The sequence below is a fragment of the Saccharibacillus sp. CPCC 101409 genome (genome assembly GCF_030518235.1).
In the GTDB taxonomy this organism is placed as follows: Bacteria; Bacillota; Bacilli; order Paenibacillales; family Paenibacillaceae; genus Saccharibacillus.
In genome coordinates, this window is the sequence record NZ_JAULSA010000008.1 from 115,344 (window position 1) to 173,014 (window position 57,671).

45 protein-coding genes (2 of these 45 cut by a window edge) are annotated in these 57,671 nt (G+C 57.2%); 21 read left to right on the plus strand and 24 right to left on the minus strand.

Going from position 1 to position 57,671, the window contains the following annotated elements:
- A protein-coding gene (locus QWJ34_RS17480; protein ID WP_302729960.1) for an SDR family oxidoreductase crosses the window boundary here: on the plus strand, nt 1–321 show its end. The gene continues 717 nt to the left of window position 1, outside the view; only the last 321 of its 1,038 coding nucleotides appear in the window; its start codon lies beyond the left edge, outside the window; the stop codon is at nt 319–321.
- Here QWJ34_RS17480 and QWJ34_RS17485 read toward each other — a convergent pair.
- Nucleotides 308–703 carry a winged helix-turn-helix transcriptional regulator gene (locus QWJ34_RS17485; RefSeq protein WP_302729789.1) on the minus strand — a complete coding sequence of 132 codons (396 nt, stop codon included), beginning with the start codon at nt 701–703 and terminating at the stop codon, nt 308–310. The genes QWJ34_RS17480 and QWJ34_RS17485 overlap by 14 nt on opposite strands.
- Nucleotides 704–814: 111 nt before the next feature.
- The gene (locus QWJ34_RS17490) at nt 815–1,150 is read right to left on the minus strand and encodes a winged helix-turn-helix transcriptional regulator (protein ID WP_302729790.1); all 336 of its coding nucleotides are present in this window, start codon (nt 1,148–1,150) and stop codon (nt 815–817) included.
- Nucleotides 1,151–1,436: 286 nt separating this feature from the next.
- Here QWJ34_RS17490 and QWJ34_RS17495 point away from each other — a divergent pair, with 286 nt between their 5' ends.
- From QWJ34_RS17495 to ribD, 3 genes are all read left to right on the plus strand, one after another.
- Nucleotides 1,437–2,561, plus strand: coding sequence for an FAD-dependent monooxygenase (locus tag QWJ34_RS17495; RefSeq protein WP_302729791.1), 1,125 nt, complete (start codon nt 1,437–1,439; stop codon nt 2,559–2,561).
- A gap of 226 nt (nt 2,562–2,787) precedes the next feature.
- Nucleotides 2,788–3,573, plus strand: a complete 786-nt coding sequence (locus QWJ34_RS17500) for a GTP cyclohydrolase II (RefSeq protein WP_483314284.1) — start codon at nt 2,788–2,790, stop codon at nt 3,571–3,573.
- A gap of 6 nt (nt 3,574–3,579) precedes the next feature.
- On the plus strand, nt 3,580–4,713 hold the full coding sequence (ribD, locus tag QWJ34_RS17505) for a bifunctional diaminohydroxyphosphoribosylaminopyrimidine deaminase/5-amino-6-(5-phosphoribosylamino)uracil reductase RibD (protein WP_302729792.1): 1,134 nt from the start codon (nt 3,580–3,582) through the stop codon (nt 4,711–4,713).
- 302 nt (nt 4,714–5,015) lie between these two features.
- On the opposite strand, the gene QWJ34_RS17510 is transcribed toward ribD, so the two are convergent.
- The gene (locus tag QWJ34_RS17510; protein ID WP_302729962.1) at nt 5,016–5,948 is read right to left on the minus strand and encodes a cation diffusion facilitator family transporter; all 933 of its coding nucleotides are present in this window, start codon (nt 5,946–5,948) and stop codon (nt 5,016–5,018) included.
- A 289-nt stretch (nt 5,949–6,237) separates the two neighbouring features.
- Entirely contained in the window at nt 6,238–7,104 is an 867-nt protein-coding gene (gene nudC, locus QWJ34_RS17515) for an NAD(+) diphosphatase (RefSeq protein WP_302729793.1), read from the minus strand.
- Nucleotides 7,105–7,316: 212 nt separating this feature from the next.
- On the opposite strand from nudC, the gene QWJ34_RS17520 reads away from it, so the two are divergent.
- From QWJ34_RS17520 to QWJ34_RS17540, 5 genes are all read left to right on the plus strand, one after another.
- The gene (locus tag QWJ34_RS17520) at nt 7,317–8,462 is read left to right on the plus strand and encodes a DUF262 domain-containing protein (RefSeq protein ID WP_302729795.1); all 1,146 of its coding nucleotides are present in this window, start codon (nt 7,317–7,319) and stop codon (nt 8,460–8,462) included.
- Nucleotides 8,459–9,562 (plus strand): AAA family ATPase, encoded by a 1,104-nt coding sequence (locus tag QWJ34_RS17525; RefSeq protein WP_302729797.1) that lies wholly within the window; start codon nt 8,459–8,461, stop codon nt 9,560–9,562. The genes QWJ34_RS17520 and QWJ34_RS17525 overlap by 4 nt, the downstream gene beginning before the upstream one ends.
- A 25-nt stretch (nt 9,563–9,587) precedes the next feature.
- Nucleotides 9,588–10,541, plus strand: a complete 954-nt coding sequence (locus QWJ34_RS17530) for a hypothetical protein (protein WP_302729799.1) — start codon at nt 9,588–9,590, stop codon at nt 10,539–10,541.
- Nucleotides 10,542–10,596: 55 nt separating this feature from the next.
- Nucleotides 10,597–11,688: a threonine aldolase family protein gene (locus QWJ34_RS17535; protein ID WP_302729801.1), complete on the plus strand. Its 1,092-nt coding sequence runs from the start codon at nt 10,597–10,599 to the stop codon at nt 11,686–11,688.
- Nucleotides 11,689–11,962: 274 nt separating this feature from the next.
- Nucleotides 11,963–12,691, plus strand: a complete 729-nt coding sequence (locus QWJ34_RS17540) for a phosphodiester glycosidase family protein (RefSeq protein ID WP_302729803.1) — start codon at nt 11,963–11,965, stop codon at nt 12,689–12,691.
- A 146-nt stretch (nt 12,692–12,837) separates the two neighbouring features.
- Here QWJ34_RS17540 and QWJ34_RS17545 read toward each other — a convergent pair whose 3' ends face one another.
- A complete protein-coding gene (locus QWJ34_RS17545) occupies nt 12,838–13,338 on the minus strand; it encodes a hypothetical protein (RefSeq protein WP_302729805.1) in 501 nt (166 codons plus the stop codon).
- A gap of 294 nt (nt 13,339–13,632) precedes the next feature.
- The gene (locus QWJ34_RS17550; protein ID WP_302729807.1) at nt 13,633–14,523 is read right to left on the minus strand and encodes an SDR family NAD(P)-dependent oxidoreductase; all 891 of its coding nucleotides are present in this window, start codon (nt 14,521–14,523) and stop codon (nt 13,633–13,635) included.
- 193 nt (nt 14,524–14,716) lie between these two features.
- On the opposite strand from QWJ34_RS17550, the gene QWJ34_RS17555 reads away from it, so the two are divergent.
- Nucleotides 14,717–15,187 (plus strand): MerR family transcriptional regulator, encoded by a 471-nt coding sequence (locus QWJ34_RS17555; RefSeq protein WP_302729808.1) that lies wholly within the window; start codon nt 14,717–14,719, stop codon nt 15,185–15,187.
- 739 nt (nt 15,188–15,926) lie between these two features.
- On the opposite strand, the gene QWJ34_RS17560 is transcribed toward QWJ34_RS17555, so the two are convergent.
- The 8 genes from QWJ34_RS17560 to QWJ34_RS17595 all read right to left on the minus strand — a co-directional run bounded on the left by QWJ34_RS17560 (nt 15,927) and on the right by QWJ34_RS17595 (nt 28,642).
- Complete coding sequence (locus QWJ34_RS17560) at nt 15,927–16,607, minus strand: DUF4956 domain-containing protein (protein ID WP_302729809.1); 681 nt, start codon at nt 16,605–16,607, stop codon at nt 15,927–15,929.
- 16 nt (nt 16,608–16,623) lie between these two features.
- Nucleotides 16,624–17,334 carry a polyphosphate polymerase domain-containing protein gene (locus QWJ34_RS17565; protein ID WP_302729811.1) on the minus strand — a complete coding sequence of 237 codons (711 nt, stop codon included), beginning with the start codon at nt 17,332–17,334 and terminating at the stop codon, nt 16,624–16,626.
- 2 nt (nt 17,335–17,336) lie between these two features.
- Nucleotides 17,337–19,088 carry a CotH kinase family protein gene (locus tag QWJ34_RS17570; protein ID WP_302729813.1) on the minus strand — a complete coding sequence of 584 codons (1,752 nt, stop codon included), beginning with the start codon at nt 19,086–19,088 and terminating at the stop codon, nt 17,337–17,339.
- 106 nt (nt 19,089–19,194) lie between these two features.
- The gene (pelG, locus tag QWJ34_RS17575; protein ID WP_302729814.1) at nt 19,195–22,317 is read right to left on the minus strand and encodes an exopolysaccharide Pel transporter PelG; all 3,123 of its coding nucleotides are present in this window, start codon (nt 22,315–22,317) and stop codon (nt 19,195–19,197) included.
- Nucleotides 22,293–23,732 carry a GT4 family glycosyltransferase PelF gene (gene pelF, locus QWJ34_RS17580; RefSeq protein WP_302729816.1) on the minus strand — a complete coding sequence of 480 codons (1,440 nt, stop codon included), beginning with the start codon at nt 23,730–23,732 and terminating at the stop codon, nt 22,293–22,295. Before pelF ends, pelG begins: the two co-directional genes overlap by 25 nt.
- 4 nt (nt 23,733–23,736) lie before the next feature.
- Nucleotides 23,737–25,569, minus strand: coding sequence for a DUF2194 domain-containing protein (locus QWJ34_RS17585; protein ID WP_302729817.1), 1,833 nt, complete (start codon nt 25,567–25,569; stop codon nt 23,737–23,739).
- A 9-nt stretch (nt 25,570–25,578) separates the two neighbouring features.
- Entirely contained in the window at nt 25,579–26,466 is an 888-nt protein-coding gene (locus tag QWJ34_RS17590; RefSeq protein ID WP_302729819.1) for a hypothetical protein, read from the minus strand.
- Entirely contained in the window at nt 26,459–28,642 is a 2,184-nt protein-coding gene (locus QWJ34_RS17595; RefSeq protein ID WP_302729821.1) for an NAD-dependent epimerase/dehydratase family protein, read from the minus strand. The genes QWJ34_RS17590 and QWJ34_RS17595 overlap by 8 nt, the downstream gene beginning before the upstream one ends.
- A gap of 144 nt (nt 28,643–28,786) precedes the next feature.
- Between QWJ34_RS17595 and QWJ34_RS17600 the strand changes: the two genes are divergently transcribed.
- Nucleotides 28,787–30,187 (plus strand): DUF4832 domain-containing protein, encoded by a 1,401-nt coding sequence (locus QWJ34_RS17600; RefSeq protein ID WP_302729822.1) that lies wholly within the window; start codon nt 28,787–28,789, stop codon nt 30,185–30,187.
- 569 nt (nt 30,188–30,756) lie between these two features.
- Here the strand turns inward: QWJ34_RS17600 and QWJ34_RS17605 are convergent.
- Nucleotides 30,757–31,641: an aldose 1-epimerase family protein gene (locus QWJ34_RS17605; RefSeq protein ID WP_302729824.1), complete on the minus strand. Its 885-nt coding sequence runs from the start codon at nt 31,639–31,641 to the stop codon at nt 30,757–30,759.
- Nucleotides 31,642–31,863: 222 nt separating this feature from the next.
- Between QWJ34_RS17605 and QWJ34_RS17610 the strand changes: the two genes are divergently transcribed.
- The 4 genes from QWJ34_RS17610 (at nt 31,864) to QWJ34_RS17625 (ending at nt 35,213) form a co-directional block, all read left to right on the plus strand.
- Nucleotides 31,864–33,066: a DUF418 domain-containing protein gene (locus QWJ34_RS17610; protein WP_302729825.1), complete on the plus strand. Its 1,203-nt coding sequence runs from the start codon at nt 31,864–31,866 to the stop codon at nt 33,064–33,066.
- Nucleotides 33,067–33,178: 112 nt separating this feature from the next.
- Complete coding sequence (gene msrA, locus QWJ34_RS17615; protein ID WP_302729826.1) at nt 33,179–33,664, plus strand: peptide-methionine (S)-S-oxide reductase MsrA; 486 nt, start codon at nt 33,179–33,181, stop codon at nt 33,662–33,664.
- A gap of 220 nt (nt 33,665–33,884) precedes the next feature.
- Nucleotides 33,885–34,616, plus strand: a complete 732-nt coding sequence (locus QWJ34_RS17620; RefSeq protein ID WP_302729828.1) for a tetratricopeptide repeat protein — start codon at nt 33,885–33,887, stop codon at nt 34,614–34,616.
- Nucleotides 34,617–34,685: 69 nt separating this feature from the next.
- Nucleotides 34,686–35,213 carry a GNAT family N-acetyltransferase gene (locus tag QWJ34_RS17625; protein WP_302729830.1) on the plus strand — a complete coding sequence of 176 codons (528 nt, stop codon included), beginning with the start codon at nt 34,686–34,688 and terminating at the stop codon, nt 35,211–35,213.
- Here QWJ34_RS17625 and QWJ34_RS17630 read toward each other — a convergent pair.
- The 6 genes from QWJ34_RS17630 to kdpF all read right to left on the minus strand — a co-directional run bounded on the left by QWJ34_RS17630 (nt 35,189) and on the right by kdpF (nt 44,339).
- Nucleotides 35,189–36,325, minus strand: coding sequence for a hypothetical protein (locus QWJ34_RS17630; RefSeq protein ID WP_302729832.1), 1,137 nt, complete (start codon nt 36,323–36,325; stop codon nt 35,189–35,191). The genes QWJ34_RS17625 and QWJ34_RS17630 overlap by 25 nt on opposite strands.
- A 501-nt stretch (nt 36,326–36,826) precedes the next feature.
- Complete coding sequence (locus QWJ34_RS17635) at nt 36,827–39,178, minus strand: universal stress protein (protein ID WP_302729834.1); 2,352 nt, start codon at nt 39,176–39,178, stop codon at nt 36,827–36,829.
- A 518-nt stretch (nt 39,179–39,696) separates the two neighbouring features.
- The gene (gene kdpC, locus QWJ34_RS17640; RefSeq protein WP_302729835.1) at nt 39,697–40,272 is read right to left on the minus strand and encodes a potassium-transporting ATPase subunit KdpC; all 576 of its coding nucleotides are present in this window, start codon (nt 40,270–40,272) and stop codon (nt 39,697–39,699) included.
- 134 nt (nt 40,273–40,406) lie between these two features.
- Nucleotides 40,407–42,434, minus strand: a complete 2,028-nt coding sequence (gene kdpB, locus QWJ34_RS17645; protein ID WP_302729837.1) for a potassium-transporting ATPase subunit KdpB — start codon at nt 42,432–42,434, stop codon at nt 40,407–40,409.
- Between the two features lie 59 nt (nt 42,435–42,493).
- A complete protein-coding gene (gene kdpA, locus QWJ34_RS17650) occupies nt 42,494–44,164 on the minus strand; it encodes a potassium-transporting ATPase subunit KdpA (protein ID WP_302729838.1) in 1,671 nt (556 codons plus the stop codon).
- 94 nt (nt 44,165–44,258) lie between these two features.
- The gene (gene kdpF, locus QWJ34_RS27125) at nt 44,259–44,339 is read right to left on the minus strand and encodes a K(+)-transporting ATPase subunit F (RefSeq protein ID WP_368046820.1); all 81 of its coding nucleotides are present in this window, start codon (nt 44,337–44,339) and stop codon (nt 44,259–44,261) included.
- A 520-nt stretch (nt 44,340–44,859) separates the two neighbouring features.
- Between kdpF and QWJ34_RS17655 the strand changes: the two genes are divergently transcribed.
- The 4 genes from QWJ34_RS17655 (at nt 44,860) to QWJ34_RS17670 (ending at nt 49,095) form a co-directional block, all read left to right on the plus strand.
- On the plus strand, nt 44,860–46,611 hold the full coding sequence (locus tag QWJ34_RS17655) for an ATP-binding protein (protein ID WP_302729839.1): 1,752 nt from the start codon (nt 44,860–44,862) through the stop codon (nt 46,609–46,611).
- A 3-nt stretch (nt 46,612–46,614) separates the two neighbouring features.
- Nucleotides 46,615–47,319, plus strand: coding sequence for a response regulator (locus QWJ34_RS17660; RefSeq protein WP_302729840.1), 705 nt, complete (start codon nt 46,615–46,617; stop codon nt 47,317–47,319).
- A gap of 208 nt (nt 47,320–47,527) precedes the next feature.
- Nucleotides 47,528–47,977, plus strand: coding sequence for an Lrp/AsnC family transcriptional regulator (locus QWJ34_RS17665; RefSeq protein ID WP_302729842.1), 450 nt, complete (start codon nt 47,528–47,530; stop codon nt 47,975–47,977).
- A gap of 248 nt (nt 47,978–48,225) precedes the next feature.
- A complete protein-coding gene (locus QWJ34_RS17670) occupies nt 48,226–49,095 on the plus strand; it encodes an endonuclease/exonuclease/phosphatase family protein (RefSeq protein WP_302729843.1) in 870 nt (289 codons plus the stop codon).
- Between the two features lie 422 nt (nt 49,096–49,517).
- On the opposite strand, the gene QWJ34_RS17675 is transcribed toward QWJ34_RS17670, so the two are convergent.
- From QWJ34_RS17675 to QWJ34_RS17685, 3 genes are all read right to left on the minus strand, one after another.
- Nucleotides 49,518–49,955 carry a GNAT family N-acetyltransferase gene (locus tag QWJ34_RS17675; protein WP_302729845.1) on the minus strand — a complete coding sequence of 146 codons (438 nt, stop codon included), beginning with the start codon at nt 49,953–49,955 and terminating at the stop codon, nt 49,518–49,520.
- Between the two features lie 472 nt (nt 49,956–50,427).
- A complete protein-coding gene (locus QWJ34_RS17680; RefSeq protein WP_302729847.1) occupies nt 50,428–53,859 on the minus strand; it encodes a DEAD/DEAH box helicase in 3,432 nt (1,143 codons plus the stop codon).
- Nucleotides 53,856–55,670, minus strand: a complete 1,815-nt coding sequence (locus tag QWJ34_RS17685; RefSeq protein ID WP_302729849.1) for a hypothetical protein — start codon at nt 55,668–55,670, stop codon at nt 53,856–53,858. Before QWJ34_RS17685 ends, QWJ34_RS17680 begins: the two co-directional genes overlap by 4 nt.
- A gap of 187 nt (nt 55,671–55,857) precedes the next feature.
- Here QWJ34_RS17685 and QWJ34_RS17690 point away from each other — a divergent pair, with 187 nt between their 5' ends.
- Nucleotides 55,858–57,249, plus strand: a complete 1,392-nt coding sequence (locus QWJ34_RS17690; protein WP_302729851.1) for an AAA family ATPase — start codon at nt 55,858–55,860, stop codon at nt 57,247–57,249.
- Between the two features lie 100 nt (nt 57,250–57,349).
- A protein-coding gene (locus QWJ34_RS17695; RefSeq protein WP_302729852.1) for a hypothetical protein crosses the window boundary here: on the plus strand, nt 57,350–57,671 show its 5' portion. It continues 98 nt past the right edge of the window; 322 of the gene's 420 nt are visible here — the first part of the coding sequence; it begins with the start codon at nt 57,350–57,352; the stop codon falls past the right edge of the window.

Sequence of the window (57,671 nt, forward strand, 5' to 3'; positions counted from 1 at the left end):
CGCTGGAGCGAACTGTGGCCGAAGATCGCCGCTTATTTCGGGCTCGAAGCTGCCCCGCCGCTGCCGATGCCGCTGAGCGAAGCGATGCGGGATAAAGAACCGCTGTGGGACGGCATGGTGCGCAGGCACGGCCTTGAGCCGAACCGCTACGCCGACGTTTCGTCCTGGACCTTCGGCGATTTCGTGTTCGGCTGGGACTACGACTTTTTTGCCGACGGAAGCAAAGCGCGGCGGCTGGGCTTCCATGAATTTGTCGATACGGAGAGGATGTTCTTCGACATCTTCGACGATTTCCGCCGGCGCGGGATTATTCCGAAATAACGTCCGCCGCGTTGTCGGCGAGCAGCGAGCCGGGCGAAACGATCGCCGCGCGGTCGCCGTAAGCGCGCTCGACGTGAAGTTCTCCCCAGCGGCACATCGCGTGCAGGATTTCTTTGAGGCTTTGGCCGTAATCGGTCAGCTCGTATTCGACCCTGGGCGGCACGGTGGGATGGGAAATGCGGCGGATCACGCCGTCGCGTTCCAGTTCCTTGAGCTGCTGGGTCAGCACTTTTTGCGTAACGGCGGCGGGCAGCAGCTTCATCAGCTCGCCGTTTCTTTTTTTGCCGAACGTCAGCACGAACAGGATTACCGGCTTCCACTTGCCCCCGATGACTTCGATCGTCGCTTCGACGGCGGTGTTGTAGGTTTTGACGGGTTCCAAAGTCGCACGCCTCCTCGGTGGTCCGGGCACAGCCCGATATACGCTAACTATACAAAAAAACGGCCTGCGCTTCCATAAGCGCGGGCCGTTTCGACTGCCGTTTAAAAAAGATCAAACCTGCTCCTGCTCCACCTTGATCCACCGCGTCGCCCAGCCCTGGATATCGTCCATAACCGGCGCGAGGTCGCGGCCCATGTCGGTCAGCGAATACTCGATCCGCACCGGCTTCTCGGGATAAACGCTGCGCAGAACGATGCCTTCTTCTTCGAGTTCCTTGAGACGCTCGGACAGGACTTTGCCGCTCAGATTGGTCAGCGAACTCTCGATGTCCACGAACCGGCGCGGTCCGTCGAGCAGACGATAAATAATCAGGGTCGTCCAGCGCTTGCTCAGCACTTCAATCGCTTTCTCGAATCTCGGGCACAGTTGGCTCGGCTCTGCCGCCAATGAAATCACTCTCCAGTTTGTATTGGTGTGTACCGCGACGTTCCGTTATTGACGGTTCGTCGGGCTGCTTTCTATAAAAAGCCCGCCGCTGCGGGCCTGAAAAAGACGCGTTTGCTTCGGTGGGTCTGTTTCTATTATACTTATAGTGATTAAAATTAACAAGCTTACAAAACGTAATAATTAAAACTTGACGAATAGATATTAATTAAATATACTCGGTTACATAAAGTAATAGTGTGAGTCGAGCGGAAGCAGCAGGCACGGCCCGAACATCGGAGGAATGGTTATGGAGCGACAAACGGAAATTTGTATCGCGGGCGGCGGGCCCGCCGGCACGCTGCTGGCGTGTCTGCTCGCCCGGCGCGGAGCGAACGTGATATTGATCGAGAAGCAGCCGGTGCCCGGACCTTCGTTTCGCGGAGAGATCCTGAACGGGGACGGCGAAGGCGTGCTGCGCAAACACGGTTTGCTGGAAAGAATCGCGCCCGAAGCGGTGCTGCCGCTGGTGCGGCTCGAATACTGGGAGAACCGCCGCGTCGTCAAAACGATCCTGCCGGACAAAGAAGGCGGCAATGTGGGCGTCCATATCCCGCAGGCCGATCTGCTGCGGGCGCTGCTGGACGAAGCCGGCGGATACCCGAACTTCACGTATCTGCCGGGCACCACGGTGCGCGGACTGCTGAAGGACGAAGCCGGCCGCTGCGCGGGCGTGCGGGTCCAGCGGGCGGACGGAAGCAAAGAAGAAATTCGCAGCGCCTTGGTCGTGGGCGCGGACGGCCGTTATTCGTCGGTCCGCCGGCATGCCGGTATTCCGGCCAGTACGCAAGGACACGGTTACGATCTGCTGTGGGCACGCATTCCCGCTCCCGAAGGCTGGGAACCGGTGATGTGCTCCACGATCCAAAGCGGGCAGCAGCTGCATTTGTTTACACAGGCGCGCGGCTTTGTGCAGATCGGATGGAACATCGCGGAGGACTCGTACGGCGAGCTGCGCAAGCGCCCGTTCGAGGAACTGACGCGAACGCTGATCGAAGCGTTTCCGAAGCTTGCGCCGAGCGTGCGGGAGCATATCCGCTCGTGGAAAGACTTCGTGCTGCTTGATATTTTCAGCAGCCGTTCCGAGTCCTGGGCGCAGCCGGGGCTTGTGCTGATCGGAGACGCGGCGCATACGATGACGCCGACCGGCGCGTTTGGGCTCAACGAAGCGCTGCGGGATGCGGACGTCCTGTACGAGGAGCTGTTGGAGTGCCTGGAGCGGCGCCAGCGCACCGAACTTCCGCTGGAACGGCTGGAGCAGCGCAGGCGCGCCGACGTGGAACGGCGCCAGCGGGAACAATTTTACATGGAATCGGAATATGCTCAAAATTTTTACAATAAAACGGACGATAATATACACAGCGGCGATAAGTAACTTTTACGGCGCGACGAAGCGGGCAAGGTGATCCGAATCCGTTTCCCGCGCGAATCTGTAAGATAGAAACCCGCGCGCAAGCAGGCGCGGCGGTTGAACGAAGCGGCGGAACCGGCGCGAGCGCCGCATGAAGCGCGAAAATCGCGGAAAGCATCCGGCTTTCCCCAACGCCCGCACAAGCGCTTATCCGACTTACCCAATCTGAAATTAAGGATGTGTCATCACGATGAATAACAGCGCGGCTTTTATGTTGAAAGACCGAATCCATAACGTAGCTTCCCCGCTCAATCCGCAAAGCGGTTATGTGCTGGTCGGCCCGATCAAGCTGCCGGTCAACCTGGACGGCGAAACGATCGAATTCCGCTGGTACAGCTGGATGCCGGAACCGGAAGGCGGCAAAAATATGTCGGCCGAAGCGCTGATCCGCAGCCTGCCGACGATGAACCTGGCCGAAGGCCAGCAGTCGAGCGTGCTCGTATACGGCGATTTCGAACAGTCGAACGACGCTCTGATCCGTATGCACAGCATTTGCCATACGGGCGATATCTTCGGCAGCAAGCGCTGCGACTGCGGCTACCAGCTGCACCAGTCGATGAAAATGATAGTGGAGCACGGCTCGGGCGCGCTGTTCTATCTGGCCAACCACGAAGGGCGCGGCATCGGCCTGTTCAGCAAAGCGATGGCCTACATCCTGCAGGAGCAGGGCATGGATACGGTCGAAGCGAACCTGGCGCTGGGCTTCGAAGACGATACCCGCAGTTACGACGGCGCGATCGGCGTGCTCAAATTCCTGCGCCAGGCTCCGGTTACGCTGATTACGAACAATCCGCGCAAGCTCGAAGCGCTCAAAGCCGCCGGTTTGAACGTATCGGGACGCACGCCGCTGTGGGGCGACGTGTCGGAGTTCAACGAGAAATACCTGCGCACCAAAGTAAACCGCTCCGGCCACTTTGCGACGCAGATTCCGATTGAAGGCGTGAAGGGACTGCCCGCCGCCGAAGGAGGAGACTGACGAAGCATGAGCGAAGTTAACGCTAACGCAGGAAACGGACCGCTCGGCGATCTCGCCGTGCATGAACGCTATATGCGCCTTGCGCTGGAGAACGCGCGCGCGGCGCAGGGACAGACCGCGCCGAATCCGCTGGTCGGCTCGGTTATCGTAGGCGACGGCCGGCTGGTCGGCATCGGCGCGCACCTGAAGCCGGGCGAGCCGCACGCCGAGATCCATGCGCTGCGCATGGCGGGCGAGCATGCGCGCGGCGCGACGATCTACGTCACGCTGGAGCCGTGCTCGCATCACGGCCGCACCGGCCCGTGCGCCGAAGCGATCGTGCAGGCGGGGCTTGCACGCGTCGTCGTGGCCGCGCCGGACCCGAACCCGCTGGTTGCGGGACGCGGGATCAAGATTCTGCGCGACGCCGGCATCGAAGTGATCGAAGGCGTGCTGCGCGAGGAATCCGAGCAGCTGAACGAAGTGTTCAACCGCTATATCGTCAGCAAGCGGCCGTTTGTCACGGTGAAGTCCGCCGTTACGCTGGACGGCAAAATCGCGACGCGCACGGCCAGCAGCCGCTGGATCACGTCGGAGCAGGCGCGCGAAGACGTGCATCGTCTGCGCCACGAGAGCGGCGCGATCCTGGTCGGCGTGCAGACGATTCTGCACGACGATTCGCAGCTGACGACCCGGCTGCCAAGCGGCCGCAATCCGCTGCGCGTCGTGCTGGACAGCACGCTGCGCATCCCGGAGACGGCGCGGGTGATCACGGACGGCGAAGCGCCGACGTGGATCTTTACCGGTTCGAACGCCGACGCCGCCAAGCGCGAGCGGCTTGAAGCCGCGGGCGTGCGCGTATTCGAAACGCGGAGCGAGCGGGTGAATCTGGAGCAGGTGCTCGATACGCTCGGCGCCAGCGAGATCTCGTCGCTGCTCGTCGAAGGCGGCGGGCAGGTCAACGCTTCGTTCGTGGAGCAGGGGCTGGCGGACAAGCTGGTGCTGTACGTCGCGCCCAAGCTGGTCGGCGGCAAAGAAGCGCCGACGTTCCTCCAGGGGCTCGGCATCGCCGATATGGACGACGCCGTGGACCTGACCGGCCTGCGCGTTCGGCAGCTGGGACCGGATTTGAAGCTGGAAGCTTACTTTCCAAAAAGCTGAGTGTGGGCGGCGGCCGGAATAGCCCGGATAAACTGCGGAAATCCATCTTATTTTGCGAACAGACCTTTTTAAATCTTCATCGCATGCAAAAATCCACTTCAATTCGGCTCGTCGCGGCATTATCGCCGTTACGAGTCCGATTAGAGTGGATTTTTGCATTTCGCCGCCGAATTTGTCCGCGATCGGCGCTTATAAAGTGGATTTTTGCATTTTACGGCCTTCCCGATCCGGTTTTTCCCGGCCCGGCTTTACTCTATTCGGCCTTGATCTACTCGGCCTTGCTCTATCCAACATCCAGCCATTCAATTCTTCTCGATCTCCGCTTCCCTCCGCTGCCAGCTCGACTGCCCGTCGTCCTCGATGATCGAGATCGCCGCGTCGGCGATATCCGGGTCGGTCGTAAGCTGCTTCTGGATGCGGTCTTTGATATCGTCCGCTTCGCCCAGCGTCAGCCCGGTACGCAGCTCGACCACCGCGTCCACATGATAGTAGCGGCCTTCCTGAATGATGCGCATACTCTGGATATCGCGCACGTCGGCGTCGGCGAGAATGGCGGCGGACACTTTGTCTTCGACGTCCTGCGGCGCGGATACGCCGATCAGGCCGATCATATTGTCGTAGCCGACGCGGAACGCGACCGCGATCATCAGGCAGCCGATCAGCGTCGTGACGAGGCCGTCGATCAGCGCAAAGTTCGTCAGCGCGATCACGACGACGGCGATCAGCGCCAGCAGCGCGCCGAGCACGGCGACGATGTCTTCATAGAAGACGAGCCGGGTCGGCGGCGCGGCGCGTCCCACGTTCTTGAACGCGGCCGGCAGCAGCGCGAAGCCTCTGGCTTTCGGCGCGCGGGCTTCGTGCAGAATTTCTTTCATCGCTTTGATCAGGATGCTGCCGTCGACGATAATATTCAGCAGCAGCACGCCGATATTGATCCACAGGCCGCCCGACGCTTCGGCCGGATGTCGCAGCAGGTGGATGCCTTCGTGGATCGTTTCGTAGGCCATGATCGTGACCACGATAACCGCGATCATACAGAAAATGTTGATGACGCGTCCGAAGCCTACCGGGAACCGGCGGCTCGGGCGCCGTTCCGACAGCACGCTGCCGACGAATACGAAGCCCTGATTCACGGCGTCGGCCAGCGAGTGCATCGCCGAAGCGAACATGGCGCCGCTGCCGGTGAAGAACGCGGCCGCGCCTTTGGCGGCGGCGAGCACGGCGTTGCCGCCCATCGCGACGGCGGACGAGGTATTGCCTTTCTTGATCAGCGAGCCCAGCGTTTCGGGCGGCTGCTCCCGATCGGGAGACGGCCTTGTTCCAGGCGGATTTGCTTCGGCCACGAACGACTCCTCCTTCGAAATTGGGGTGTGGGGTTTGGGTGTCCGCAAACGGGTCTGACCGGGTGCTTGATTCGAGCGGAATTTTGCCTCTGTGAATTATGTACCCGGAAACGGCGGTCCGCAACAGGCGAAGCCGCAGGCTGCCGCTTCTTTCATGCGTGCGTCATGGCAAGTTCCGCCGTCAGGCTCCGCCGGTCCCGCCGTACTCCTCCGCGTACCAGTCGATCATTTTGCGCGCGATGCTGACCTTCGGCGGGATATTCGGCAGCTCGCCGGGGCCGAACCAGGCCGCGTGCGCGATCTCTTCGCCGTCCACCTCGATCTCGCCGCCCGCGTATTCCGCGATAAAGCCGATCATCAGCGAATGCGGAAACGGCCACTGCTGGCTGCCGAAGTAGCGGATCTCGCCGAGCGCGATGCCGACTTCTTCCATGGTTTCGCGCCGCACGCAGTCTTCCAGCGTTTCGCCCGGTTCGGCGAAGCCGGCGATCAGCCCGTACATGTCGTTTTGAAAATGAGCCGCGTGCGCCAGCAGGATCCTGCCGTCTTTCAGGATCGCGGTAATAACGGCCGGCGAAATGCGCGGATAATGGCTCAGCCCGCAGTTGGGACAGACTTTGGCGCGGTCTTTGTCGGCGAGCGTCAGCGTACTGCCGCAGCGCCCGCAGAACCGGTGCGTGTCGTCCCAGGCCAGCATTTGCAGCGCGCGACCGGCCAGGTGGAACAGGTCTTCGTCCATGCGTTCGTACAGCGGACGCAGCGGAAAGAAGTCCGTGCCCGGCAGCGGCTGCGTTTCTTTCGGCGCTTCCGCGGCGTAGCACGGCGAGCCGTCCAGCGTGCCGAGATACAGCGAGCGGGAAGCGGCGACGCCGAGCTCCTCCGCGGCCGCGGCGGCCGGAACGGCGAGCAGTCCCGCGCCTTCCTTCAGCAGCAGACGGTCGGTGCCCGCCAGGAAAACGAACCAGTACGCGGGCTTGTCCGAGCTTTCGGCGACCAGCGCGGGAACATAGCGTTTATAGATGCTTTCTCTTGATTGCGGTTGCGGCATGGGAACAGAACCTTTCTTTTTTAGTATCAAATAAACTAAGCCTCTTTTTATAGTCTAGTTACCCTAAAGTCATAATTCAAAAAAGTCGAAGGAATTAGTTGTATGACACTTGGTTTAAGTAAGTATTGTGGTGTGCTACTATAATCATAGAAAAATAGTCTTAACAATAAGTGTAATTGATTTATTTGTTGAACAAGAAGGGGTTGGTTAAGTTGAGTAAAAAGAACGAAAGACAACTTTCTTTATTTGATGATTACTTTGAAGGCCCTTTTGAAGAGGTTGAAAAAGTAGATGAAGCAAGTAAAATGGTGATAACGAATCCTTTTGATCCATCACGTATTGATATTACACAAAAGCCGCTCACTATTGACTTGTTGATAAAAAGACTCAGAGAAAAAGAAGTGGACCTTTTGACTGATTTTCAAAGAAAAAGTGGTCTTTGGGATGATCATCAACAAAGTAGACTGATCGAGTCTTTAATCATTAGAATTCCACTCCCTGCATTTTATTTTGATGGAACAAATGATAACAGTTGGCTGATTGTAGATGGATTACAAAGGTTGACTGCATTAAAGAGGTTTGCAATCGATAAAAACTTGAAATTAAGTAATATGGAATATGTTACTCAGTTTGAAGGCATGAGCTACGATCAACTACCTCGTCCTATACAAAGAAGGATTGAAGAAACTCAAATTATTGCTTTTATTATTAACGCAGGTACTCCTAAAGAAGTGAAATACAATATATTTAAAAGAATAAATACTGGCGGAGTTCCACTTACTGCTCAAGAAATCCGTCATGCATTAAATCAAGGTGTAGCTTCGAAATTTTTGAAAAAATTGGCCGAAAGTGAAGAGTTCATACGTGCTACTTGCGATGCCGTGAAAACAGATAGGATGGAAGACAGAGACTTTGTATTGAGATTTTTAGCGTTTAGTATGATTTCTTACAAAAGTTATTTCCCTGATTTAGAAAACTTCTTAAATAGTGCAATGAATGACTTAAATCAAAAAACTGCAGAAGAGCTAAAAGTATTAGAAGAAAAATTCAAAAGAGCTATGAATAACGCAATTGATATATTTGGCGATGATGCTTTTAGGAGAAGATATAATCTAGAAGACAAAAGAAAGCAAATTAATAAAGCTCTTTTTGATACATGGTCTGTAAATCTTGGCAATCTTAATTTAAATCAAAGTAATATTCTATTCCAAAGAAAAGATATACTGATAGAAAAATTCATGAAATTAATGTTGAATAAAGAGTTTGATGGAGCTATTTCTCAAGGAACAGGCGATCCTAGAAGAGTAAACTATCGATTTTCCAAAATTGAAGAATTAATTACTGAGGTGCTGAAATGATAAAGAATGTTCACTTGAAAAATATAAAATGTTTTAAAGAACAAGATATCAAGCTTGGCAATCTCACTTTGCTAACTGGTTTGAACGGCGTAGGAAAATCAACTGTAATACAATCTTTACTTTTGCTTAGACAATCTTATATTCAAGGTGCTATGAAGAATAAAGGATTATCTCTGAATGGAGATTTATTATACTTAGGTACTGGACAAGATTTGTTGTACGAAAAGGCGGAAAATGAAGAATTAGAGATCCGGCTGGAGTTAGAAAGTTCACCGCCTTTATTTTGGAGTTTTGGGTATGATAAAGATTCAGATTTATTGCCGATTTTAGAAACTTCTTTTGAAAATGAAGAGGTGACTTTGTTTTCTGAAAATTTCCAATATTTGAGTGCTGAGAGGCTTGGTCCTAGAACTTATTTTAATCGCTCAAGTTTTGAAGTTAAGCAGCAAAATAGTTTGGGAATTCACGGAGAGTATACTACACATTATCTTTCTGTACATCAAAATGATCCTATTCCAAATCAATTTCTTAAACACCCGCAAGGAGTAGCTGATACTTTAAAAGCACAGGTTGATGCTTGGCTAAGCATTATTACTCCGGGTACAAGATTAGATATTAGCGATTACAATGATATGGATATAACTAGCTTAAGATATCGCTTTGCTGGGGACCGAGACTTGAGCAATTCCTTTCGTGCAACTAATGTAGGCTTTGGCTTAACTTATACTCTTCCAGTCTTAGTTGCGCTGCTAGTGGCAAAACCAAATTCGATTCTTCTAATTGAGAATCCTGAGGCTCATTTGCATCCTAAAGGTCAAGCTATAGTTGGACGTTTAATGGCTTTGGCGTCGTTAGGTGGAGTTCAAATTATTACAGAAACTCATAGTGATCATGTTTTAAATGGTATTCGTCTAGCTGTACATGATAAAGAGATAAGTCCGGGAAATATTTCAATAAACTTTTTTAGCAAAAAAAATAGAATAGGTGCAGTAGATCATTTGGTGGATAACTTGCTTATAGATCAAAATGGTAGAATTGAAGATTGGCCAGAAGATTTTTTTGATGAATGGGATAAGATTCTGGATAAATTAATTTTTTAATTTATATAGAAAGGGAAGATTAATTTTGGAATTGGTTTTTAACGATCTATGTTTAAATGTCCCGTTAGAAAATGTAGAAAAAGCCAGGTTAAAAATGGATCAATTTATAAAGTTAATGGCTGCCTTTTTTAAGGCTATGGGAAGTAAGGATTTACGTACTAATGAAAACTTTATACATTTAGAACTTGCTTCAGATTACCGCATTATACAATGGATAAATGATTCAAGCGTAGATAAAGAAGCCAAGAGATTTTTTAAGTCATCAATTACACGTAAGCCTTATATTAATGACCATAAAGAATCTCATATTTATTCTAAGTTTTTGTCTTCTGATTTTTTTCACAATGGGTTAAAGTGCGAAGGAATAGGCATTGCGCACCTTCTTGAAGCTATATCAATAAGTCTTGAATCAAAGAGTGAATGGAATAGAGACTATTTAAAAATACAATTCATCGAAATTGACGAAGAAAATGATATACAAGAAAACATTATCTATGTTAGACATGCAAGTAAAATAGAGCATTTGGATTCGCATCGGTCTTACATAACAGAGGTAAGAGCATTAGAATATCGAGACAATATTGAATGGAGAGACCAATTAGATGTTACTTTTCCTAACCTATTATTTTGTGAGCATGCCAAACTCCAATTATCAAAATATAAAAAAGGGGAACCAATTTTAAAACAAATACAAATCCGCTTGTTTGAATTGAACAGCCACTTTCAAGATGCAAAAGAAAGAGGGGCCGATTATTCGAATATACCTTCTAAAACTACGCCTGAAAGTAAAGCGACTTTAGACGCATATAAGGAAGAACATACTTTTAGATGCCCTGATGGAAAGGGGAGAACTTTTTCGTGGCATGTGCGTATGACACCTGGAGCAGGTAGGATTTTCTTTTTATATGAAGAGGATGTTGGAAAATGCATCATAGGTCATATAGGAAATAAGTTGAAAACAGTGACAACAACTACCTGAATGTAAAGAATCTTAATTTTTAATACCAACTTTATTTGGAGGGAGTGATTAAATAATGGAGTCGTTATCCGAAACGTTCCAAAACGCGAGCTGCCGTACTTCCGGCAGCGGTCCGCGCAGCGTACAGGTGCTGCTCGACGCGCTGCAGGGCGAAGACGGCGGAACGCCGAGCGACATGTACGGCAAAGGCGAAACGATCGAGCGCTTCGAGCGGAAGCTCGCGCGGATGCTGGGCAAAGAAGCGGCGGTCTTTTTCCCCAGCGGCACCATGGCCCAGCAGATCGCGCTGCGCATCTGGAGCGACCGCAAAGGCAGCAAAGTCGTCGCTTACCACCCGCTGTGCCATCTGGAGATCCACGAGCAGGACGGCCTGCGCGAGCTGCATCATCTGGAGCCGGTGCTGCTGGGGACCGAAGACCGGCTGATTACCCTTGACGATGTGAAAAATATGCCGGTCGACGTCCGCTGCCTGCTGCTTGAACTGCCCCAGCGCGAGATCGGCGGACAGCTTCCGGGCTATGCGGAGCTGGAGGAAATATCGGCCTACTGCCGGGAGAAAGGGATCGCGCTGCATCTGGACGGGGCGAGACTGTTCGAGATCCTGCCTTTTTATCAAAAAACGGCCGAAGAAGTGTGCGCGCTGTTCGACAGCGTCTATGTCTCGTTCTACAAAGGCGTGGGCGGAATCGCGGGTGCGATGCTGGCGGGCGACGCGGACCTGGCGCAGCAGTCAAAGGTCTGGAAACGCCGTCACGGCGGCGACCTGATCAGCCTCTATCCGTATATCCTCAGTTCGGATTACTATCTCGACCGCCGTCTGCCGCAGATGGCGCGGTATTACGAGGAAGCCAAAGAGCTGGCGGCGCTGTACAACGATTGCTTCGGAATCCGAACGCTGCCCGAAGTGCCGGTATCGAATATGTTCCACCTGCATCTGTCCGCGCCGCGGGAAACGGCGGAGCGCGTCGTGGCCGGCGTGCAGGCGGAAACGGGTATCGGCCTGGCCGCGTACCTGCGGGAGACCGGCGAATCGGCCTGCGCGACGGAGATCAGCATCGGCGATTCGTACCGGGACGTGCCGAAAGACGAACTGCGCGAAGCGGTCAAGCTGCTCGGAGAACGTCTGGCGCAGGCGAATCGATCCTGACAATCGACTGACAAATAAACAGCCATCGCGACCGGGCATCGAACCCGGCGGCGGTGGCTGTTTGTGTGTTACTTCGTCTTTTTATCGCCTTTTTCTCAACATAAAATAGATAAAAGTCATCTCTTAATTCGCGGATTTTCCTACCTCGAAAGCTAAGTGTACATGTTACGATGAAATCACTTTAAAACAAGTTGATGGAATATGTGGGGGATACATACAATTCAACTTGGCTTATCCCTATTAAAGTTATTATATTGAATAAGGAGCTGATCGCATGGGTATTGCTAAATATTATCATTCAAGTTCTATTAAGGGTAAGGATGTGCACTATATTTCTGCTGATCCATCTACTATCAATGTGAACAATATCAACGGCAAGTCTCTGACAGCTAGTTCGTCCGGTTATTTCGGCATCAATGGTACATTCTTTGATAAAGAGAGTGAAACAGTTTCGGGTATTGCCTGTACTTCGGGCGGAACTCCTGTAGGTAAGGACGGAACCGGCTCAAGCGCAGTCTATAAACGTGGAACGCTGGTGCAATTTCGTCAGAACAACGGTGTAAATCCGACTATCAGCAAATTCCAGCTCACTAATATCGCAGATGTCGGTTTTCCACTGTCCTGGATCGACTGGGCCATTAGCGGGCTGAATCTGTATCTGGATGACAGTTCTATTACTGATTCAACCAAATTGACAGCTAAACTCAAAAGTGCAGAACACGGTCAGTCTGTGAATAAGATTGATCCTCCAGAACAAGACGATCGCGCGGCTATTGGCTATAAGAGTTCTACCCAGAAAATTATCCTGGCCAATATTAAAGAGGCTACTGCTTGGGAAGCACGTGAAGTCATGAGGTATTTCGCCTGCGATTATGCGATTCTACTTGATGGTAGTAATGCAACTCAAATGCGTGCTAAACTGTCCAACGGAAATGTCGTGACTAATGGCGGTGGAAGAAACATTTATAGTGTTGTCACAGTAAATAATGCAACATGGCAATAACAATTCTATGTATGGGGATTGAGTAAACATATAAAGTATCCAATAAACAGCTCCAGTCTATGGACTGGAGCTGTTCTTTTTTGTGATTAAAATATATAAATACTAAATAATTCAATTTATAAGCATTGAGGTTTTCAGTTTTTATATTAATCGATTTGTATGATCTTCCATTCTCCAATTGCATCTTGCTTCATATTGTAAGTGGCGCCTGTTTCTTTGACTTGTCCAGTATCCGCTGACTCCACTTCATATTGAACATTTATATCGATGCGCCCTTCGTCGCGATCTATAATGGTAGGTTTTCCAATAAAACGAAACCGGTCGTCAGTATCTATTAAAAATAAGTCACCTTCATACAATTTTTTTGTAGCATAAGTAGCTTCGAATGCTGCTTTATCGTTCTTTACCCAAGCCTGCATATTTTGTTCTAATACTTTTAAGACTGGCTGATAACTTTCATTGTTTTGATAGTCAGATATATCTATAGCGACTCCTTCTTGAAAATTGCTGCCAGCTTCATTAGACGGCTTGTTTTCGACTAAGGGAACTGAAGTTTGCTCTGCCTTTTCCGGAACGTTCTGCTGCTGTGAACAACCTGCTGCGACCGTCGATAACAATAACATTAGAAGAAAACTAATTTTTTTCATATTTTACCCTCCAGTATTTTGAACATCATATATACACGTTTCGCCAATCTAACCTCGTCGTGGTTAACAAAACAAAAGATCTCATTTTCATAATTATTTAACGCTGGAAGTAACGTAAAAGTTGCTTTAACCAATCAAGAGATGAGAATTAAAAATTGGTTAAAGCCCATATAACAAATCCAAAACAAGTAGATTTGGCTGAACTTTTGTTCCTGGCAAGAAAATTTTCGAAGTGGTGAAGAAATAAATTCTGCTGCTAGAGGGCTCCTGTATGATCGATCGAGAAATAGCCAATCAGACTAAGCTGCCCTTATTCGAAGTCTTCTTCGGCGCCGCAAACTCTTCCCGGTACACCCGGTCCACATTGTCCAGCACGCGCTGCGCGTGTTCGGCGAATCTCAGGTCCACGATGCCTTTTTTGTCGATCAGCACGCCGGCTTTGTCGCGGTACGGACCGAACGCGGCCTCGTACAGGCGCGAAGCGCCCTGAGCCGGGCCGGGGAAGAAGCGCATCAAGTAATTGACCGGGAACGGCAGGCCGGATTTCTTGCCTTTGCGCACCGTATTGTTCGGGCCGGGATCGGCGCTGCGCAGCTTGATGCCGTCGGATGCTTCGCGCGAAGCGAGCGCCCGCGTCCACAGCGACAGGGCAAGCTTGCTTTCCGCGTAGGCGCCGGTCAGCTGCTTGAAGGTTGAGGGATGCGGCAGTTTGTCGGGATCGAAGGTTTTGACAAAGTTGAACGCGTTCGAAGAAGTGCCGATCACCGTTCGCAGCGATCCGCGCAGCAGCAGGTCTTTCAGCTCGCGGTAAACGATATACGGCACGACCGTTTGCAGTTCGTAGTGCATTTCGCGCCCCTGCGGCGAGAAGCTCAGCTCCGCCAGACTGCCGCCCGCGTTGTTGAAGACGACGTCGAGCTTCGGCTCTTCCTGCTTGATGCGTTCCAGCGCCGCCCGCAGCTGAGCGAAATCCGTCAGTTCGGCGCGGTAGATCCGCAGCCGCCCTTCGCGCAGCGCCGACTGCACGATCTCGTCGCCGTCGGCAAAGTTGGAGCGGATCAGTACCGCCACCTGCCAGCCTTCGCCCAGCAGCCGCCGCGTCAGCTCCAGGCCGATGCCGTTATTGGCGCCGGTAACCAGGGCGATGGAATCGCGGTTCGAATCGGGTATTTGTCGAGTGTTCATTGGTTGTGTCCTCCAGTCGAATATTGGTGATGGAGGACAGCTTATAACTTGGAGCCGAGTCCAAGTCAAGCACGATCTCATGAATCATTTTCACTGAATTCTTTTCTTGACCTGGAGCTGACTCCAAGTTGTATACTTTCGATAACAATGACCAATCCGAATATAGACGCACAGAGAAAAGGAGCCGATCGATATGGAAAGCACGCGCATACGCACGGAAGAAACCGAATCGACAGCGGAAGGCTATTCAATCAAAGAAACGGCGCAGCAAACCAGGCTGTCCGAAGATACGATCCGCTACTACGAGAAGATCGGACTGCTGCCGCGGGCGCGGCGCAAAGAAAATCGGCACCGCATCTACGGCGAAGAAGAGATTCGGGTCATGAAGCTGATCGGCTGCCTCAAGAAGACCGGAATGCCGCTGGACGAAATGAAGCCGTATCTGGATATGGCGCGCACCGGCGACCTGTCCGGAACGCCTGAGAATTACGAACGTTTCCGCGCCTACCGGCAAACCGTGCTGGAACAGATCGCCGAACTGCAAAGCGTCGTCGCCTTTATGGACCTCAAACTGGAGCAAGGTTCGCTGATGCAGCGCCGGACCTGCGACGAACCCGAGAGCGAACTGGGCCTCCCGATCCAACGCAGCAGCAAGTTTCAGTAAGCCGAGAGCCGCCGGCTCGGTAAACGCCAAATAAGACGAAGCGCGTATAAAGCGCGCTTTCGTCTTCAAGAAAGTCTGGTTCGATAAAAAAAGCCGGTAAGCGGAGGAGAAAATTTCGTGTAGGTACAGACTTTCGAAGAAAGTCACGGATTGTCGAGAAACGATTGGATGTAAACCTAATTTAGGCGGGTTCGATTGGAAGGAAAGGTCGGGAAAGGGCTGGAGAAATAAAGCCAGCGGCAAGAAGAATTGAAATAGCTGCGTATAGGCCCTTATTCCGGCTTTATCTTACATTTCCGAGCAAATAACTGCACTCATACATCTATTTCGAGCTTTTGCGCTTCGATTCGGCCTTTGGACCCCGAATAGCTGCACCTGCGTCGCTATTTGGAGAAATCGGAGGATTTCGCCCCAAATAAGTGTGCCTGTGCCGCTATTTTCCTTTTGGAACCATACCCGGATTTCTTGACAGCCTGAGACTTTCGAAGAAAGTCACTCCGGAAGGATAGGCTTCTGGCGTTCGCCTTTGAAATCGGGAAGATTCCATATTAATCTAATCAAACTTCCTGGTTTCAACACGCGACCTAAAGTCTTTCGAAGAAAGACACGCCGAAAGCCTACGCTAACGAATTTTCTCCGCAGCTTCATATGGTTTCTTTACGAATAGGACTTTCTTAACGCTTTTAGGACGAAACGCGCTTTCGTTCTTTTTGCTAAGCCGGAACCACGCCGCCACGCCTTACTGCGCATAATCCCCGGTATAGTTGAGCAGCGACACATCCGTTACGCCGTCCAGCGCGGACAGTTCGTGCACAAAAGCGGTGTTGTCGTCGCGCAGACGCAGCTCCACGGTCATTTCGACATAGTCTTTGCGCACCGTCTTGGACTTGAGCGTATAGGTCATCTTTTGCAGTCTGGCCCGGACCTGGCTCGTCGCGTCTTCCGAATGGCGGACGATGAGCAGATAAGGCTGTTCGCGCACCTTGCGGCGGGACAGGACGAGCAGCGTCGCGCCGATCGCGATCGAACCGACGATGGCGAGCGGGTACAGCTTGGCTCCCGCGGCGACGCCTCCGGCGATGGACCAGAACATGTACACGATATCGAGCGGGTCTTTGACGGCGGTCCGGAACCGCACGATGCTGAGCGCGCCGACCATGCCGAGCGACAGCACGATATTCGAGCTGATCGTCATGATGATCATGCTCGTAATCATGCACATCAGCACGAAAGCGGCGTTGTAGTTGTAGCTGTACACGACTCCGCGGAACGTAATCTTGTAGATATAGAAGATAAACAATCCGATCAGCAAAGACACGCCCAAACCGAGGAAGACGTCGATATACGAGACGCTGCGGAACACTTCGAGGTGCGTCACGCTTTTTTTAAACAGGTCCTGGAAGTTCAAGTTATCGTTCATGGGTAGAGACGTCTCCTTATCGTTTGAAATGAATCATGCCGGTTTCCCGGCAGATCACGTATTTGGAAATGGAAGAGCGGTTGCTGGCGGCCGGTTTGGCGGCAAGGCGGATATCGTCGGCGAGAAATTCGTTGTATTTGATCTCCAGGATCGTCAGCGCCGGATCGAGCATTTCGTGCAGCACCAGATTCGGATGCAGCAGGTCGACGCCGTTCACGCCCGCGGCCAGCTTTTTGTCGAATGTGATGCGCACGTCGCCCTGCTCCCGGATATACGCTTCGCGCATATAATCGACGATCGTGATCGGCCGGTAGCCCCAGTGCGTCAGCGCAATATGGAATTCGCGGATCAGCGGATGCTCGGAGTTGTCGATCGCCGAATAGTCGCCGCGCAGGATCGAATCGTACTGGCTGCGCGACAGCGGGGCGCTTTTTTTGTGCACGTAGTTGCCGAACTTGCTTTTCTGCTCCAGCTTGATCGTCTTGTCTCCGCCGTTGTAGATGCGGATGCGGAATTTGTCCCGGGCGAAGACGCCGTTCACTTTATCGTGCAGCGCGTGGTCGGTGGGCCCGTCGAAGTACAGGCTGCGAATGCCGTAGCCGTCCGGCCCCAGCGAATGCCGGTCGAGCGGCAGCAGCGCCGAGACGCGCTGGCGGATCGACAGGTAATCGTAAGCGTGCAGGTAGAATTTGTGCTCGTGACGCAGCGGTTTGCCCATGAATTGCATGCTTATTTCACCTCGATTTGTCTGATTCCGTAATAAGGAGCGCCTTCGGCATCGTAATAGATATCGAACGCCGTCTGCGAATGGCCGCCCGTGTCGCGTACGATCACTTTCCAATAGTAGGTTCCGGCGGCCGGCTCTTTTAGCGTGAGATTGGCATCGACGACTTCTTCCTGCTTGACGATGTGTTCAAAAAGCGGGTCTTCGGCCAGCGTAAACGTATAAGTCAGGTCGTCTCCTTGAAGATCGAACGAATCGCCCCAACTGAATAGAATGCCGGCATCTTTCTGCTGAATATCGTTCAAAAAGAAAGGCTTCGGATCTTGAATATCTTGTTCGAAGCGTTCGATGGACCGTTTCGGTACTTTGGCGATCTCCTGCACATCCGCCGGAATATCGCCGACCGGAATCGGGAAAAAGTATTTGTCCGGGCCCCGCCTCGCGAACGCCTCCGTGATCGGCCTGTACTTCGCGATCAGGTCCGACAGAATCTTTTCATTGATGTAGCCGCGGTAAAGTTCGTCGATTTTGTTTTTGAGCAGCTGCACGTTCTTCTCGTCGCGAAAAAAGCGATTGTGGAGCTTGCCGCCCCAATAATTGCTGATCCCGTTGTTGTACGTGCCGATGCTTCCGATCTTTCGCTGCAGTTCCCAGGCTCCGTCGTAATCCCAGGGCAGGAAATACCACTTCTCGGAATTGAGCGGCGAGTAGAGCAGGAAATTCTGGGCGTTGGTGTCCATATTGTCCATCAGGATATTGCCGGCCATCCAGGTGAGGTAATTGTCGAGATCGAAATGCTTCTCCATCACTTCGTCGATGGGAATGGACATATTGTTCACATCGTCCAGCATGGCGATCAGCTTGGTGTGGTCTTCGCGTCCCTGGATTTCCAGATGTTGTTCAAAAGCGGCCCTGTCGTATACCGGGTCGTCTTTGGCTTTCAAGGCTTCCGGATACTGGAGAAACTCGAACATGGTCGCTTTGTACAGGTCGCCGTAAGGGTCCAGCCAGTGATTTTTGAGAAATTTTTTGTTCGGCTGCTCGATCTGTGTGAACAGGCCGTAGTCTTCGTACTCCGCGCCGGAGGAAGCCGCGCCGTCGCTGAGATCCTTCACGTACAGATGAACGAAGCGCGTGCGCAGACTGGCCATGTCCGGCATCGTTTCGAACAGATCGAACCCGAGCTTGTTCCGAAACCGGGAAGGATCGTAGGGGTGCTTGTTCAGGTTGAGGATGCTCTGGTCGTTCCACAGTCCCGCCCGGTCGTCCAGTTTGATCTTGTAGGAATGCTGGGAGACGTAGCGGGCGGTGTTGCCCCGAAGCGCGATTTTGCCGTTGGCTTCCTCGGCCGCGTAGCCGAATGCTCCGGCTTTCGGTCCGCTGCCGTCGTCGGCTCCTTCCTGAACGATAACGTCGAGTTCGCTTTCTTCCGCCCGGTCTTTGACCCGGTTGAACGCGGCCCAATCGAGCGGCGGTTGATCCGCCCCCGGTGTCTGCGGCGGCACCGTCAGATAGAGGGTGTCGATCCGCGTATCTTTATCGCGCTCGTAGATCCGTTTGTCTTCCTGCAAAGGGCCGTCCTGCGAATCGGCATCGGCCGCTGCGGCGGCCGTTTGTTTGGGAGCGGCGGGAGCCGCCGACTCCGCCGAGTCGTTCGAACAAGAAGCCAGCAGAGCGGCCGCGGCCATCAAGCCCGAAGCGAGCGCCGCCTTTTTGGTCGATAGAAGCTGAAGCAGCAGAAAGGTCTTTTCGATCATGCAAACCCCCTTTCTGTCATCGGAGGACGGCGGAAGCGGCGGGATGACAAATGTAGTAATAAACATGCAGCAGGCCGGCCCTATAACGACACAAACAGAATCTTCGTTATTCCACTTCGATCTCTCTGACGCCGTGATGCCATACGGACTCGGCATCTTTGTAAATATCGAAGGCGACCTGGGTATGTTGCTCGGTATCGCTCACGGTAACCTTCCAGTAGTAGGTGCCGGAGCTAAGACCGGTAACGTCGAGATGGGTATCCGCCAGATCGGTCTGCTTGACGATATCGGTAAACAGCAGATCGCGGGCCAGCGTGAACGTATACGTCAGATCGTCTCCCTGCAGATCGAACGAAGTCCCCCAGCTGAACGAAACGTCGGAACCTTTTTGCCGAATATCGTCCAGGAAGTACGGCTTGGGCGTTTGGACGTCTTCTTCGAAGCGCTCGATCGAGCGGTCCGGCACGTCGATAATATCCTGCACGGCTCTGGGAATATATTTGACTTGCATCGGGAAAAAGTTGATATCCGGCTTCTGCGCCGCAAAGCGTTCCGTGATCGGGGTGTACTTGGCGATCAGCTTCGATACGGTATCGCTGTTGATATATCCGTCGTGCAGCTCATGGATCTTGTCTTCCAGAAGCTTGACGTTCTTCTCGCTGCGGAAAAAGCGGTTATGGAGCTCGGCGCCCCAGTAGTTGCTGATCCCGTTGTTGTACGTGCCCGTCTTGTCGTCGCCCCGCGGACGTTCCCAGGCTCCGTCGTAGTCCCAGGGCAGGAAATACCATTTCTCGGAATTGAGCGGCGAGTAGAGCAGGAAGTTCTGGGTGTTGGTGTCCATATTGTCCATCAGGATATTGCTGGCCATCCAGGTGAGGTAATTGTCGAGATCGAAATGCTTCTCCATCACTTCGTCGATCGGGATCGACTTGTTGTTGACGTCGTCCAGCATCGCGATCAGCTTGGTATGGTCTTCGCGGCCCCGAATTTCCAGCAGCGACTCGAATTTGGCTTTGTCGTATGCCGGATCGTCTTTCGGCTTCAATTCGTCCGGGTAGCGCAGGAATTCGAACATGATCGCTTTATACAGTTCGCCGTAAGGGTCCAGCCAGTGATTTTTGAGGAACGCTTTGTTCGGCTGCTCCACCTGGGTGAAAAGTCCGTAATCTTCGTACTTGGCCGCCGAAGACGCCGCGCCGTCGCTCAGGTCTTTCACGTAGAGATGAACGAACCGGGTGCGCAGGCTGGTCATGTTCGGGATGGTCTCGAACAGGTCGAAGCTCAGCTTGTTCCGCAGGCGCGTGGCATCGTCGGAATGTTTGCTCAGGTTGATCACGCTCTGGTCGTTCCACAGTCCCGCTTCGTCGTTCAGCTTGATCTTGTAGGAACGCTGGGCGGCGTAACGGGTGCTGTTGCCGCGAAGCGTGACTTTGCCGTTCGCTTTGGAAGCCGAATAGCCGAAGTTTTCGCTCGCGGGACCGCTGCCGTCGGGGGCGCCTTCCTGGAAAATAACGTTCAGCTCGCCTTCCTCCATGCGGTCCCTGATCCGGTTCAGCTGATACCAGTCGAGCGGCGCCTGATTCGAGTCTTCTTTTTGCGGAAGCACGGTCAGGTACAGGGTGTTGAGCTGCGTGTCTTCGTCGCGTTCGTAGATCCGCTTGTCTTCCTGCAGCGCGTTTGCGGACGAATCGGAAGACGAATCCGCAGCCGCGGTCTGCTCGGAAGCGGCGGGCGAGGCCGAATCGGCCGGTTCGCCCGAGCAGGCCGCAAGCAGGAAGACCGAAGCGATCAGCCCCGAAGCCAACGCCGACGTCCTGGCCCACAGCGGGCGCGAACGACGGGCGGCGGGCGGAGTCAGCGGCTGGGCGCAGAATGTGTAATAGTCGATGTCCTGCACGTATGCGCGCGTCCGCCTCAGCGCCAGCACCAGCGCGACGAAAGAAGCAAGCAGCATGCCGTAACCGTCGTAGCCCGTCCGCATCGTCAGGATGCCGAGCAGCAGGTTAAGCAGCAGGAAGGTACCGCTGATCATAAGAACTCCCTTTCTGTCATCGTAATACAGCAGAAGCAGCAGGATGACAAATGTGATAATGAACATATAGTAGCCGAGCAGCAGGATCACGTAGACATCGAGCTGTTCCATGCTGAACCCGATCAGCGGAAGGAACTTGATGCCGGCCGCCAGGAACAGGATGGTGAAGATCAGCTGGATTTCCATCAGGAACGTCAGTTCTTTGACCAGCGAACGCTGCATGTCCCGTCTTGCCGCCGATATTTCTTCCCAGGTGCCTTGCTGGCGAATCAGGTCGTAATAGGTCCTGAATTTTTCGTAGAAGTTCGTTTCGACCGCCACCGTAAATACGATCAGGGCCGGAACGACGCTGAGATAAGCATAGAACACCGGGGTATCGTAAAAAGCAGAAATCGCGAACCGGCCCGCGATCCGGGTCTGATGGGACCCGAGCCAGTATACGAAGCTATGTATGTAAACGCCGGCGTAAAGCAGGGTTCCGATTGCGAACAAGGAAGGGTACTTCCGGAAATAAGCAAGGAAACTGAAATAAAGCTGTTTGTTCCGCGCCGGAAACACATGCTCGAAGTGCCGGTTGTTCAGCAGCAGCACGATAAAAAATCCCACATCCACCGCGGCGAGCATGCTTGCCGTCGACGGGGAAGCCGAGAAGCGGCCGACCGCCCAGGCGCCGGCGAGCGCGGCGAACGCGCTGAGCAGAAAGCTGCGAAAAATCCGTTTGTAATCTTTGAGCGCGGACAAATAAACGGACTGGATCCAAATAAGGATAAGCTCCATAAACAGCAGGAAAGCGGCCAGCTTGTAGAAAGGCCCGGCCTGCACGCCTCCCAGGAACACAAGCGCCGCCAGCGCGCTCGCGGGCAAACAAACGGCGGCTGCTCCGTAATAGGAAGACAGAACGTATTCGTACTTTTTCCGGAACAGCATGTCCGCAAGAAAGCGGGTGAGCAGCATGGTCAAGCCGCCGGTGAACAGTACCGAGAAGATAAACGCGTATACGATCGTGGACAGGAACAGTTCTCTTTCCAGATAAGCCGCGTCCGATACGCTCATGACATATTGGATCCCGGCGACCATGCCCATCGTCAGCGCCATCGGCCCCACAGTCGACATGGACGAATAGGCGTAAGCTTTCAAGTGCCGGAGCATTCCCTGCTCGCGGTACAGCTTTCTTAATTCGAATCCGATACCTGCCATGCGTTCGCCTCCTTGTAGGTGTCGTACAGCTCCCGGTAGCTGCGAATAAAATCGGCATGGGTATACATTTCTTCCGCCCGCGCGCGTCCGTTTGCGCCCATCCGCTCGCGCAGCTCGCGGCTGAGTCCCAGCTTGACGATCGCGCCGGCCATCCGGTCGTAGTGCATAACCGGCACGATCAGCCCGGCCGGGCCGATGGAGTCGCCCCGGCCCTCCAGCAGCTCGCGGCAGCTGCCCACGTCCGTGGCGACGCACGGCTTGGCGGCCGCCATCGCTTCGAGAATCGCCAGCGGCATGCCTTCGCTGATGCTCGACAGCACGACAAGATCCAGCCTGCCCAGGTATTCGCGCACATTCACCTGTCCGGTGAAGCGCACATCGTCGAGCCGCAGCGCGAGCACCAGCTCGCGGCATTCCCGCACGTAGTCTTCATCTTCTTCGGTCGGGCCGAGGATATGCAGCTCCGCTTCCGGCAGCTGCTTCTTGACCAGGGCGAAGCTCTGGATCATCGTCTTGATATCTTTGATCGGGACGAGGCGCACGATCGCGCCGATTCGCAGCGGGCCCGCCGCGGCGGGCGGACCGGCGACGAGATCGTAGTCCGCGACGTTGACTCCGTTCGGGATGATCCGGATCTTGCGCTCGTCGCAGCCGATCTCCACTTCGATCTCTTTGTTGCGCCCGAACAGCGTAATCACTTCGTCGCTCCACGAGTACGCCGCTTCCGACAGCCGGTAGAAGTAGCGAATCCACAGGTCCTTGAAGTAGCCCCGGACCCAATCCGCTTTGATGATTTCTTCTTCCCGCTCGCGCGAATAGATGCCGTGCTCCGTCAGGATATACGGCTTCCCGTACAGATGCTTGCCGAGCGCCGCCACCACGCCGGCATATCCGGTGGATACGCTGTGATACAGATCGGCCCGGGGGATTTCCTCGCGCAGCGTAAGCAGCAGCGGCAGCATCATCGAACGGACCATCCAGTACATTTCGGTAAAAGGAACGTGGGCGTAGTCTTCCGCGCAGCGCTCCGACAGTATATGGAAAAACTCCCGCGACATCAGCAGATGGCCGGCGGTAGGCACGCGATCCGAACGGATCAGGTCGAACAGCGGCGCCCAATCCAGTTTGCCGCCGCCGATCAGGGCGCCGAGCGCCCGGCGTTCTTCGGCAGTCAGCCGCAGACGGTCCTGCGTCGGAGGCGCTTCGTTCATAAAGCTGTTCAGAAACACCTCTTTGATCTCCACGATATTCGCGGGAATCTCGTAGCGGTACAAGCCGCGCTGCTTCTCTTCCGCGCCGATCGCCAGGATCACGAATTCGTGCTCCGGCATATGAACGGCCAGCGAATGAATCCAGCTGGACACGCCTCCCGTGATATAAGGGTATGACCCTTCGGCCACAATACATATTCTCATAACATCAGGCCTCGCTAAGATGGATTGTAAATTCCGGCCGGTCGACGACCACGAGCATAATGCCGTCGCCGATCCGGGTAACGTCGCAGCCTTCCGTAGAGCCGACTTTTTTGCGGGTGCGCAGAATAAAGGAGGCTTTGCCTTCAAGCGGCGTCAGCTTTCCCTCGATCAGCTTCCCGCTCTGCTTCAGTTCCAGGTCGGCGGACAGCATGTTTTTCATATCGAGCGCCGCTTCGACCGAAGTCTTCGCTTCGAGCCACGGATACTTCTCCTGCAAGCGGGATACGATCGTCGCGTACTCGCTGTACAAACCTTCCCAATTCAATCCGCTGCTGCGCTCGCTGTCGAGCACGTCGTCGGGGTGAACGAAGTGCGAGAAGAAGCCGTACGAAGTCAGCGTGTTGGCCGCCATCCAGCGCTCGAATTCGTCGTCGGCGTAACCGGAAGTCACGCGCGGCATCTCGATGATCCCGTCCTCCGCCTGCCCGAATTCCTGCACGTAGCCCGCGCCCGTCGGATCTTCCGCGAAGATGGAAGAGATGACCGAGAAGCTGCTCCATTCTTTTTTCAAAGCTTCGCGTCCTTCGGTACTGAGCACATTGGAAGGCGGCACGTAAGTGAACAGCGAATAGTTGGGGAAGCTCTGCTTGAAATGGTTCAGGGCTTCTTCCACCGACAGCGCCATATCGTCGGCGCTTGCCCAGACTTTGTAGCCGAATCGCTTGCTGATTTTCGAAGAAGTCGTGAGCGACTGGTGATTGTAGCCGTGCAAACCGATCTCTCCTCCGCTTTTGATAATCTCTCGGCCGTAGCTAATCAAGCCTTCCGAATCGGCATCGGGCGGATTGGCAAAGGGAGGCTGAACCCGGTCGTTATACGACTCGATCATGACCGCCGTGTATTTGAGGTTGTAGCGCTTCGCGGCCTTGAGCATGTCCGGCCACCATACCTGCTTGAAGAATTCATGGCGGTTCATCCGGTAGACCTTGTAAATATCGGGATCGACCGAATTGCCGTAAGGCGCGGGCCAATCGTCGATATACATCAGCTTCGAATTGTAGATCGGATAGATGAAATCGGGAATCATCATGGAAATCGCCCCGACGATCATGCCGCGGCTCGTTTTTTCTTCAAGAATCGTTCCGTTGAAGACCATGACCGAGCCTTTGTCCACATCGTAGCTCCACAGCATCGGCGTGCCCGACGCCGTGGTGGCATGGACCCGCGCCGACGAATCGAGTTCCACCTGCATGACTGTATTTTCCATGACATTGTCGTCGATATGAAAGTTCTTCTCGCCCAGCAGCACCTCGTCCGTCAACCGTATGCCGGGTTCTTCGACGAATTCGCCGAGGTCGATAATGCCGAGCTTGCGGTAGAATCGCACAAAAGGATCGTTGCGCTCCGGCATGGTAGCCAGGAAAAGGCGGCCGCCCTGTCCGACATAATCGAACAGCGCGTCGGGATCGTCGATCAGGGTCAAATCCGTCATGGTCGTGACGGCGGCCGCGCAGTCGGCAAGTTCCGGCTGCTCGCCGCGCAGGTCGACGGAAATCGTCGGCTTGCGAATATCCCGGAGCACTTTGACCGCCTGGTCTTTGACGCGGACGCTGTACTTCTCCCTGCCGTCGTAGATCAGGCAGATCGGAAACCCGGAAGCGTTCGGCGCCGCAGCCGCGGCGCTCGACCGTTCTTTGAGCTGCTCGCCGAGTTCTTTGTTGTGGCTGAACTGCTGGAAGAACTGGGTATGCGTCAGCAGCATGGCGGCGGACAGCAGCAGCATGCCGGCCAGAATCAAATACATGCGCAGGCTGAATTTCATACTCTCGTTATTCATAACGGCCGGTCACGCTCCTTCCGACCAGAACCTTACGGACTTCAAGCCGCGGCTGGTCAATCGGGTGTCGGACCGCTTTAACGAAAGCAGCGTTTCCTGGAAAAGCGCGGGCGCGCGCATCGAATAATACAGATTCAGCAGCAGCAGATACGGTTCTTCGCGTCCGGGAAAACGTTCCGCGAATATCCTGGCCGCGGTTTCCGCGGCGGCATAGTTATGTAATTCGAGTTCCGCAGCCACTTTTTCTTCGTAAGCGTCGAAGCTGCCCGGATCGGCCTCGATGCGCAGCTGAAGCACCCCGGCCAGATCGAATCTCAGCCGCTGCATCGTATCGTCGTCCAGAAAGCCGCTGCGAATATAATCGTGCAGCACGCCGGCGTAATTTTTCAGGAAAACCGGGTCCTGTCTGGAGAATTCGTACTGCACGGACAGCTCCTGCAGGGAACGGTTCAATTTGCGCTTGATTTCGACCAGGGCGCTGACCGCGTAATGGGACGTCTCCGTATCTTCGTTGGACACGGCGAGCTTGATCGTTTCCAAATTCCGGGTGGCGTCGCCGTTGAGCAGCTCGATCATCGTGCGCCGGCGGGAAGCGAGGTCCCCGATCAGCAGCGCTTCCTCAAGCGGAACGATATTGACCTCCCGTTCCGGTTCACGCAGCTCCGCGAGCCGGCCGGGTTCTTCCGGCGCGCTCGCGTTCAGCAGCGATTCCAGCTTCGCTTCGCGCAGGTCCCCGTCTTCCGGCGCCATGCGCCGGAACAGAGGGAACAGGAAGCCGATCACCGGAAAAGCGGCGGCAAAAGCCAGCCTGATCGCGGCCTCGCGGCGCGAATCGCGGTAGCGCAGGCCCAGGGCAAGCGCGCAGGCCGCCGCATAAAGCAAGTAAAACTCAAGCATAATGCTCGGCCCCTTTCTGCGGAAGAGAAGCAAGCTGCTTCCGAAGACGATCCATAATGCGCTCGCCTTCGCTCTGGCTGGAATTGCTGAGCAGCAGCATCAGCTCCCCGTTCGGTCCGAGTCCCAGATAATCCGTTTCCCGAAGAGAAGAGTGAAGGCGTTCGATTTCCCGGGGGGAAACGTCCCACATCTCCAGATGCAGCAGAGCAAAGTCCGTTCCGAGCTGTTCGCTTGCTTCTTGTTTGCTCGACAGAATATCCATGAATGCTTCGGTGCGAAGGACGCGTCTTTCATCGGCGTCGACATAACGTTGACCGGCGGCGGCATCGATATAGGTGTGGGCGCGGGAGAGGGAAGAGGAGATGAGTTCTACCGTCGTTTTGAACAAATTCTGGTAATACAAAGTAAAACGATTGAATTCAACGGCGTGCAGCGAAACGATGGCGACGATTTCCCCGTGGCTGATTACGGGAGCGGACAGCAGCGGCGCGTCCGGAAGCAGGGTCTTGTTGATGTACATCTGCTGATCGTAAACGACAGGGATCAGATATTCATGTTCGTCCACCTTCAGCGACCGCGCGGTCGCCGACGCCAATTTGGACGAACAGCCCGCAAGCCGCAGATAGTTTTTGTTCCGGTTAACCGTATAGATCGTGACTTCGTCCGTTTTCATGATATCCTCAAGCACCCCTACAGCCGCCAAAATGATGCGCTCGGGCTCCAGGTTGTCCAGGCTGCGGGTAACGGCCTGCATTTTGCCGAAACTGTGCTCGGTACTCAGGATCTGCTTTTGCAGCTCGTCTTTGACCGACCGCGTATCTTCGTGCACTTTATGCAAAAAGGCATATTTCTCGGAGGCCTGCGCCAGCTGCTGATTCGCGTCGTTCAGACGGTTTCTGCGCCGGTCTATGCTGTAGCCCACGGCAAGGCCCGTCAGCAGATACAGCGCCAGTTGGAAAAACAAGCTGGAGTCGTAAAGCTGGGAAACCATATCGTGGCCGCTTATCGTTTGTTCCCGGATATAAAAGCCGATAGCCAGCGCCACGGCGAGCATCGACTGCCGGCTGCCGTAGAAAATGCCCATCAAAATAATGTACACCATCATCAAGTCCAGCCCGGCGGAAACATTGTCGCTTAGCAGGCTGCCAATTCCGCAGAAGGCGGCGAAAGCGAGCAGATTTTCTATGTAAGGAAGCGCTTTCTTTATTGGATTGCCAAGTAAGGAAACTTTTGCTTCGGGCCGGGGCTGTGACGGAGCGGCGCTTCGCTCCTGCCGGGTTCGCTCGAACATACGCTGCAAACCGGTCTGCAAATGGTATTTGGGCGCCCAATCCAGAGCCTGCATCACCCGCCGGTTGTCGAGCACGGAGCGGTAAATATCGCCTTCGCGCGGCGGTTCGTAATGGACGGGCGTTTCTCCGTACAGCTTGTGCAGTTCGCGGATCAGATCGTTGATCGAACTCTCCGTGCGGGTCGAAAGGTTGTACGTTCCGCTCATCGAAGAGTAAGAAGCCCGGTAGATCGCATCCGCCACGTCTTCGACGTAAATAAAATCGCGCGTCTGATTGCCGTCGCCGTTGACATTCAGGTCGGACTTGCTCAGCAGCTGCTTGATAAAGATCGACACGACGCCGCCTTCGCCGCTGTTGCCCTGCCGGGGGCCGTACACATTGGAGAAGCGGAAGCACAGTGTATCCAATCCGTAAATCTCGGTCCATTTGGCGCAGTAGGTTTCCCCGATCATTTTGTTGATTCCGTAGGGAGAGATGGGTTCGAGAGTGGAGGTTTCTGGAATGGGTAGTTGTTCGGTTGTGCCGTATACGGCGGCTGAGGAAGCGAAGATGAGCTTGCCGGCTTCATAGCGGCTTGCGAGTGTAAGGATGTTCGTCAGTCCCAGAACATTCGATTGGGCGTCTTGGACGGGATCTCGTATGGATGTGGAAACATTGACTTGAGCGGCCAGATGGACGACGGCGTCGAATCGGTTGGCCCGGAATATCGCTTCGCATTTGGGGTCTTCGACCGACAGTATGTAACTTTTGTGCTCAAAATCAATATTTTGCTTGTTTCCCGAGGAGAGATTATCAATAATGTATACATCGTACCCCTCTTTATAGAATCTTTCCGCTACAAAAGACCCTATAAAACCATATCCGCCGGTGACCAGTACTTTCATGGATCTCCTCCGTTCTTTATTCTTGGTGATTATCCAGTATATCTCAGGTATTTCTTAAGGCAACATTATACTCGGGAGTATTTCATACGTCTATATAAGAATAGAGACTTTTTTACTAAAAAATTGGTACGAAAGGTGATGCAAATGTATAAAAAGCCCGTGCTTATGGTCATTAAGATGGCAAGTGTAATAGGCATAATCCTTATTTTTCCTTTTATTGCGGCCGCGGATAAAGTCAAACCGGTGCTGTCCGTCAACTACCCCGCCGAATCGGACGTCGTGCTGTACAACCCGTATATCGGGCTTTCGGCGGATGCCCGCGACACTTCCGGGGTTAAGCAAAAGGTTACTCTGGTTCACGCCAATTTTCTGTGGAGAGAACTGGAACCCGAGGAAGGGGTATACGATTTTGCGGCCCTCGAAGAAAAATTCAACTTCAAGTATTGGAAAAGCAAAGGGGCGCGGCTGGTCCTGCGCGTGGTGCTGGATTATCCGACCAAAGAAAGCCATACCGATCTTCCCGATTGGCTGTACGCGAAGATCGGCGGGAAAGGAACGCATTACGATCTGGATTACGGCAAAGGGTTCAGCCCGGATTACGGCAGCGCCGTACTGATCCAGGAGCATCGCAAAATGATCGAAAAACTGGCGCAGCGCTACAACGACGATCCGTTTGTAGCGTTTATCCAGCTCGGCAGCATCGGCCACTGGGGCGAATGGCATACGATGGACGAAGGACCCGACCGCATTGCATTTCCGCTTCGCCGTATTACGGATCAGTACGTCGCGCCTTATGTGGAGAACTTTACCGACAAAATTCTGATGATGCGCCGTGCGACGCAGGCCGCGGCGCGCTACAAAATGGGTCTGTACAACGATGCGTTCGGCAAACGCGACTCGACGGTGGACGGTTTCTACCGGTGGTATACGAAAGGCTATACCTCGTGGCTGACGCAGGAGAAAGAACCGGCCATGCCGGATTTCTGGAAAACGGCGCCCAGCGGCGGCGAGTTCCCGGACTCCGAGGACTACGTGCGGGATTCCTCGATCGCGGAAACGCTGTATCAGGCCAAGCTGACGCATACTTCGTGGCTGGGACCGGCCGCGCCCTGGTCGGTGGAGCAGGGAAGCGAGCTTCAGGAGAATATCGATAAGCTGCTGAAAACGATGGGCTACCGGTTTGTGATCGACAAAGCGGTGTATGAAAAAAGCGTCAAAGCCGGGCAGGTACTGCATACGCGAATGATTATCGAGAACAAAGGGAACGCGCCGTTCTACTACAAGTGGCCGCTGGAAATCTCCCTTGCCGACAGTACGGGCAGCGTGAAAGCGTCGGTGCGCAGCTCGACGGACATCCGGACCTGGCAGCCGGGCAAGTCGGAAGCGACCGTATATTTGACGGTTCCCAAAGGGCTCAAAGCGGGGACTTACAGCGTCCAGGCGGCTATTCTCGATCCGAGCACGGGAAAACCGGGCGTGGATTTCGCGAACGAGAATCGGGGGAAGGACGGGCGTTACCAAATGGGGAAGGTGGTAATCAAATAATGGAGAGCCCCGAGGAAATTCTCGGGGCTTTTAGTTTGTCTTGAAGTTCCTGTTCGTTGGGGAAGCCATGAAGGCTGCGGGGAAAATTCGTTAGCGTAGGCTTTCGACGTGTCTTTCTTCGAAAGACTTTAGGTCGCGTGTTGAAATCGGGAAATTGGATGAGGGTTAAGTGGGGATTTCCCGATTTCAAAGGCGAACACTAGCAGCATAGGCTTCCGAAGTGACTTTCTCCGAAAGTCTGTACCTTCACTGAATTTTCCCCTCCGCTTATCGCTTCGCTTTGGAACGGATCTTCCAGACAAACGGAGCCCCGAGAAAAATCTCGGGGCTCCGTTTTTGGATGAGCGGGAGAGAGCGGCGGCGAATTCAAGGTATTCGCCGCCGCTTTATAGAAAGTTCGTCCGGTGCTTAGGGGCCGAAAGGAATCAAGATCGGCTTCATCGGGATCAGGCCGTTCCTCATAAGGCCTAAGGGCCGGGTCTTGCTTCGCGAGAGACGAAGGAACCGGGCTTTGCAAGAGCAAGAGCAAGAGCAAGAGCAAGAGCAATAGCACGGGCAGGATCGGGATCTTACTTGACTTCGATCATCAGGGAAGCTTCGAAATACTCGCCGGGTTGGACTTCGGCGGCGAGTTCTTTGTCTTTCAATTCGCCCTGGAATCGGTCGGCGTCGGCGAGGCCGTGCCAGGGTTCGATGCAGACGAAAGGAGCGTTCAGGGGCTGCCAGACGCCCAGGTACGGGAAGTTCTCGTATGAGACGGTGACGCTGTGGTCGTTCTTGCCGCTGGCCAGCGTCACGCGTTCGGACTTCACGTCGCGGAAGATCATGGCGCCTTCTTCGAACTGGCGGCGGGCCAGCGGGAGAAGGGTCTCTTCTTCCAGCAGCGTCTCGGACTTGTCCGGGATCTGGATATTGCCGCCCGTCACGAAGAAGCGTTCCAGCGTTTCCGGCTGTTCGAATTCCAGGCGATAATCCTCGAACTGCTCGTCGTCTTCCCCGCCGCCGATCGGGCAGTTGAACGCCGGGTGCGTGCCGAGCTGGAAGTAGATCGGCTTGTCGTCTTCGTTGTCCACGCGGTAATCGATGCGCAGGATCGATTCATCCAGCGTGTAGGTGAGCGTCAGCGCGAATTTGTACGGATACATCGCCAGCGTTTCGTCGTCGTAAGCCAGCCGGAACGCCGCCCGCTTTTCGTCCGCTTCGACCAGCCGGAATTCGCGGGTGCGCGCGAAGCCGTGGTTTTTCAGCTCGTACGTGCCGCCTTCCGCCCGGATCTTGCCTTCGTAGACCGATCCGACGATCGGAAACAGCACCGGCGAACGGCCCGTCCAGAACTTTGCGTCGCCGCTCCAGACGTACTCGATGCCCGTATCTTTGCGTTTGAAGCTGACCATTTCCGCGCCCAGCGGCTTGATCTCCACCGACGCGACTTCGCTGTTCAGTACCTGATTCATGGATTGTATCCCTCCGTTTGAATGACTGAAATAGATTTCGCAATTCGTAACTGCTTTCATTGTAGCAAATACGGCACAGATACAAAAACGCAGCGCCGGAAATGACATAACTGTAGTGAAATTGACTTTTTTCAAGACCTAAATCCGGCTGATCTCCCGCTGTAGAATAAGAACGTTGTGACCGGCTTTGCCGCGATTATTTTGCTGAACGGAGAGATTATGATGAATGAATCGGATGGACATCGTCCGCTTCGGCCTTCGGCCGGCGCGCGAATCGATATTCTGGATCAAATGAGAGGACTTGCGCTGCTGGCGATCTTCCTCTGCAATCTGGTGGCGCTGAGCGGAGCGTCGGCCGCGGACGGCACGCCGGGAGGATGGGTTTATCTCGGCGTGCATATCGGACTGGGAGACAGCAGCCGCACCCTGTTTTCGTTTATGTTCGGCATCAGCATGCTGCTGGTGTACGAAGGAGCGGCGCGCCGGGGCAGGCGGCCGTACGCCACGCTGCTGCGGCGCATGCTGACGCTGCTGCTGATCGGAGGGATTCACTTGTTCGGGATCTGGAGCGGAGACATCCTGTTCATGTACGCGCTGGACGGGCTGATGCTGCTGGCTTTTCTATGGATGAGTCCGGTCTGGCAGCTGGTGTCGGGCATCGTGCTGCTGATTCTGACGTCTTCCACGCTTCAATCGCTGTCTTACGACGGCGGCTGGCGGTATCCCGACCCTTCCGCTCTGCCGTTCCGGCTGGCGGACGGCCTGTCGCTGTACGATCATCCTCGCGCGTTTCTGCTGATATCGGAATGGCAGCTTGCGATCCAGCATCTGCCGTTTTTCCTGTTCGGCATGTACGCTTACCGCAAAGGCATTTTCCGGCTGGCCGAGCGTTTCCCGCGCCGCTTTATCGGAATCGGGCTTGCGCTGCTGGCGGTCGGACTTGCGGGCAAAGCGGCGAACTCGTTCGGTTACGCCGCGCCGTGGCTGGCCGATATCGCGCTTGTTTATCCGTTTGCTTACGTCGCGGCGACGCTCGGGGCGGTATGCTGCATCCTGGCGCTCGGGCGAAGCCGGGGCGCGGCATCCCGGGTGCTGGCCCTGTTCGGGCCGGTCGGCCGCATGGCTTTCACCTGCTATCTGCTGCAGTCCCTGATTTACGTGTCCGTATTCGCGCCGACGGGCGAAGGCCTATTCGCTTCGATCGGCTGGGTGGGCGTCCTGCCTTACGGCCGGGTATTCGCAGGCTCGCTGCTGTTCTTCGCGGCGCAGATGGCATTCGCTTATTACTGGCAGCGCCGCTTTCTCTATGGGCCGTTCGAGTGGCTGTGGCGGATCGGAACGAATCTGGAGATCCCCGCTTTTCGGCGCAGGCGGCCGGCGCAGCCCGTCGATGAACACGGCGGTTTGCCGGAGCTTCGGTCTTAAACGTAAACGTCTTTGCCGGACTTTGTCCGCGCGGGACGTTTTTTTGTGCGCGGCGCATACGGCGCGTATAATTCGAGGCATCATCACGGATAAGGAGAGGGGGATCGCGGCAATGCGGCAAACAGACAAACTCACTTTCGCCATGGGCTGCTTCTGGGGGCCGGAAGACCGCTTCGCCCGGCTGCCCGGCGTAACGGGAACGCGCGTCGGCTATGCCGGCGGTGAAAGCGAAACTCCGTCGTATCGGCGGCTCGGCGGGCATTCGGAGGCGGTGGAAGTCGAATTCGACCCCGGCGAGATTTCGCTGGAGGAGCTGTTGGAACGCTTCTGGAGCGAGCACAATCCGGAAGCGGTCGAAGGCTACAAGCCGGACGATTCGCGCTACCGTTCGCTGCTTTTTTACCGGGACGAACGCCAGCGGGCGGCGATGGAGCGGGCGCGTCGCGTCATGCAGGAGCGCGGGCGCAACAGCCGGGCGACGCGGCTGCTTCCGCTGGGCGCTTTTTATCCGGCGGAAGAAAAGCATCAGCGGTACGAGGAGAAAAAGCGCCGAAAAACGAAAGCGGGCCGGCGGCCGGAAAACGGAAACGAAGCATAAACGGAACGCCAAGCAAAGTGCCGATTATTTTGCCAAAAGGTTTGGCGCATAGCGCAATAGGCCGCCGGAAAAGAACTTGCGAAGCGGATCGATTCTTGGTTTCGCCGGCCGTACGGGCACGCATTGTGCACATTCACGCTCCGTTCTTCCGGATTCGGCACGTTTTTCGCCCGCGGGGCGCCGTTTTCGGGTACAATCTTGGCATGGGGAGGGGAGACGCATGGAATATTTCGATAAAGGCATGGAGTGCTACAAACGCAAAGATTTCCGCAATGCCGATTTCTATTTCAAAAGAGCGCTGACGGAAAAAGGCATGCATGCCGAAACCCTCGATTACCTCGGGCGATGCCGGCTGGAGCTGGGCGATTCGCGCGGCGCGCTGGAAATCTTCGATCAGACGATGAAGATGTCGCCGATCTGGGAAAAGCCGTATGCCGGCAAAGCGAGGGTGTATACGAGCCGCAGCAAATACGAGGAAGCCGAGCCGCTGGCCCGGCGCGCGCTGATGTTGAACGCCGGATCGGCGGACAGTTGGTCGGTGCTGGCGTATATCTGCGAGCGGACGGGACGGCTGAAAGAAGCCAAGTCGAATTATTTGCGCGCGCTGGAACTCGATCCGCGGCTGGAAGAAGCGCACGTGCATCTGGCGATCGTGTATTACCAGCTGTGGGAACCGTATTCGAAATGCCTGGAGCAGCTCGATCTGGCGCTGGAGGTCAATCCGCAGTCGACCGACGCGCTTTTTAATAAAGGACTGATTTACAAAGATCTGCGGCGCTACGGATCGAGCCGGGCGGCGTTCGAGAAGCTGCTGGCCATCGATCCGGACGACCGCGAAGCGAATCTGGAACTGGCCGAGATTTATAAAAGGGACCGCCAGTACGACAAAGCGCAGCAGTGCATGAGCCGTGCGCGCTCGCGCAAGCCTTACGATGGGCGGAAGCGGGAATAAGCGGGGCTGTTTGGGGGCGGGTGTGTCGCAGAACGGCAGGGTTAATTGCGGCGAAGAAGGAGGATGTCTGTGGACGACAACGAAAAAAACGGAGCCGGATCGGAAGATCCGGCTGTTCCCGGGAACGGATCGGGCGCGCGCGAAGAAGCGCGGGGGAATGCGGCAGAGATCGAAACTCGCCGTATCACGTTTGGAAGTCCGGAATACGCGCAGGGCCTTAGGCTGCGCGACGAAGTTCTGCGCCGTCCGCTCGGCATGAATATCGCCAACGACGACCTGTCCGGCGACGCCGGAGCGCTGCATGCGGGGGCTTTTGCCGGCGAAAGGCTGGTCGGCACGCTGCTGCTGCGCGCGCTGGACGAACGCACGCTGCAAATGAAGCAGGTGGCGGTGAACGAAGCGCTGCGCGGAGCGGGCATCGGCCGGCGACTGGTCGAATACGCCGAACGCCTGGCCGCGGAGCAGGGTTACGACGCGATCGTATTGAACGCGCGCGACGTCGCGGTCGCTTTCTACGAGAAGCTGGGCTACGCGCGCGAAGGCGAGATGTTTACCGAAATCGGGATTCCGCATTATCGGATGCGGAAAGCGCTCTGACCATGCGCGCGAATAAGGGGCTCGGTCAAGGTGCCTGGCCGCGGCTTGTTCGTCCAGCAGCCCGGTCTGCCGGTTTGGCCGGCCGGCGGTTCGGGATAGAAGGTCGGAACCGATGTATCGCGGCATGCAGCCGGGCGCGAGCAGGGTTGGCGGTGCGCGCGGAAGCGGCATCCCGCACGATAAGATGCGAGAATCCACCTGATTGCCGACGATCGGCGGCAAACAAGCGAATGAAATGCGAGAATCCACTTTATTAGCGAAAAAGAGGCCCGAAAGCGCCAAAATTCGCAAATAGAGTGGATTTTCGCATTTGAATGCCCGATCCGAAAACGTGCGAGGAAATAAAGTGGAAATTTGCATTTGGACGCGGTGGACGAAGGCAGACAGCGGCGGATGGAGGCGGAAAGCGGCATACGGCGGCGGCTGCGCGGCTGCCGGCGCAAGACTTCAGCCGGCGGTCGGCTGACGAAGGGCGGGGCAGGCAGAGCTGAAAAACCCGGATTCTCCATTGGCGGAGAATCCGGGTTTGGTTGTTGGATGTAAGCGGAGGAGGAGCCGGGCTGCCGGCTCAGAACAGCGAGCAGTACGCGTCGGCCCGGTCCATCAGTTCGGACGAGGCCGGGCGCAGGGCCGCGGCCGCGTGCAGCCGCGGCAGCATGTCGTCCGGCTGCTCCGCGCTGCCGGACACCGCCGCAGGCGCGGCGCGCGGACGGGTGCGGCGCATAGCCGCCGCTCTTGGCACGGCCCGCGGCAGCCGCGCCCTGCGCCGCCTGCGCGGCGAGGCCGCCGAGCAGCATGCGCGCGCCCGCGCGGCGCGCCTCCAGCTCGGCCCGCAGATCGGCCAGCGCCAGGCCGCCGAGGCCCTCCGCGAAAGCGGACGCCGCTTCGCCCGGCGTCAGCCCGCGCAGGCGGCGCAGACAGCCGCCCCAGCGCACGAGATCGGCGGGCGCGAAGCCTTCGGAGATCAGGCAGACGCCGAAACCGGACGACTCCCCGCAGGACAGCTTCAGCAGGCCGTACCGGCGAATCTCTTTACGCGGCGCGGGTTCCCGCAGCTCCGCCACAACGTCAAACGCAAACAGCTCGATTCCGGACAACCGTCTTTCACTCATCCTGTTTTCCTCCTTACCGTGTACGCAAACTCAGCGACGTGCATCTTTAGCTGCCTTTTCGCCCTCCAATGAACCGTACCTAAAGCGTGTACGATTCATTCAACGAATGAACCGTACCTAAAGCATGTACGCTTCATTCACCGCCTACGTCACGTTCCCTTGACGTGCCCCGGCACGCCTTCGGAAAAGTTCCTTGCACAGTCGCTTGTCTCACTCCTATAGTAGGCTTTCGTTCGTTTGAATGGCACACGGTTTAGGTGCGATTCAAACGGACGAAACTGAACATCGATTTGAGACAAGTCGCTGAGAACGAAAATTCAGCTAAATCTGCGTCCTTCGGAGTTTGCGTACACGCCCTGATACTTTGTCCCAGATGAAGGTAAGGTTACGCTCGGCTGAAACGCCCTAGAACCGTGTGCCTTTCAGCCAAACGTAAACCTACCATTTGAAGTGTGACAAAGTACCAATACCGCCGTTTATCTTCCTTCGCCGTTCCCGTTCTTACTCGTCCCGCCGCACCTGGGCCGCCTGATCGAATCTCGCCACCATCAGCAGATCCATATGCCGCGCGGTCCGCAGCAGGCGGCGGGTCAGCGAGCCGAACATCAGGCGGTAGGCCGCGGAGCGGCGCGTCTGGCCCACGATGAGCTGGGTGCAGTGCCGAGCGTCGGCGCGCGCCAGCAGTTCCTCGTGCAGCCGCCGCACCGGAACGCGTTCGCCCAGATCGAACTGTCCGCCGAGCCGCCGGGTCAGCCGCCGGATCTGGTCGATCCGCTCTTCCCGTTTGTCCGGCGGGCAGCTGTCGTCCGGGATATAGCAGACGTGCCACGGAGCTTTGAGCCGGTACGCGATACGGAAGCCGCGCCGGATCAGCCGCTCCGCGTTGGGACTGAGCGTGATCGCAACGAAAATGACCTCCTCGCGCCGCCACGGCCCGCGCAGCGAACTGGCGCGTTCCCACGATTCCAGCCGCTCGTCCACATCGTCCGCGATTTCGCGCAGCGCCAACTCCCGGAGCGCGATCAGATTGCCCGTTTTAAAAAAATTCCCCAGCGCCTGTTCCACTTTCTCCCGCGCATAAATCCGTCCTTCGCGCATCCGTTCCCGCAGCGCTTTCGGCGTCACGTCGATCAGCTCGACTTCGTCGGCGAGCCGCAGGATGGAGTCGGGCACCGTTTCGCGCACCCGCACGCCCGTCAGCTGCTCGACGCTGTCGTTCAGGCTTTCCAGATGCTGCACGTTTACGGTCGAGATGACCGAAATGCCCGCGTTCAGGATGCGGATCACGTCTTCGTAGCGCTTTTTGTCGGCGCTGCCCGGCACGTTCGTATGCGCCAGCTCGTCCACCAGCACCACTTCCGGATTGCGCGCGATAATGGCGTCGGTATCCATTTCTTCGAGCCGCGTTCCTTTGTACGGAATAACCGCGCGCGGCACCAGTTCCAGTTCTTCGAGCTGGGCCTGCGTTTCTTTGCGTCCGTGCGTTTCCAGCAGGCCGACCACGACGTCGATATTTTTTTTGCGCAAAATATTGCCTTCCCGCAGCATCGTGTACGTCTTGCCCACGCCCGGCGCCGCGCCGATGTACACTTTAAAACGCCCGCGCTTGATTTCCTCGATCCGGCGTCCGGCCTGCTCCTCGCTGATGCGGCGGTAAGGACCGGCGGGATCGCTCAGCGGTTCTTTGCGCTTGGTGGGCAGGATGCGTTCCCCGCCGCCCGCCGAACGGTCGGCTACGACGAATACGTCCACGTTGCGCATATTTTTGACCACTTCCGCTACGATCGAGCCCTGCGTCAATTCCTGGACGCGCGTCTGGTTGGAATGGCCGATCACGATGCGCGACACGTTTTGTTCCAGCGCGAGCCGCATCAGGGTGGAGGGGATGTCGCGGCGCGAGCCGATATGGACCTCGTGCAGCTTCGCCCCGATCTTCTCGCACAGCTTGCGGATCGACCGGCGGAATTCTTCGCGTTCGGGGCCGAGCTTTTCGCCCGGTTTCACAAAAGTCACGACCGACAGCTCGCCGCCGAGCCGCTGCGCGATCTGCTGGCCCCGGCGGATATGAATCGAGCCGTTCCAGTGGTACTGCGCCGACACCAGGATATGTTCCGCCGTGCCGGACGCGCCGATATATCCCTGCTCGCCGCGGTATTTCAGCAGGCTGCCGTTGACGCCTTCCGCCACCAGCCGCAGCGTCAGTTCGCGCAGTACGCCGATATTGCCGCGGCTGAACAAATTTTTGTCCGGCGCGTTCGCATGGGCCAGCAGCCCGTCTTCGATCCGCGCCAGCAGCGCTTCGGGCGTCACGTCGATCAGCCGCACTTCGTCCGCCTGCTCCAGCGTATCGGCCGGCACCGTTTCTTTGACGTCGATGCCGACCAGTTTGCGCGCCATCTCGGTCACGCCCTGAAGCTCGTACACGTTGACGGTGGCGATCACGCTGATGCCGAGTTCGAGCAGCCGGCGGATATCGTCCAGCCGGCTCCGGTTCGGCGCGCCTTTGCGGTTGCGGTGCGCGAGGCCGTCGGTCAGCAGCACCTCAGGGTTGCGCTTGATAATCGCGTCCAGGTCGAGGTCTTTGCGTTCCGCGCCGTCCGCGCGCGTCCAGTGGATGCTCGGGATGCGCTCCAGCCCTTCGAGCTGCTCGATCGTATCGGGCCGGCGCATGGTCGAGACCGCGCAGAGCACGACGTCCACGCCCTGATTGCGCAGCGCCTGGCCGTCCCGCAGCATATGATACGTTTTGCCGGAGCCGGGCATGGCCCCGATAATGATCTTGAGCCGCCCCGTATAGAGCGCGTTGATCGACTCCAGAATTTCCTCCGGCGATTTGCGTTTGAAGTCCGGCATGGGATTCTTCCTTCCGATAGGATGGGGGACCGACGGTTCGGCCGGGTGGTCTTAGTTCGGTCTTGATTTGGTTTTGATTTGATTTGGTCTTGACTTGGTTTTGATTCGGTCTTCATTCGATCGGCGGTGGCTCCGGCTAACGGAACGAGGAGACGCTATTCGGCCTTTTTGGGCACCTTTTTGCGGCTAACGGAACGCAGCGCCGTTATTTGGGCCAAATCGCCCCGAAACGCCTTCATTCCGCTTCACTAAGGTCGCTGGGTTCCGTTAGATTTCGTGCAGCCTGTAAAAAGGGCGATTAGCGTCTCTCGGTTCCGTTAGAGCGGCGCTTCATGGGCCGGTTGGAGCAGAGGGCGCGATTCCGGCTTCTTGAATCGATGTACCGGCCTCGCCCGGCCCAGCCCGGCCTCGCCGCGCGGTTTCGCCGGTTTGTGCAACGGCTTCGACCGCCCGGTGCAGCCGAGCTATTCGTCTTATCGACAGCCCGGCCAATCTTGGCCCCTCTCGGCGCGGCGCGCCTATCGTGCTTCAACCGCCGCCTGCACATCCAGATTCAGCTCCAGCACATTCACCGCCGGTTCGCCGAACAATCCCAGCGAGCGGCCCTGCGTGTTGTCTTCGATCATTCGCTCCAGTTCTTCCGCCGGCAGGCCGGTGGCCGCGCTTACGCGCGGTACCTGGGCCTGCGCGGCTTCCGGGCTGATATGCGGGTCGAGGCCGGAACCGGAGTTGGTCACAAGGTCGATCGGCAGTTCCGAGACCGGCACGCCGGGATTCTCCGCCTGCCAGGACGTCACCGACTCCTGCGTGCGTTTCAGCAGTTCGGGATTCGACGGCGCGTAGTTCGGCGTGCCCGAGCCGTTGGCGTCGTAATCGATGCTGGACACCCGGCCGTGGAAATAGCCGGGGTCCGTGAAGTTCTGGCCGATCAGGCGGGAGCCGACGACCTGACCTTCGGCGTTCTCGATCAGACTGCCGTCGGCTTTGTCCGGCGCGGCGGACTGGGCGACGGCCCAGACGGCGATATTGTAGATCAGGCAGCAGACAATCGCCACCGTAAAAGTCGTGCGAAGCGTAACCCAGATGATTCGCATAAAAGTTCCTCCAGTTTGATATAAAAAATGGGATAGCGTCCCGCCGGAGCGGACAGGCGGATAGTCCGAACGGCGCCCGGAGGCGTCCAGTTTATCCGCCTGCCCGCGCGCTCGGCCCTTCGCTCCTCCTCGCGTCAGATAAACGCCTGCACCGCCAGGTCGATCAGCTTGATCCCGACAAACGGCGCGATGACGCCGCCGAGGCCGTAGATCAGCAGGTTCTTGCCGAGCAGCCGGCCGGTGCTCATCGGTTTGTACGCGACGCCGCGCATCGCCAGCGGGATCAGCAGCGGGATAATGATCGCGTTGAAGATCAGCGCCGACAGGATCGCGGACAGCGGCGAATCCAGGCGCATGATATTCAGCGCCTGCATCTGCGGGATGGCCAGCATGAACATGGCGGGGATGATCGCAAAGTACTTGGCGACGTCGTTGGCGATGCTAAACGTGGTCAGCGCGCCGCGCGTCATCAGGAGCTGCTTGCCGATCGCGACCACTTCGATGATCTTCGACGGATCGGAGTCCAGATCGACCATATTGGCCGCTTCTTTGGCGGCGACCGTGCCGCTGTTCATCGCGATGCCGACATCGGCCTGCGCCAGCGCGGGCGCGTCGTTGGTGCCGTCGCCGGTCATGGCGACCAGCTTGCCTTCGGCCTGTTCGCGCCGGATCACGGCGATCTTGTCTTCCGGCTTGCTTTCGGCGATAAAGTCGTCCACGCCCGCTTCGCGGGCGATGGTGGCCGCCGTCAGCGGGTTGTCGCCGGTGCACATAATGGTCTTGATGCCCATGCGGCGCATCTGATCGAACCGTTCGCGCATGCCGGGCTTGACGGTGTCTTTGAGATGGATCAGCCCGTAGACGCGGCTGTCCACGGCGACCGCGAGCGGCGTGCCGCCGGCCGTCGCGATTGCGGCGGAAGACGCATCGAGGTCGCCCGGAATCTCGCCGCCCTGCGAGCGGACCCACTGCTTGACGGCGTCGACGGCGCCTTTGCGCACGCTGCGCCCGTCTTTGAGGTCGATGCCGCTCATGCGCGTCTCCGCTTTGAATTCGACGAATTCTCCGCCTTCGGCCAGTTTCGCGTCGTACGGCAGGCCGTTTTTCTTCATCAGCTCCAGTACGGAGCGTCCTTCGGGCGTTTCGTCCCGGAGGGAGCTGATCGCCGCCCAGAAGGCGGCTTCTTCTTCTCGGCTGCCGGATGCCGGCACGAATTCGCTCGCCATCCGGTTGCCGAAGGTAATCGTGCCGGTCTTGTCGAGGATGATCGTATTGATATCGCCGGAAGCTTCGACGGCTTTGCCGGACATCGCCAGCACGTTGAACTGCGTCACCCGGTCCATGCCGGCGATGCCGATCGCGGACAGCAGGCCCCCGATCGTGGTCGGGATCAGGCAGACGAGCAGGGCGATCAGGATCGGGATTTCCATTCGAATATCCAGGTAATCCGCCAGGAACGGCAGCGTAACGACCACGATCAGGAAGATCAGCGTCAGGCCGACCAGCACGGTGTTCAGCGCGATCTCGTTCGGCGTTTTCTGGCGCTTGGCGCCTTCGACGAGCGAGATCATCCGGTCGAGGAACGATTCGCCGGGATCGGCGGTAATCCGTACTTTGATCCGGTCGCTGACGACCTTCGTGCCGCCGGTAACGGAGCTGAAATCGCCGCCGGCTTCCTTGATGACGGGCGCCGATTCGCCGGTAATGGCCGATTCGTCGACGGAAGCGAGCCCTTCGACGACTTCGCCGTCGCCGGGAATCAGCTCGCCGGACGCCACGACGACGAAGTCGCCTTTGCGCAGCTCGGAAGCCGGGACGCTTTTGACGCCGCCGTTTGCGACTTTGTTGGCGGTGATATCCTGCTTCGTTTTCTTGAGCGAGTCCGCCTGCGCTTTGCCCCGGCCTTCGGCCAGCGCTTCGGCGAAGTTCGCGAACAGCAGCGTCAGCAGCAGGATCAGCGTCGTCGTAATATTGAACCAGCGCGGCACCGTGCCGCCGAACGCGTCCGGCGCAAAGCACAGCAGCAGCGTCACGAGGAATCCGATTTCGACGACGAACATCACCGGATTGCGCATCATGATGCGCGGATCGAGCTTTACAAACGATTCCCGCAGCGCGGCGGCCGCGATCTCGCCGGTCAGCATGCTTTTTTTCTTTTCCATAAATCAGCGTCTCCGTTTCGTAGATAAAGTGTCGTGGACAGCGCGGCGCCTGCAAGTCTTTACAGCGTCAGCTGCTCGGCGATCGGGCCCAGCACCAGCGCCGGGAAGAACGTCAGCGCGCCGACGATCAGCACGATGCCGACGAAGACCGCGCCGAACATCGCCGTATCGGTGCGGAACGTGCCCGAGGCTGCCGGAACCGGCTTTTTGGCAGCCAGGGAACCCGCGACCGCAAGCAGCGTCACCATCGAGATATAGCGGCCCAGATACATGACGATACCCGTACTCACGTTCCAGAAGGTCGTCGCGTCGCCGAGTCCTTCGAAGCCCGAACCGTTGTTGGCGGCGGCGGAGGTGAATTCGTACAGCGCCTGCGTCAGTCCGTGGAAGCCGGGATTGGAAATGGTGTCCGGGTTCGTCGCCAGCGCGATTGCCGTCGGCACCAGGATCAGGAACGGCTGGACCAGCAGCGTGACCGCGATCAGCTTCATTTCTTTGCCTTCGATCTTGCGTCCGAGGAATTCCGGCGTGCGCCCGACCATCAGGCCGGACAGGAACACCGCGATCAGCGCGTACATCAGCACGTTGACAAAGCCGACGCCCATGCCGCCGAACACCGTATTGAGCATCATGTTCGCCAGCGGCACCATGCCCCCGATCGGGGTGAGCGTATCGTGCATCGTATTGACGGCACCGGTCTCGGCGGCGGTCGTAATCACCGAATAGAAAGCCGACTGCGCTTCGCCCAAGCGGACTTCTTTGCCTTCCATCGAGCCCTGCTCGTGCTGGATGCCCAGATTGTTCAGCACCGGATTGCCGGCGCTTTCGGTCGACAGCGATACGCCGGTCATGACGATCAGCATCGTCAGCATCGAGACGAACAGCACGCGGCCCTGCCTGAGCGAGCCGACCATTTTACCGTAAGCGAACGGCAGCGCCGACGTAACGAGCAGCATCAGCAGAATTTGCAGCAGATTGCTCAGCCCGCTCGGGTTCTCGAACGGATGCGCCGAGTTGACGCCGAGGAAGCCGCCGCCGTTGTTGCCCAGTTCTTTGATGGCGAGAAAAGACGCGATCGGCCCGCGGGCGATCGTCTGCTGCGCTCCTTCGAGCGTGGTTGCCGTCGCGGCCGATTCGAACGTTTGCGGCACGCCCATGAAGACGAACAGCAGCGCCGAGACGAACGCGACCGGCAGCAGCACCCGCGTCAGGGCGCGGATCAGGTCGGCGAAGAAATTCCCCGCTCCTTTGCCCGACAGGCCGCGGATAAACGCCATCGCGAGCGCCAGGCCGGTCGCCGGGGACACGAACATCGAGAATACGAGCACGGTGGCCTGGGACAGATACGAGACGCCGCTTTCGCCGCTGTAATGCTGGAGATCCGTGTTCGCCATAAAGCTGATCGCCGTATTGAACGCAAGCGACGGTTCCATATTGGCGACGCCGGCCGGATTCAGCGGCAGCGCGCCCTGGAAGCGCAGCACGAGGTACACGAGCAGGATCATGACGGCGTTGCTGACGACCAGCGCGGCGGCGTAGCTTTTCCAGCTCTGGTTCTCCTCGCGAAAGCCGCTTATCCGGTAGATCAGCCGCTCGAGCGGACCGAAGACCCGGTTCAGCCGGTTGGGGCCGTAATCGAACGCCGCCGCGAGATACAGCCCGACGGGCTTGGCGAGAAGGACGGCGATCAGCAGGGTAACGGCGATAGAAATCAAACTGAGTGTAGTCAAGGAAACTCCTCCATCTGGTAGGCCGGCCGGCGCGGTCCAGCCCGCGTCCGGTCGGCGCATCATTCGAATTCTTTCTTTTTTTGCTGCGGAATCTTCAGAATTTCTCCGGGTGGATCAGGGCATAGCCCAGATAAACGAACAGCAGCGCCGTCGCGGCGGCGAGCAGCCAGATCATCGTTCGTCACGTCCTTCCCGGACCGTGCTGTCGGACCAGGCGGACAGGCCCAGCAGCGCCAGCGCCATGAGCAGAACCGCGGCAATCATCAAGAGATCGGTCATGTTATCCTTCCTTCGCTTTAAAATGGGGGTTCGCGCTCGTTAAGCCGCTTTTCGGCTTGTTCGTCCGTGCTTCGGGGCGCGGTTCGCAGCGGCGGGATGGTCTTTTGCGCCGGCTGCGGTTCCTGTGATGTAGGTTAGGCCCGAATGTCTGCTTTGTAAAACGTTCCGGAGCGGAAAAAAAGCCGCTCGAAGCCGTAAGGCGGAATGAAGGCGTTTGAAAAGCGGTATGACTTTCGTATAATCCTTTTTTCTGCCGATTACGCTTGTTTTCGCGGATTTTTACGCCATTTTTACGCTGTAAGACAAGTTATTTATATGTTTTTTATGCGGATTTGCGGGCCGGAAAGAGGCGGCGGAGCGTGGCATGATTTATACTGGAGAAACAAGAAAGGTTAACGGAAGGACGGTGCCGGAACGTGGACGAATGGGAGCGCGAAGAAAGCAATCGGGCGGGAATGCTGGAGAAATTGGCGGACGCGGCGGAGAAGCTGCCCCGCTGGTCGGTGTATACGCTCATTACGCTGCTGACCGCGCTGCTGACGATCGTGCTGCGGTCGTATGCCGAAGAGCTGGAGATCGTCAACGTGGCGCTGATCTATCTGTTTCCGGTGCTGCTGAGCGCGGTGTACGCAGGGCTCGCCCCGGCGATTTACTCGGCGGGGGCGAGCGTGCTCGCGCTGGACTTCTTCTTTGTGCCGCCCGCGCTCAGCTTCACCGTGGCCGATCTGCGCTATCTGATTTCGTTTGCCGTTTATTTGTCCGCCGCGGGGCTGACCGCCAGTCTGTCGGGGCGGCTGCGGCAGCAGCTGATCCGCTCGCGGCAGCGCGAGGAACATACGGCGCTGCTGTACGCGTTCAGCCGCCAGATCGGGTCGGTCGCCGACGCGGCGTCGCTGCTCGACGGACTGTCGCGGCGCCTGGCGCAGACGATCGGGGCGGAAGCGGCGATGTATATTCCGGATGACGCGGGGGAACTGCGTTCGGTACGGGAACCGGCGCGGCCGGACGGGCCCCGCGCGCGGGAAGAAAGCGTCGTCGTCCGGCTCGTGTACGAGCACGGCGAAGAAGCCGGCCGCGGCACGCAGACGCTGCGCGAGCTGCCGGAGCGGTATATGCCGCTGCGCGCGGAAGGGCGGATCTACGGCGTGCTGGCCGTGAAATTCCGCGATTCCGGCACGGCCGCTGGAGGAAGCGCGGAAGGAACCGGCCTGAGCCGGGAAAGGGAGCGGCTGCTCGAAGCGCTGTGCGGATTGGCCGCCGCCGCGATCGCCCGCTTCAGGCTGGCCGAAGAAGCGAAGCTTGCGCATCTGACCGCCGAATCGGAAAAGCTCCGCACGGCGATTCTCGATTCCGTGTCGCACGAGCTGCGCACGCCGCTGGCGACGATCGTCGGCTCGGCGACGGGACTGATCGAAAGCGACGGGCTGTTCACGCCGCAGGACCGGATGGAGCTGCTGGAGACGATACGCGGCGGCGCGATGCGCATGAACCGGCTGGTGCAGAATCTGCTCGGCATGGTGCGGCTGGAAAGCGGCATGCTGCGGCTGCGCCGGGACTGGTGCGATGTGCAGGACCTGGTCGGCGTGGCGCTGGCGCAAACGAAAGATTTTCGCGGCGGCCGCAAACTGCGCATATCGATCCCCGACGATATCCCGATGGTGCGCGGCGACGAGGTGCTGCTGGAGCAGATGCTGGGCAACGTGATCGGCAACGCGATCAAGTACAGTCCCGACGGCAGCGGCATCGTCGTCGAAGCGAGCGCGCGGGGCGGCCGGCTGGTGCTGAGCGTATCGGACGAAGGACCGGGAATCCCGGCGGCGGACGAACAGCGGATTTTCGAGAAATTCTACCGTTCCGACAGCACGCGCCATGTGTCCGGCACGGGACTCGGGCTCGCGATCTGCAAAGGCATCGTCGATCTGCACGGCGGCACGATCTCCGCGTCGTCGAGACGAAGTTCCGCACCGCCGGAGCAGATCGGAGCGGACGGCGAAGGCGGGGGTCCCCAATGCGGAAGCGCGGAAGGCCCGATCGGGCCAAGAGGAACCGGCGGCGCGGGCACGGTTGTAACGATCGTGCTTCCGCTGGAAGATTCGCCTTCGAACCGGGCGGAGATCGTGCCGGGCGTCGAAGCAAATCCCGGCGAATCCACGGAAAAGGAGGAATAACCGATGACGAACGAACCGGGCGCGGGCGCCAGAATCCTGGTCGTGGACGACGAACCGCAGATCCGCAAGCTGCTCAAAGTCACGCTGTCCGCCCACGGCTACGCCGTGCAGGAAGCGGAAACGGGCGAAGAAGGCGTGCTTCAGGCTTCGCTCAACCATCCCGAACTGATCGTGCTCGATCTGGGCCTGCCGGACCTGACCGGCATGGAAGTGCTGGGGCGGATTCGCGAATGGTCCGGCGTGCCGGTGATCGTGCTGACGGCGAAGGACCGCGAAGAAGACAAGATCGCCGCGCTGGACGCGGGAGCGGACGATTACGTGACCAAGCCGTTCGGCATGGGCGAGCTGGTGGCGCGGATTCGCGTGGCGCTGCGCCATACGGCGAAGGTCGAAGGCGAACCGGTGATCCGCAGCGGCGGACTGTCGATCGATCTGGCCCAGCGGGTGGTGGAGCTGAACGGGGAACGCGTGAAGCTGACGCCGACCGAATACGAAATGCTCAAGATGCTGGCGTCGCACGCCGGCAAAGTCGTCACGCAGCGCCAGCTGCTCCGACAGGTCTGGGGCGACCGGCACGACGAAGGCGACAGCCACTACCTGCGGATTTATATCGGGCATCTGCGCAAAAAACTCGAAGAAGACCCGTCGCAGCCCAGGCTGATCGTGACCGAGCCGGGCGTGGGATACCGCTTCCTGACGCAGGATTGAACAGGCTGCGCAGGTGCGATATTTCACTGTAGCAAGCAGGCATTAAAGGACCTGAGCCCCATATATCCGGGCAGGAATGCGAGAACGCTTCAATATCCGGAAACGGAAGGTTCGAACGACCTGCGCTTTTTGCATCTTCTTGAAGTTTGCGATCTCGTGATAAGATAGCGTTTGAGCGGAAAAGAATGGTAGAAACAGGGGGATGGGATTGGACGCTTTAGACATCAAAATACTTAGACTGCTGCAAACCAACGGGCGCATGAGCGTTACGAACCTGTCGGGCGAACTGGCGCTCAGCCGGCCCAGCGCGGCGGAACGCCTGCACCGTCTGGAAGAGCGCGGGGTGATCGAGGGCTATTCGGCAAGCGTTTCGCCGGAATCGGTCGGCCGCGACACGCGGCTGGTGATCCAGATTACCGATCTGAAAGTAGCGCCGCAGGAGTTCGAACAGTGGGCGTGCGGCGAAGCGGACATCACCGAGTGCCACCGGGTGACGGGGCACGCGAGTTATTTCCTCCAGGCCGCCGTCGCCGGTACGCCGGGGCTGCGCCGCCTTGTGGATCGGCTGATGGATTTCGGCAGCGTGCACACTTCGGTCGTGCTGGCTTCGCCCGTGCTGCATCGTCCGATGCTGCCGCCCGGCGAAGAAGACCGCTGAGCCGGCTGCCATGCCGAAAAGGGATCGGATGATCCGGCCGCGCGAGAACGGACGAAGTCGGTGAGCTTCGTCCGCCTCGGCATAAGAGAGACTTTCGAAACGATTCGAAAGTCTCTTTTTATTTTGCAACCGTTACCAATGATCGATCGACCGCACTGCGTGATCCGCGCGCCGTACGAATGTCCGGGATATGGTACACTTGTAGAGTTGAACGGACCGCGGAAAATTTGAAAACGCAGGTGATAACGATGAAATTGATGACGCTGAACGCTCACGCGTGGCATGAAGAAAACCAATTGGAGAAAATAGCGCAGCTCGCCGCTTTTATCGGAGAACGGGACTTCGACGTCGTCGCGATGCAGGAGATCAACCAGCCGATCGACGGAGCGCCGGCGCCGGAAGCGGCGTTGGAGCGGTATTTCGAAGCGGAGCAGGGTTTAACGATTCGCGAAGGACACTATATGCTGGCGCTGCTTGAGCAGTTGGATACGCCGTATTACTGGACCTGGATTCCGACGCACGCCACATTCAAGATTTACGACGAAGGACTGGCCGTGCTGAGCAAACGCCCGATCACGGAAGCGTTCTGCGACTACGTATCGGCGCTGCGGGAGTACGAAAACCACAAAACGCGCCGGATTCTCGCGGTGAAGACGTCGGCCGGCGCACAAACGTCAGGCGGGAGCGGGGAAAGAATCGAAGACAGCGAAGGCAGGCCGTTCTGGCTGGTCGACGGGCATTACGGCTGGTGGCACGACGAAGTCGAGCCGTTTCGCGGCCAGTGGGACCGGACGGAAGAACTGCTGGCGCCGCTGAGAAAAAGCGGGGAACCGCTGTTCCTGCTCGGCGACCTGAACAACGTGGCGCAGATCCGCGGCGAAGGCTACGACTATATCCTGGAGCACGGCTGGTGCGATCTGTACACGGCCGCGGCCGAGAAAGACGAAGGCTCGACCGTGCTCAAAGCGATCGCCGGCTGGTCGGACAACGAACGCCCGCTGCGCATCGACTATATCCTGTCGAGCGATCCCGTCGCGGCGAAGAAATCCGAAGTGATTCTGGACGGGAAGAACGGAGCGGTCGTGTCGGACCACTTCGGGGTGGCGGCGGAGATTTAAGCGAGGCGGAGCAGGACGGGCGAAGCTGTGAGAGCTTTCGCGGAGCAGTTTCCGGTTTCGGCTGTTTGTAACAGGCGGGGACGCGACGAACGGCGTGGCGGTCGGGCTGCATCCAGGGAAGAAGTCCGCCGTTCGGCCTGTAAGGCGAACGCGGATGCCGGGCCTTCCGGGGGGTTATTTAAGCGGCGCTTCATGTCGAGAATCCGGCTTCGCGCAATAAACGCTTGAGTCCGGTCGCAGTCCGGCCGTATAAATCGAAAAAGCCTCTGCCGCGAAGAAGATTCTTCGCTCGGCAGAGGCTTTTTTTGATGAAGAGCGGCCGGCTGGTTTGCGGCGTGAGTTCGGTAGAGTTCGGCTGCCCAATTCCACCGACGAGTTCAGCCGCAGGTCGGCCGAGTCCGCCTAGAGAGAAGTCTGTTCGCTCAGGATTTCGGACGGCTCGGGCGATACATGCCGATCGAAGCCGGGGCCGTTTCGATAAAGCCGAAATGCCGGTACAGCTCGTTGGCCGGCACGTCGGCGATCAGGCTGACGAACGAGCCGGGCGGCACCCGCTCGTCCAGATAGTGTTCGATCTCCTCCATCACGCGGCGGCCGAGCCCTTTGCGGTGCAAGGACGGATGGATGGCGATATCGGAGACGATGTACGAACAGCCTCCGTCGCCGATCACGCGGCCCATGCCGACGAGCCGGCCGTCCTCGCCACGCAGCGTAATCGAGAACAGCGAATTGGGCAGCCCGGCTCGCGCCGCTTCGAGCGTGCGGGCGCTCATGCCCGCAGCGACGCGCAGTTCCATATATTCTTCCGGCTGCGGGATTTCGTGGGCGAGGACGATATTGTTCGTGTTCGACGGTTCCATAACGGGTCTCCTTGAGCGCCAGGCGCTGGATTGATGGGTGTGCGGTAAAACCGGAATCAGGCGAAAACAAAAGCGAATATAAGCACACGTATCCGCATAAACATCGGCAGCCGCTGAATATGTTGACGAAAGGGCCGCACTTTTGACGAAAAACGGCGATATAAAAGAAAATATTGACGCTAAAGCATTATTTTCGCCGATTAAGGTCCGAATTCAGTCCTTTTTGAAGAAAATGTGTTCAAAGCGTCAACATTTTGCCAAACGCAGCGCTTTTTGAAGAAAAATGTGCGCAGGACGTCAACATTCTGCGGAGCACAGCGTTTTTCGCTGCAAATCGGGCGCGGAAAATCAGTATTTTGACGGCCGCAGAGTTGTTCGACGGAGCAGGCGCCGACCCGCGCGCCGGAAAGCGGCGGGGAAAACGCGCGCTCCGTCGAAAACCTGGAATCTTTTTTCTCGCAGGCCGCGCGGATCAGCCCTGACGCAGCGTGAACAGATCGCGCAGCGCGCTGTCGGACAGCTCGGTGATCCAGCCTTCGGAGCCGGCGATCACGCTGTCGCTGAGCTGCTGTTTGCTTTCCAACATATCGTCGATCCGCTCTTCCAGCGTGCCGATCGAGATGAATTTATGCACCTGGACGTCTTTGGTCTGGCCCATCCGGTACGCCCGGTCGGTCGCCTGGTTCTCGACGGCCGGGTTCCACCAGCGGTCCACGTGGAAGACGTGGTTGGCCGCGGTCAGGTTGAGGCCGACGCCGCCGGCTTTGAGCGACAGGATGAATACGGCCGTCGTTTCGTTCGCCGGCTGTTCCTGCGCCTGGAACTGCTCGATCATGCGCTCGCGCGCCGTGCGCGGCGTACTCCCGTTCAGGTACAGCACATTCTCGCCGAGTTCTTCGGAGAGGACGCGCTGCATCATTTCGCCCATGCCGATATACTGCGTGAAGATCAGGCAGCGCTCGCCTTCGGCGCGCAGCTCTTTGACCATCGCGACCAGCCGCGACAGCTTGGCGGACTGCTCGATCAGCGTATCGAGATCCGGCGCTTCGTCCGGCTCGGCGGCCGACGATTCGCCCGCGGTCAGCGCCGGATGGTCGCACAGCCGCTTGAGCTGGGTGAGCGCGGACAGGATCGCGCCTTTGCGCTTCATGCCTTCGAGCTGCGGCATTTCTTTGAGCAGCTGCTTGGTGACCTGCTCGTACAGCACGCTCTGTTCCGGCGTGAGATGGATATAGGTCTTCATCTCGTTTTTCTCCGGCAGATCGAGCTGGATATTCGGGTCTTTCTTTTTGCGGCGCAGCATAAACGGCTTGACCAACTTTTGCAGCTCGCCGATCTTGTCTTCGTCCTGTTCTTTCTCGATCGGGTTCGCGAACCGGTCCTGGAACGACTTGGGCCCGCCCAGATAGCCGGGCACCATGAAGTCGTAGATCGACCACAGCTCGGACAGCCGGTTCTCGATCGGCGTGCCGGTCAGGGCGATCTTGTGCAGCGCGCGGAAGCTGCGGATCGCCGTGGACTGCTTGGTCTGCGCGTTCTTGATCGTCTGCGCTTCGTCGAGGCAGATGGTCAGCCAGTCGAAGCCGCGCAGCAGCTCCTGGTCGAGCGCAGCCGTGGCGTACGACGTCAGGATCACGTCGGCTTCGGACGCTTCCGCCGCGAACGCGTCTCCGCCTCGGCGGCCGCTGCCGTAGTGCAGCAGCACGCGCAGCGACGGCGCGAAGCGGGCGATTTCTTTTTGCCAGTTGCCGAGCAGCGAGGTCGGGCAGATAATCAGCGAAGCTTCCAGCGGGAACGAACCCGCGCGTATAATGCCGTCGTCGGGCGGCAGCCAGCCGGAGCGCTGCGCGCCGGAGGAGCCGCGCCCGCCGCGGTGCGCGGCCGGGTAGGCGGGCAGATCGCCCGCGGCGCGGCGGCCGGAAGTTCCCGCGCCCGGCTGCGCGGCGGAGCGCAGATGGGCCGGGTCGCTTCCCGGACGCGAAGCCGGAAAGGCATGGGCCGGTTCGCCGGCGGCGCGGGCGAACCCGGAGTGCGCCGGGCCGGACGGGTTCGCGTCCGGCTCCGCGGCTTCCTGCGCGCGGGAAGCTCCTGCGCGCGGCGCGGTTGAGGAGCGGAGCGCGCCGTCGTCCGCGCGCGGAGCGCCGCCGCGCAGCGGCCGGCCGGCCGCTGCGGACTCGGCGCGGCTGTCCTTGACATGCAGCAGATACGCGATCAGCTGCACGGTCTTGCCGAGGCCCATATCGTCGGCCAGACAGGCGCCCAGCCCCAGGCGGCGAAGGAACGCCAGCCAGCCGAAGCCTTCGCGCTGGTAGCCCCGCAGCTGCGCGCGGAGTCCGACCGGCACGTCGATCGCCGGCCAGGATTCTTTCTGGCCGAGCTGGTCGATCAGCGCCGACAAATGGCCGCTGAGCTGGACTTCGAGCTCCAGCCGCGCGTTCGCTTCGGCGCGGGCGCGTTCTTCCGCTTCGCCGCTTTCTTCTTCTTTCTTCAGCAGATGAAGCTGGAGAATATCCTGGAACGACAGGCCGGCTTTCTTGTCCAGCCCGTTCATCGCCCGGCTGATCTGCGTCAGCAGGGCGGGATCGAGCGCGACCCATTCGCCGCGGAACTGCACCAGCCGCTCGTTCTTCGCGGCCAGTTCCAGGTATTCCTCCTCGCTGAATTCGGCGTCGCCGATCGCGATGCGCCAGTCGAAGTTCAGCACGGAATCGAGGCCGAATATGGAGCGGCCGCTTTTCTTCTCCTCGCCGCCTTCTTCCTTGACCCGCGCCTTGAGCTTCGGCTTCTTCTTGCTGGCCGCCTGCCACCAGGCCGGCAGCAGCACCCGCCAGCCGTTATCCAGCAGCCGCGGGCTGTCCTTCGTCAGGAACTGCCAGGCGTCCGGCCCGCTCATGCCGCGGGCCAGAATATCCGGTCCCGCCGCCACGCGCGGCGTCGGCAGCCCGGTGCGCAGACTCTTGAGCCATTCCGCGCCGCGCTCGCGCACATGCTTGTCCCAGGCCGCCGGCCAATTCCCGGCGGCCTCGCCGACGTCCGACAGCGTAATCGAGGCGAGCGAAGCCTCGTCTTTCTTGTCCTGGAGAGCCAGTTCCAGCCTCCAGGATTCGTTGTCCTCGTCCGGTTCCAGGAAGCGGACGACCGGACGGAACGGCGCGGCGTCTTCGCGCCAGCCGACCGCGACGAGCCAGGCGTCCTCGTCGAGCCCGGCCGCCGACGCCCCGCGGTCGAACAGCCGCGGATACTCGCGGCGCAGGTCCAGCGCGCTCTGCTCACTGCCGTAGCGCCGCCGGAACACGGCCGCCGAATAGGCCGCGCGCACGCCGGCCAGAAACGTTTCCTCCGCTTCGGCTTCTTCTTCGCCCTGCGCGCCGCCGAACAGCGCTTCCTCGTAAGCTTCCTCGTCGCTGGGTTTCTCCCGGCCGCTTCCCGCCGCGGCCGGCGCCGGAACAGCGCGAATCCTACCGCGGTCGAGCGCTGCCAGCACCGGAGCGTGCGCGCGCTCTTTCAGCGCGTGCCGGTCCCATTTCCACTGCAAACGCCCCGCGCGGTACGCGCCGAAGTCCGGCCTGTAAGCCCGCTTGTCGATGCTCGCCGCAAGCGCCGGCGCGGTGCGCGCCAGCAGCTCCGCGTCGCCTTCGAAGTTCCACTCGATATGTTCGAGCAGCGGCCGGTCCGCGAAGAACGACAGCACCATTTCCGCGGGCAGCAGCACAAGCTCCATCCTGCCGGAGTTCTGGATTTCCAGTTCCGTGCCGTAGAAAGATTCTTCGTGCCGGGCAAACAGCAGATGCTTGAAGTACAGCGCCGGCATCGACCCGTACGAGGTCTTCGTTCCGTAAAGCAGGGCGTCTCCGTATTCGCTCAGCACGGCATGCACCGTAACGGTTTCCATCACTGCGTTCATAGCATCAGCTTTCCTTTCTTCATTTCTTCCTGGAGCGCGCGCAGCCGTCCGTACCGGGCGTTGAACGACTCCATAAATGTATCCCAGCGCTCCGTGCGCTTCATTTTCTTATACAGCTTGTCCAGTCTTTTCAGCAGCCGCACCGCCGCTTTGTATCCGTCGCGGTTGCGCTGCTCGACCAGCCGCTCGACCGCCTGGTGATAGAACGGCAGCAGCAGCTCGGGCGCGTTTTTCTCGATCGGCGCAAGATCGGTCACTTTGAAATGCGCCGGCTCCGCGCCGGCGGAAAGCTGGTAGTCCATCCACTCGTTCCACAGTCCCCGTTCCAGCAGTTTGTTCAAGTAGAGGGAGGAAGCGTGCGGCAGCATATCCTGCAGCGCGGCCCACATCCGGGATTCGGCGTCCGGTACGCGCGCAAGCGCTTCGTCCCAGAAATGCCCGTAGTCTTCCAGCCCGGCGCGGGCGCGCTCCAGCAGCGGACCGAACGCTTCGAGCCAGTCCGCCAGCCGCTCCCATTCGCCGGAAGCGGCAAGCGGGGAGAAGAAGTCGGGCAGCTTTTTCGGCGAAAAATAAGGCAGCTCGGCCGCCTGCTTCAGCAGGCTGCGCGCCTGTTCGTCCCGGCCCAGCCGGAATTGGCTCCAGGCGTTCGCGCCGAGCCAGGCCCGGCGGTCCAGCGAGCGTCCGAGCTCGCGTTCCTCGTCCATCAGGTACTGAAGTTCGGACTCGTAGACTTCGGCGCGTTCTTCGGCCGCTTCGCCCTGATCCGCCGCTGTACCGGCGCCTGCCGGTTCCGGCGAATCGGCGCCGAAGCGCTCATCCCCGCCTGCGTTTTCCATCCCGTGCTTCCCGGGGCTTTCCGGCGCGGCCCAGCGGGTGAGCAGCAGATAGTACGCATTCGCAAAAGCGTCCTGCTCGCGGCTTTCGGTCAGCATCCGGCGGCGCAGGAAGCGCAGCGTTTCCGATAACCGCTCCCGTACCTGCCGATTGTGCCGCTCCGGCAGCGGAGCCGCGAACAGCCGCCCGATCGCCGCCGATATCTCGGACACGGCGAGATGCGCGTAGTAGCCGGGCGAGGAGGCGAGGCCGGTTCCCGCCGGCGCGACCATTGCGCTTAGCACGAACAGATGCGCGTTCAGCCGATACAGCCGCTCGATGCCGGGCGGCAGCTGCGGCATTCCTTCGAAGATCCGCTCCAGCGTCAGCTCCGCGAATTTCGGATTGCGCGTCCGTCCGGCCAGCGAAGACGCGGCCCGCTCGAACCCCTTATGCCAGGCGGAGATGCCGGAAGACGCGATAATCGCCGCTTTTTCGGGCGGAGGTTCTGGCTGCCGCGAATCTTCCGATGTCCGCTCCGTTTGCGCCGAATCGCCGCGGGTTTCCGCGTCTTCGACGACGCGATTTTGCGGCGAGCTGTCCTGTTCTGCGCCGGACGGTCCGGAGCCGTCTTCCTCGATTTCCGCTTTTAAAGTTCGCGCCGCGATCGTTCTGGCATTGGACAGCGCCGCGGCGGAGCGGCCCGCAAGTCCGGCCAGCTTCATCAGCGCCGCCGCCTGATGACGGCACGGCTTGCGGTCCGCGCAGTCGCAGCTTCCGCCGGCAGGGGCATCGAGCGCCAGCTCCACCCGGCAGATGCCGTCGCCTTCCTTGACCTCCGCTTCCAGCCGGCGATCCCCGGACAACGACAGCTGCAGAACACTTCCCATGCGCTCGTACTGGAATCCTCTTTTTAACGTAAGGTCTTCATAGGCTTCCGCAACGTTCCGCACGAGCGTATTCCATTGTTCGTCGGTGAATGCCGTAATTCCGTTCATGCGGTTATCGTCTCCCGTTCATTTTCCGTGATGGGCTGCAATTTCAGTGTCCGCCTATTATAGCACGCCCGGGCGAACGTCTGTACCCAGTATGCTATTTTATGAAGCTATCTTTTCGTCCTTCAAAAGATATAATAAAGGTGATAAGTCATTGTACAACAAGCCCAATCATGGGAGGCGGAATTTAGTGGTGCAAATCGAATTTGAAAACCTAGGCCCGATCATCCAAGGTCATATTTCGAGTAATAATCTAATGGTATTCTGTGGGGAAAACAACGCGGGAAAAACGTATGCAAGTTATGTTTTATACAGTTTGTTTGAGGAACGATTTCGAACTAATATAAATTATTTCGATAAAAATGAATTGAAAAATCAAGGAGCTCTAGAAGTAGATCTTGAAGGTTTTTTTAAACGATATGAAGAAGAGCAGAAAGCATGGGTCGAAGAAATAACACGATCGCTCCCTGATCTTTTTAGCGCAGGAATAAACGAATTTTCACTTGCGAAAATAAACTTCCATACAGATATTGAAGAAATAAAAAATAAAATTTTTGCGGCGCCTTTTAATCATCGAATCACTTGGGATGAAAAAATAGCTTCGACAATGCGAAAACCGTTCAATAGTTTTAAGATAGAAATCAAATTAAGCCTGAGCTCGGAGGAACTGGATGATGGCGAGTTCTCTTATCTTGTGAATTCCGGAATGAAAAAGATTTTGGATAATCTGATATTTCAAGCTTTTTACAGCGAAGCTTTTTTACTTCCGGCCGAACGGGCAGGATTAAATTTGTTTTACAAAGAATTAAACGCATCCCGTAATGAGCTTTTGCGCAAATTCAGATCTGAGACTATGGGTAATGAATCTTCGATTGTTGAATTAAAAAAAGAAATTAGCGTCTATGCAAAACCAATTTCAGATTATCTTACTTTTTTGAATCGCTTATCTGTTTATTCAAGGCAAGAAGCAGGTCCTTTTTCGGATTTAGCTGTGGGAATCCAGGAATCCATACTAAAAGGGAAATATAATCTGGACGACAGCGGTATCCAGTATGTATCTGGTTCCACAGAAGAAGGCGAAGTAAAGCCATTTAAAATCGGCCTTCATACTTCATCTTCAACGGCCAAGACACTATTTGGACTCGTCTTCTATCTCACCTATATGGCAAGACAAGGCGCCACCCTAATCATCGACGAACCCGAACTCAACCTCCATCCCGACAACCAGCGCAAGCTTGCAAGAATTCTGGCGGAAGCGACCAATCGGGGACTACGGGTGATTCTGTCCACGCACAGCGATTACATCGTCAAAGAATTCAATAATTTGATTATGCTTTCCGGCGATTTTGAGAATCGTGAAGCGATCATGGAGAAATTCGGTTATAAACAGGAGCAAATCATTGATCTCCATCACGTTTCGGCCTATATGTTTGCGGACGGTACAATAAGCCAAATGGAAGTTAACCGGACAGAAGGCATCATCGCGGAAACTTTTAACGAAGTCATCAATCAGTATAATGCTTCGAACGACGAAATTTATTATGCAATTATGGAGAACGGCCATGATGAAGAGTCTGATTGAAGTGTTGGAAGAAGTCATTGATCCCGTTTATAAAATAACCCCTACAGGCGCTCTGATCATCTCCGAGGAAAATACGTGAGCGCAGGGGCGGGAGGTCAAATTGCGCAAGACCGGGAAGATTTATGCATTATCGTTAGACAACAGACCCAAGGATCCGTACCCGTTCTTTCAAGATCGCGAAGGCCTGAAATCTAAAAACGATGCGATCGTATTTAGTAAGCAAGATCAGCTGCTGTATGTTTTTTTGATCGAACTGAAGTCGGGTAATCCGGCAGATGGAATACCGCAGCTGAAGTCCGCGGCTCATTTCGTCGATTATATTTTGGCGGTTATCCGCTTAAGATATCCGGGCGTGAATGTAAATGTCGAGAAGCGTGGCATCGTTTTTCATACACGACAAAATGTACAAAAAAGGGCTGACC

What these genes read in the sequence shown, in the direction of transcription:
- QWJ34_RS17495 (WP_302729791.1), top strand. Translation starts at nt 1,437, where the DNA reads ATGGAGCGACAAACGGAAATTTGTATCGCGGGCGGCGGGCCCGCCGGC.
- QWJ34_RS17500 (WP_483314284.1), top strand. Translation starts at nt 2,788, where the DNA reads ATGAATAACAGCGCGGCTTTTATGTTGAAAGACCGAATCCATAACGTA.
- ribD (WP_302729792.1), top strand. Translation starts at nt 3,580, where the DNA reads ATGAGCGAAGTTAACGCTAACGCAGGAAACGGACCGCTCGGCGATCTC.
- QWJ34_RS17510 (WP_302729962.1), bottom strand. Translation starts at nt 5,948, where the DNA reads ATGGGCGGCAACGCCGTGCTCGCCGCCGCCAAAGGCGCGGCCGCGTTC.
- nudC (WP_302729793.1), bottom strand. Translation starts at nt 7,104, where the DNA reads ATGCCGCAACCGCAATCAAGAGAAAGCATCTATAAACGCTATGTTCCC.
- QWJ34_RS17525 (WP_302729797.1), top strand. Translation starts at nt 8,459, where the DNA reads ATGATAAAGAATGTTCACTTGAAAAATATAAAATGTTTTAAAGAACAA.
- QWJ34_RS17535 (WP_302729801.1), top strand. Translation starts at nt 10,597, where the DNA reads ATGGAGTCGTTATCCGAAACGTTCCAAAACGCGAGCTGCCGTACTTCC.
- QWJ34_RS17540 (WP_302729803.1), top strand. Translation starts at nt 11,963, where the DNA reads ATGGGTATTGCTAAATATTATCATTCAAGTTCTATTAAGGGTAAGGAT.
- QWJ34_RS17545 (WP_302729805.1), bottom strand. Translation starts at nt 13,338, where the DNA reads ATGAAAAAAATTAGTTTTCTTCTAATGTTATTGTTATCGACGGTCGCA.
- QWJ34_RS17550 (WP_302729807.1), bottom strand. Translation starts at nt 14,523, where the DNA reads ATGAACACTCGACAAATACCCGATTCGAACCGCGATTCCATCGCCCTG.
- QWJ34_RS17555 (WP_302729808.1), top strand. Translation starts at nt 14,717, where the DNA reads ATGGAAAGCACGCGCATACGCACGGAAGAAACCGAATCGACAGCGGAA.
- QWJ34_RS17560 (WP_302729809.1), bottom strand. Translation starts at nt 16,607, where the DNA reads ATGAACGATAACTTGAACTTCCAGGACCTGTTTAAAAAAAGCGTGACG.
- QWJ34_RS17565 (WP_302729811.1), bottom strand. Translation starts at nt 17,334, where the DNA reads ATGCAATTCATGGGCAAACCGCTGCGTCACGAGCACAAATTCTACCTG.
- QWJ34_RS17570 (WP_302729813.1), bottom strand. Translation starts at nt 19,088, where the DNA reads ATGATCGAAAAGACCTTTCTGCTGCTTCAGCTTCTATCGACCAAAAAG.
- pelG (WP_302729814.1), bottom strand. Translation starts at nt 22,317, where the DNA reads ATGGCAGGTATCGGATTCGAATTAAGAAAGCTGTACCGCGAGCAGGGA.
- pelF (WP_302729816.1), bottom strand. Translation starts at nt 23,732, where the DNA reads ATGAGAATATGTATTGTGGCCGAAGGGTCATACCCTTATATCACGGGA.
- QWJ34_RS17585 (WP_302729817.1), bottom strand. Translation starts at nt 25,569, where the DNA reads ATGAATAACGAGAGTATGAAATTCAGCCTGCGCATGTATTTGATTCTG.
- QWJ34_RS17590 (WP_302729819.1), bottom strand. Translation starts at nt 26,466, where the DNA reads ATGCTTGAGTTTTACTTGCTTTATGCGGCGGCCTGCGCGCTTGCCCTG.
- QWJ34_RS17595 (WP_302729821.1), bottom strand. Translation starts at nt 28,642, where the DNA reads ATGAAAGTACTGGTCACCGGCGGATATGGTTTTATAGGGTCTTTTGTA.
- QWJ34_RS17600 (WP_302729822.1), top strand. Translation starts at nt 28,787, where the DNA reads ATGTATAAAAAGCCCGTGCTTATGGTCATTAAGATGGCAAGTGTAATA.
- QWJ34_RS17605 (WP_302729824.1), bottom strand. Translation starts at nt 31,641, where the DNA reads ATGAATCAGGTACTGAACAGCGAAGTCGCGTCGGTGGAGATCAAGCCG.
- QWJ34_RS17610 (WP_302729825.1), top strand. Translation starts at nt 31,864, where the DNA reads ATGAATGAATCGGATGGACATCGTCCGCTTCGGCCTTCGGCCGGCGCG.
- msrA (WP_302729826.1), top strand. Translation starts at nt 33,179, where the DNA reads ATGCGGCAAACAGACAAACTCACTTTCGCCATGGGCTGCTTCTGGGGG.
- QWJ34_RS17620 (WP_302729828.1), top strand. Translation starts at nt 33,885, where the DNA reads ATGGAATATTTCGATAAAGGCATGGAGTGCTACAAACGCAAAGATTTC.
- QWJ34_RS17630 (WP_302729832.1), bottom strand. Translation starts at nt 36,325, where the DNA reads ATGAGTGAAAGACGGTTGTCCGGAATCGAGCTGTTTGCGTTTGACGTT.
- QWJ34_RS17635 (WP_302729834.1), bottom strand. Translation starts at nt 39,178, where the DNA reads ATGCCGGACTTCAAACGCAAATCGCCGGAGGAAATTCTGGAGTCGATC.
- kdpC (WP_302729835.1), bottom strand. Translation starts at nt 40,272, where the DNA reads ATGCGAATCATCTGGGTTACGCTTCGCACGACTTTTACGGTGGCGATT.
- kdpB (WP_302729837.1), bottom strand. Translation starts at nt 42,434, where the DNA reads ATGGAAAAGAAAAAAAGCATGCTGACCGGCGAGATCGCGGCCGCCGCG.
- kdpF (WP_368046820.1), bottom strand. Translation starts at nt 44,339, where the DNA reads ATGATCTGGCTGCTCGCCGCCGCGACGGCGCTGCTGTTCGTTTATCTG.
- QWJ34_RS17660 (WP_302729840.1), top strand. Translation starts at nt 46,615, where the DNA reads ATGACGAACGAACCGGGCGCGGGCGCCAGAATCCTGGTCGTGGACGAC.
- QWJ34_RS17670 (WP_302729843.1), top strand. Translation starts at nt 48,226, where the DNA reads ATGAAATTGATGACGCTGAACGCTCACGCGTGGCATGAAGAAAACCAA.
- QWJ34_RS17675 (WP_302729845.1), bottom strand. Translation starts at nt 49,955, where the DNA reads ATGGAACCGTCGAACACGAACAATATCGTCCTCGCCCACGAAATCCCG.
- QWJ34_RS17680 (WP_302729847.1), bottom strand. Translation starts at nt 53,859, where the DNA reads ATGAACGCAGTGATGGAAACCGTTACGGTGCATGCCGTGCTGAGCGAA.
- QWJ34_RS17685 (WP_302729849.1), bottom strand. Translation starts at nt 55,670, where the DNA reads ATGAACGGAATTACGGCATTCACCGACGAACAATGGAATACGCTCGTG.